This is a genomic window from Brevibacterium antiquum CNRZ 918 (assembly GCF_900169145.1).
Taxonomy (GTDB): Bacteria; Actinomycetota; Actinomycetes; order Actinomycetales; family Brevibacteriaceae; genus Brevibacterium; species Brevibacterium koreense.
The window spans coordinates 1-53,445 of sequence record NZ_FXZD01000015.1 but is presented as its reverse complement, the minus strand read 5'-3'; the positions used below and the strand labels follow the sequence as shown (position 1 = coordinate 53,445).

Genomic DNA, 53,445 nt, shown 5'->3' with positions numbered 1-53,445 from the left:
CGTGTCTCAGTCCCAGTGTGGCCGGTCGCCCTCTCAGGCCGGCTACCCGTCGTCGTCTTGGTGAGCCATTACCTCACCAACAAACTGATAGGCCGCGAGCCCATCCCCAACCGAAAAAACTTTCCACTCCAACTCATGCGAGTTGGAGTCATATTCGGTATTAGACCCAGTTTCCCGGGCTTATCCCGAAGTCGGGGGCAGGTTACTCACGTGTTACTCACCCGTTCGCCACTCATCCACCCCAGCAAGCTGGGGCTTCAGCGTTCGACTTGCATGTGTTAAGCACGCAGCCAGCGTTCGTCCTGAGCCAGGATCAAACTCTCCATAAAAAAATTATGTTGCGTTTATAACCCCGGCAAGACAGTCAATCAACGATCACGGGGTGATCGCTGTTGACCTAAAAATTTCATGCCCACACACAACAAAGTGTCCATTCCCGGCGAGGGGAGTGAACACTGGTGTCTGGACATGTGATTGTCTTACCAGAAAAAATGTTTCTGGCATCACTATCTGTTCAAACAAATACGCTATTGGATTCTCAAACCACACACACTCACCCGTCACCACACACCATCAGAAATGGGCGTGTACACCAGGGGTGTCAGTTTCAATTATGTTGTCGCTACCCGCATCCTCGTGTGAACCAAACCCAAACCCTGTTTGTGCTGGTCACACCCGGTGAAAACTGTTCGAGAAGAACTCGTTTTCGTCCGGGGCAACGAGATATAACTCTAGACCAGGCCAGGACTGCCACGCAACTCGAAATCGGAAAACCGGACGTGACGCCCGTCACCAGGGGCTATATGGCCGCATCGTTCCCCGGATTGGCGGGGTTCGTCGACTGTACGAGCCCCGCCGGATGGTCCACAGACGATCAGGCTCCGCGATATCCCGGCATCAGGGAGTCGCTGTCGACGATCTCCTTGCCCAGTGGCATGAGGGAGACGGGGATGAGCTTGATGTTGGCCCATCCCAGGGGGATTCCAATGATCGAGGCGAACAACGGAATCGATGTCACCACGTGCCCGATAGCCAGCCAGACTCCTGCGACGACGAGCCAGATGATGTTGCCCAGAGTCGCTGCGACACCGGCTGGTTTCGTTTCGATGACCTCGCGGCCGAAGGGCCAGAGGGCGTAGTTGCCGATCCGAAAGGCTGCGATCCCCCACGGGATGGTGACGATGAGGAGGCAGCAGATGATGCCGGCGAGATAGTAGCCAAGTGCCAGCCACAGCCCGCTGAAGATGAACCAGATGATGTTGAGCAGTGTTCTCATTGCGATGGCCTCGTTTCGACGTGGTGACTTGCGTGGATACGACAACACCGTGCCCTCGAACTGCTCAAGGACACGGTGTCGGTGGAATGCATGATGCTCAGCTGACGATGTCAACGGCTCCCAGGGTCTTCTTACCCCGACGCAGAAGGATGACTCCGCCACCTTCGGTGGTAAGCACCTCGGCGGGGGTCAGGGTCTGGTCCTGCTCGGTGACCTTGACATTGTTGACGTAGGCACCGCCGTCCTTGATGGCACGACGAGCCTCACCCTTGGATTTCACGATGCCCGCTGCCACGAAGGCATCGGCGACCGGCAGCCCCTCTGCCAGTTCGGTGGTGCTGACGTCGCCGCGTGGCAGTTCGGCCGTCGCCGCTTTCAGTGTGCCGGCGTCGAGGCTGGCCAGCTCTCCCCCACCGAAGAGCGCTGCGGCTGCTGCGATCGCCTGCTCGTAGTGCTCCTTGCCGTGAACCAGCGTCGTCACATCCTCGGCCAGCACCTTCTGCGCCAGGCGGGTATGTGGTGCCGCGGTGAACTCGGCCTCGATCGCTTCGATCTCCTCCAGTGGCCTGAATGAGAACACCTTGAGGTACTTCACGACGTCGCGATCATCGGCGTTGAGCCAGAACTGGCTGAACGCGTACGGGCTGGTCAGGCTCGGGTCCAACCACACGGTGCCCGATTCGGTCTTGCCGAATTTGGTTCCGTCTGCCTTGGTGATCAGCGGTGTCGCCAAGGCGTGGACACTGTGCGACTCCACGCGACGGATGAGATCGACGCCGGAGGTCAGGTTGCCCCACTGATCGGATCCACCGGTCTGCAGGGAGCAGCCGTACCGGCGGTGGAGCTCGAGGTAGTCGTTGCCCTGCAGCACCTGGTAGGAGAATTCCGTGAACGAGATCCCGGCCTCGCTGTTGAGCCTGGCAGACACAGATTCCTTGGCCAGCATCCGGTTGATCGGGAAGTGCTTGCCGACGTCGCGAAGGAAGTCGATCGCCGACATCTCGGATGTCCACTCATAGTTGTTGACGATCTGCGCGGCATGCCGGCCGGAGAAGTCGAGGAACTTCTCGACCTGTGCCCGGATCTTTTCCACCCACTCTTCGACGACTTCCTGCGGGTTGAGCGTCCGCTCCCCCGACATCCGGGGATCGCCGATGAGGCCGGTCGCGCCGCCGACCAGAGCCAGTGGATTGTGCCCGGCCTTCTGCAGTCGAGCGGCTGTGATGAGCTGGACCAGGTTGCCCATGTGCAGGCTCGGGGCGGTGGGATCGAAACCAACATAATAGGTCAGCGAATCCTCGTTCAGAGCCTTCTGCAGGGCAGCCTCGTCGGTCGAAACCGCCACGAGGCCACGGGCCTTGAGTTCACTGAAGATGTCGGTCACTTCGGTCCTTTCGAATCTGTGTGGTGCGTCGGTGCGGCACCGTCGGGGTCAATTCTACGGGGTCGCCGATCATGGTCACGGACCTGCCTGCTCAGCGGTCGGCTCAGGAGGCCGAACATGGCAGCGGCGGGGGTGACCCCGATGGCAGAGGGTCACGCTCCGCCGGTGCCTGCCACCCTCCAGCACTGGGTTGCCACGCTCAAGCACTGGGCGACGTCAGCTCTCGACTATCTGTGTCACCGGCACAGTGAGTTCGCTCTCCGATGCCTCGTGCGGCTCATCGAACTCCAGAACCAGGTCGTTGTTGTCGAACATCGGTTCCGCGGAGGTCTCATCGAAAGGGCGTCCCACGGCCACTGCCACGATTCCGCCGAGGGCCACCAGCGACCAGACTCCGCCGATGAGGTCAGAGCCGGTGCCGGGGATCATGATGAGCGCCGAGGCGATCATCGGCGAGAGTCCTGCACCGCGGGCGGCCGCGATCGGCCCGAAGCACATTCCCTGGACGATTCCGTTGCCGAGGAGGATCGCGAGTGCGTAGTGGTTGATGTCACCGCTGACGATGGGCAGCACCAATGGCAGCGCAAGAACTGCGGCGATGGAATGAGCACTGATGAGCGTGCGCTTGCGTCCGAACCTGTCACTGAGGCGGGCAACGACGAATGTGACGATCAGCGGTGTCAACGCTCCGACGGCTTTCCAACTGAGGCAATCGGATTCGTCCTCTCCGGCCGCCACTGCAACTGAACCGCCCCAAACCGTCGTCAGACCCTGGGTGCCCTGGATCGCCATCGTGGCGAAGAGTGCGCCGAAACCCTGACGCTCGTATCGCTTGAACACCGTCAGCAGCGGAACCTTCCTCTCCCCGTTCTCGTCTTCGAGGGGTTGGAACGCAGGTGTCTCGCTGACCTTGAGACGGATGACGAGGTCGACGACGATGGCGGGAGCACGACTGTCGAAGAAGCTGACGGCCGCGTTGGAGAGCCTGTGCACGACCGCCGCCACGACCGATCCTCGCCGGTGGAACAGACAAGGCGGCACAGAGCAGCCGCCGCAGAATTGCGGATTACCGCAATCCTCGTCCGGGATGACGTGCCCCGATGACTGCGAGGAATAGACTGCCGATCAAGGCACTGCAGTCCGCGCGGTGCCGCTGTTCAACGATCGTAAGATGCTCGCTGGCCTCGTTGCCCTGCCGTCACCGTGCGTCCGTCGGCACGATCACTGGGCGACACGTCGAAGCGTCGTTCACATGAGAGGCAGTGCGCATGAGCATCATCGGAGTCCGCAGGGAGGGTCTTCGGCGAACCGTGTTCGTCCTCGTGCCTCTGCGCGTCTTCGCCCTCTGCTGCCTGGCGCTGCTAGGCGCATCCGGGTATTTCGTCATATCGGCACGGTACGACTACGCGGCGCATTTCGTCGCCGGTGCCGGCGGCGGGCTGATCCTCCTTGCCGTGTTCACTTCTGCAGCTGCGGTGCTCCGCTTCCGGCGTTCCCTCGAACCGAAGACTGCCGACCTGCCTGTCGTCCTCGCCACACTCACAGCCATCGGCGCAGGCATCGGCGTCGAGTACTTCTTGTTCGGCGATCCGAGCGCGGATCTGCTCGATATCGTCCATCAGTCGCTGGGAGCGGCGTTCGTCGGACTGATCTGGACCCTCGCTCCCACTGTACCCGGCAGTGTAGGCCGAGTCCTGGCCAGGGCATCGGGTCTCGTTGTCCTGGGTCTGGTCATGATCGCGATGGGGGCGAAGTTTGTCAGCCTCTTCTGATCACACTGGGGCAGCCGGCAGACGGCCGAGCGCTGCGCTGCTCATCCACCTCCTGCTCTGTGCGCTCTTCATCGTCCTCGGCATCGTCGTGGCCTGGCAGCGCAGCCTGATCCCGTTCGAACTGCACGGCAAGATCACCCAGTTCGTGGCGGTCGAAGTCGAACAGCCTGGTGTCGACGATTTTGTCGAATTCCACATCGGCGCTGACCGGTACCCGACCATCAACTCCTCTCTGAGGTGCATCGTCGACGGCGCCGAAATGAACAAGCCAGCATGGACCCGCGATCTCATCGTCGATGGACGACCGTGCACGCTGCCCGTCCCGCGTCAAGCCCTCGCCGATACGGTCATCCCGGCCGGGCTGCTCGTGCTGACAGTTCTCATCGTCCCCGCCGTCTCCAGACGCGCACGCTCGATCGTCGACCCACCCGATCGGGATGAGACCGTGAATTTGGACAATAAGACCCAGCAGTCGTAGCTGCTGGTCTCACACGCTGCGAGCAGACCCCGCGAACTCACGCAGGCGAGCGACCTCGGCCTTCGCGTTGGCGATCTGCGCCTCGACGGCCGACCGGGCCGTCCCACCCTTGGCGTTGCGGGAATCGATCGAGCCCAGAGTCGTGAGCACCTCACGCACGGCTGGGGTGAGATGTTCCGAGATCCCCGCGAAGTCCTCATCGGAGAGGTCCCACAATTCGACGTCGCGCGATTCGGCCAGCTGCACGCATTCTCCGGAGAGTTCGTGCGCCACCCGGAATGGCACACCGTTGCGGACCAGCCATTCGGCGATGTCCGTGGCCAGGGCGAAACCGCGCGGGGCCAGGTAGGCCATACGTTCGGTGTCGAACTTCAGGGTCGCGACCATGCCGGTGAAGGCCGGGAGCAGCAGTTCGAGGGTGTCAGTGGCATCGAAGACCGGCTCCTTGTCCTCCTGCAGGTCACGGTTGTAGGCCAGTGGCAGGGCCTTGAGGGTCGAGAGCAGTCCGGTGAGGTCACCGATGAGGCGCCCGGACTTGCCGCGGGCCAGTTCGGCGACGTCGGGGTTCTTCTTCTGCGGCATGATCGAGGACCCGGTCGAGTATGCATCGTGGAGGGTAACGAAGGAGAATTCCTTGGTCGCCCAGGCGATGACCTCTTCGCTCAGACGGGAGAGGTTGATGCCGATCATCGTGGTGATGAACAGGTATTCGGCGAAGACGTCGCGACCTGCGGTGCCGTCGATCGAGTTCTCTGCGGAGTCGTTGAAGCCCAGATCTGCGGCCACGGCCTGTGGGTCGAGGCCCAGCGAGGATCCGGCCAGGGCACCGGAACCGTAGGCGGAGATGCCGGCGCGCTCATCGAAGTCGACGAACCGGGCGACATCACGCAGCAACGGCCAGGCGTGGGCCAGGAGGTGGTGGGCCAGGAGCACAGGCTGTGCGTGCTGCAGGTGGGTGCGGCCGGGCATCGGCGCTTCGGGGTGCTCTTCGGCCTGGGCGATGAGGACGTCGACGGCGTCGAGAACCAGGCTGGCCAGATCACGAGCGTGATCGCGCAGGTACATGCGTCCCAGGGTCGCGATCTGGTCGTTGCGGGACCGGCCGGCACGCAGTTTTCCGCCAAGGTCGGGTCCGGCGATCTCGATGAGTCCGCGTTCGAGTGAAGAGTGAACGTCCTCATCCGATTCAGCGGCAACGTATTCGCCGGTCTCCACGCGGCGGCCGAGTTCATCGAGTGCCTCGGTCATGCCCTGCAGCTCATCATCGTCCAGCAGACCCGAGCGGTGCAGCACCTTTGCGTGAGCCTTCGAACCGGCGATGTCGTAGTGGGCCAGGCGCCAGTCGAAGTCCGTCGACTTGCTCAGCGCGGCCAGTGCATCGGCCGGGCCGTCCGAGAATCGTCCGCCCCATAGGCTCAGTCGTTCGCTCACAAAAGGTCCTTCCCCACCGTCGGCGCTTCCACGCTGCCGGTTTGAATCCATCGGTTCGGTGTTCCAGTTCCCGGTCGGCCGGGTCTGCGTGTGTCTCAGGTCTGGCTGTGTGTTCCAGTCCTGTGTGTATCAGTCTTCCGTGTATCGGATGTATCAGCTCTCGGGGGCGTTTCCGGCCGCATATTCGAGGAATGTCTCGGCCAGTGCCGCTCCCCCGACGGAGGACATCGCGATGACGAGAACAGTATCGTCTCCTGCGATTGTGCCAAAGATCCCGGTCATCGAGGAGCGGTCGATCGCCGAAGCCAAATACTGGGCGGCTCCGGGTGGGGTGCGCAGGACCACTGTATTGTCCTGTGCCGCCGCGGAGACGAGGAGCTCTTCGAGCAGCCTCGGCAGCTTCGCATCGAGGCTGTCACCCGTGGACTGCTGCAGGCTCCGGTCCCCGCCCTCACCGGGGACGGCGTAGAGGGATCCGGCGGTGGACCGGATCTTCACGGCCCCCACCTCGGCGAGGTCGCGTGAGAGTGTCGCCTGGGTGACGGTGATGCCCATCGTTGCCAGGTTCTCGGCCAGGTCGATCTGGGAATGCACGGATTTGCGGGTGATGAGATCGATGATCTTCTGCTGCCGCGCAGTCTTGGTCAGCGGCGCCGAGTTCGCCGGTGGAGTGGCGTTCCTCGGAGGGGTGGTGTTCTCGCTCATCGCTTCTCCAGCAGGAAGGTCATGAGTGCCTTCTGCGCGTGGAGACGGTTCTCGGCCTCATCGAAGACCGCCGAGGCGGGACCGTCGATGACCTCGGCGCTGACCTCTTTGCCCCGGTAGGCCGGCAGGCAGTGGAGGAAGATCGGGTCGTTGCCCAGGTTCATCAGCTCCTGTGAGACCTGGAATTTCGCGAAGGGTGAGCCTTCGTCGTCGCGGCCGGCGGCGTCCTGTCCCATGGACACCCAGGTGTCGGTGACGAGGACATCGGCTCCCTGGGCGGCAGCCACGGGGTCGTCGTTGACCATGACGGATCCGCCGGTGGTCTGGGCAAGTTCGTTGGCCTCGGCGATGATCTCGGCAGCCGGCTGATAGTCGGCGGGGGCGGCGATGCGCACGTGCATGCCGGCGTTGACTCCGCCGAGGACGTAGGAGTTGGCCATGTTGTTGGCCCCATCGCCGTAGTAGGTCATGGTCTGACCGGCGACGTTGCCGCGGTGTTCGCGGATCGTGAGAAGGTCGGCCAGGATCTGGCAGGGATGGTAGTCATCGGACAGCGAATTGATGACCGGGACGGATGAGTTCTCGGCCATCTCTTCCAGACCTGCCTGGGCATAGGTGCGCCAGACGATGGCCGAGACCATGCGCGACATCACCTGGGCGGTGTCGGCGATGGATTCCTTGTGTCCCAGCTGCGCCTCACCGGGGTTGATGATGAGCGGCTGCCCGCCGAGCGCGGCGATGCCGGCGGCGAAGGACACGCGAGTCCTCGTCGAGGTCTTGTCGAAGATGACTGCCGCGGTCTGCGGTCCGGCCAGCGGGGTGCGCGAGTACGGTGCGGCCTTGAGCTCAACCGCGAGGTCGAGGACTTGTGCTTGTTCGGCCGGGGTGAGGTCGGTGTCCTTGAGGAAATGCCGTGTCATGGTGTGTCCTTTGTCAGTCTGTGTGGGGCAACCGGGCGGTGAGGGTCGATGGGCCGTTCGCCGAGGTGGCCGCTAGGTGGGCGGCGGACGTGTTCAGCCGTGCAGCAGTCCGGGCAGGGCGGTCAGGAACGGTGCGAGATCGTCTTTCGTGATGATCAGCGGCGGTGCCAGGCGCAGACGTCCCGGGGCCACGGGGTTGATGATGAAACCTGCCTCGAGCGCGCGGGCGACGATCGCTTTCTCGTCGAGTCCCTCGGCCAGTTCGAGGCCCAGTAGCAGTCCGGTGCCGGTGACCTTCTCGATGCCGTCGATGGTCAGTAGCTGTTCGCTCAGCCAGGCCCCGGTGTCGCGGGTGTGGGCGAGCAGGTTCTCGGTCTCGATGGTCTCGAGCACGGCCAGTCCCGCCGCGCAGGCGATGGGGTTTCCGCCGAAGGTGGTCCCGTGCTGTCCTGCTTCGAGGAGTTTGGTGTTGGCATCGCCGACGGTGATGGTGGCCCCGATCGGCATGCCACCGCCCAGGCCCTTCGCCGAGGTGATGATGTCGGGGACGACGCCTTCGCCGATGTCCGGGTTCTGGTAGGCGAACCACGATCCGGTCCTGGCCACACCGGACTGGACCTCGTCGAGGACGAGGAGGGCCCCGGCCTCGCGGGTGAGTTCGCGGACCTTGGTGAGGTAGCCGGCCGGGTGCTGCCGGACTCCGACCTCGCCCTGTATGGGTTCGATGAAGACGGCAGCAGTGGTGTCGTTGATGGCGGCGGCGAGCGCGTCGACATCCCCGTAGGGAATATGGACGACGCCGGGCACACCGGGTGCGAAGGGTTCGCGGTAGGCGGACTTGGCCGTCAGCGCGAGGGCGCCCATGGTGCGACCGTGGAAGGCGCCTTCGATGGCGATGATGATCGGGCGTGATCCACCTCCTGCACGGCGGGCCATCTTGAAGGCGGCCTCGTTGGCCTCGGTGCCGGAGTTCGAGAAGAACACGGCCGAACCGCTGGGCAGGTCCAGGACCTCGTGAAGTTTCTCAGCGAGCGCGATCTGCGGTGGTGAGGTGAAGAAGTTCGAAATGTGGCCCAGGGTCGACGCCTGCTCCGTGATGGCCTTGACCCACGCTGGGTGGCAGTGGCCGAGTGCGTTGACGGCGATGCCGGCCAGCAGGTCGAGGTATTCCTTGCCCGAGGCGTCCCACGCGTGCACGCCCGCTCCGCGGACGAGGTCGAGCTGGGGTGAGCCGAAGACCGGTGAGAGGACGCGGGAGAAGTCGTCGCGCCAGGTCTGGGCCTGGTCTGTCACAGCGTTTGTCTCATTCATCGTTCGTCTCCTCAGTGCTTGTCTCGTGTCCCTCGCCCTTGTGTCCGTCCCCCAGTGGTGCGGGTTCGACGACGGTGTCTTCGACCATGGTGCCGATGCCCTCGGAGGTGAAGACCTCGAGGAGAAGTGAGTGCGCCATGCGGCCGTCGATGATGTGGGCCTGCTGCACTCCGTGTTCGATGGCCTCGAGTGCCGCGGTCATCTTCGGGATCATTCCCGCGTCGAGGCTGGGCAGCAGTTCGCGCAGCTTCTTCGGTCCGATGCGTGAGATCAGGCTCGAGGTGTCGGGCCAGTTGGCGTAGAGGCCCGGCACATCGGTGAGCATGATCAGTTTGTCGGCACGCAAGGCTTTCGCCACGGCGGAGGCGGCGAGGTCGGCGTTGATGTTCAGGGGCTTGCCTGCTTCACCGTCGATCTCCGAGGCGATCGAGCAGATGACGGGCACCCGCCCGGCGTCGAGGAGCTCGGTGAGCACGGTGGTGTTGACTTCGGCGATCTCACCCACCCGACCGAGGTCGATGACTTCACCGTCCACCTCGGCGTGGGTCTTGTTCGCCAGGAGAAGGTCCGCGTCCTCACCGGAGAGCCCGATTGCGGCGTTGCCGTTCTGGTTGATGCGGGAGACGATGTCGCGGTTGACCTGGCCGGAGAGGACCATGCGGATGACCTCGGCGGCCTCTTCGCTGGTCACGCGCTGGCCTGCCTTGAACTCGCTTTCGATCCCCAAGCGGGAGAGCATCGAGGTGATCTGGGGTCCGCCGCCGTGGACGACGACGGGTCGGATGCCGGCGAAGCGGAGGAACGCGATGTCATCGGCGAAGGACTGCTGCAGCTCCGGGGAGATCATCGCGTTGCCGCCGTACTTGATGACGATCGTGGCGCCGGCGAAGGTCTTGATCCACGGCAGCGCCTCGGTCAGGGCCTCGGCCTTGACCTGGGCGGCGGCGAGCCGGGCTGCCGTGGACTTCGTGGACATGTCGTGTGGGTTGCTCATGTGGAGTAGGCGCTGTTCTCTTCGACGTAATCGTGGGTGAGGTCCGAGGTCCACACCGTGGCGGTGTGATCTCCTGCGTGGAGGTCGATGACGACGTCGACGTTGCGGTCGAATGTGACCTTCTCCGGGTCCTCATAGGGACCAGAGGCCCGGCACACCTCGGTGCCGTTGATGATCACGTCGATGGCCGTGGGGTCGAAGGTCGCCGAGGTGGTTCCGACCTGGGCGACGACGCGACCCCAGTTCGGGTCCTGGCCGAAGATCGCGGCCTTGAACAGGGCCGAGCGTGACACTGAGCGGGAGACCTCGACAGCCTCGGCCTCGCTGGCGGCACCCTGCGTGGTGATCGCGATGTCGTGGTGGGCACCCTCGGCGTCGACGTGGAGCTGGTGCATGAGGTCGAGGCAGAGTTCGCGCAGCAGACTCGTGAACTCGTCCGTATCGACGGCTGCTTCGTGGGCGCCGGAGGACATGAGGATGACGGTGTCGTTCGTCGACATGCACCCGTCCGTGTCGAGGCGGTCGAAGCTCTGACTGGTTGATGCCCGCAGCGCCTGATCGAGCACAGCCTGGTCGACCTTCGCGTCGGTGGTGATGACGACGAGCATGGTGGCCAAACCGGGGGCGAGCATGCCCGCACCCTTGGCCATGCCGCCGATCGCGTACCCGGAGCTGCCTTCTCGGGTGGCGGTCTTGGCCACGGTGTCAGTGGTCATGATCGCCTCGGCGGCGTGTTCGCCACCGGCCACGGTGTCCTCGGCTGCGGCCACCAATGGTGGGAGGTGGTCGATGATGGTGTCGCGAAAGTCCTGACCGCCGACGCCGATGAGTCCGGTCGAGCAGACGAGAATGTCTTCGGCCGCTGTTGCGGTGCCGGCCTCGGTGAGGAGTTCGGCAGTGGTCTGAGCCGTCAGCGTCGTCGTCTCGTAGCCGAAGTCACCGGTGTAGCAGTTGGCTCCCCCGGAGTTCAGCACCACGGCACGAGCCTGACCGTTGGCGGAGACCTTCTGGGACCACAGGACGGGGCTGGCCTTGCAGCGGTTCGAGGTGTACACGGCGGCGACGGCAGTGTCGGGGCCGGTGTTGATGACGAGCGAGAGGTCTTTGGTCCCGCTGGGTTTGAGTCCGGCGGTCAGGCCGGCGGCTGTGAAGCCGAGTGGTGCGGTCACGCTCATGGTGCGACTCCTTCAAGGGGAAGTGCGATGGTCTCGTCGAGGCCAAGGGCAAGGTGAATGGACTGCAGTGCCTGGCCGGCGGTACCACGGACCAGGTTGTCCAGGGCCACGACGACGAGGATTGTGCCGGCCCGTTCATCGACGGTGAACTGGATGTGTGCGAGGTTCGATCCGGTGGTCGAAGAAGTTCGCGGCCATTGGCCTTCGGGCAGGACGCGGACGAAGGGCTCGTCTGCGTAGGCCTGGTCGAAGGCCTGGCCCAGCTGGTCCTTGAGTGCTGCAGCGTCGAGGAGTCCCTCGGCGGTTTTCGGTGCGGACTCCCCCGGCTCGGCGGTGATGGTGGCCAGTATCCCCCGGGCCATGGGCACGAGCGTCGGGGTGAAGGAAATACGTGTCGGTCCATCTGCGGCATCGGCGCCGAGGACCCCGTTGAGGTTCTGCTCGATCTCGGGCACATGCCGGTGGATGCCGCCAGTTCCGTACGACGAGGCATCGCCGAGGACCTCGGCGGCGGTCAGATGCGGCTTGAGCGCCTTACCCGCTCCGGAGACGCCGTTGGCCAGGACCGCGTTGAGCCCGGCGGGGGCGGCAAGACCGGCCTGGACGAGCGGGGCGAGGCCGAGGGTCACGGCGGTGACATTGCAGCCGGGCACGGCGATGCGCTTCGTGGTCTTGAGTGCTTCGCGCTGCTTGGTGCCGTCGGCGGTGAGCAGTTCGGGCAGACCGTAGGTCCAGGTGCCCTGGTGAGTCGAGCCGTAGAACTTCTCCCAGGCGGTCGCGCTGATGAGGCGGTGGTCGGCGGCGAGGTCGACGATGAGCGTCTCGGGACTCGACTGCTCGAGCTCTGCGGCGATGGCTCTGGACTGACCGTGCGGGAGTGCAAGGATGACGACGTCGTGGCCGGCAAGCACCTCGGCGGTGGACTCCTTGACAACGAAGTCGGAATATCGGGCAAGATGGGGTTGATGTCGGCCGAGCGTCTCGCCCACGGAGGAATGTCCGCACACCGTGGTGACGTTGAGATGAGGGTGAGTGCTCAGCAGCCGGAGGACCTCTCCCCCGGCGTATCCGGTAGCACCGGAGACGGCAACCGTAAGATCATTCATATGTATAACTATACCAGCACATTAAATTATATGCAGGAGGCGTGATGACCCAGGCTATTCAGGCGATGCGAGCAGGTGGACCCGAGGTTCTCGAGTTCAATGAGGTCGATACCCCTCAGCCCGGTCCTGGTGAGGTCCTCGTTAACGTCGACGCCGCGGGCGTGAACTTCATCGACACATACCGTCGTTCGGGCACGTACCCGATGAGCTACCCGCACATCGTCGGCTCCGAGGGCACCGGTCACATCGCCGAAGTGGGCGAAGGTGTGGCGAGCTGGTCCGTCGGCGACCGCGTCGCCTGGCACGAAGGCCCGGGTTCGTATGCGACCCAGGTCGTCGTCAAGACCGACAACCTGCTGCGTGTACCCGAGGGCGTGAGCACCGAGGTCGCCGCCGCAATGCCGCTGCAGGGCCTGACCGCCCAGTACCTGGCCACGAGCTCGCATGAGATCAAGCCCGGCCATACCGCCTTGGTTCATGCCGGCGCCGGTGGTGTCGGACTCCTGCTCACCCAGATCATCAAGCACCTGGGCGGCAACGTCATCTCGACCGTGAGCACCGAGGAAAAGGCTGAGCTGGCGCGCAAGGCCGGCGCCGACGAGGTCTTCCTCTACGGCGAGGGCGTCGACATCACAGCGAAGGTCAAGGAGCTCACCGACGGAGAGTGCGTCGAAGTTGCCTACGACGGCGTCGGCAAGACCACCTTCGATGCGTCGCTGGCATCGCTGAAACCACTGGGTTCAATGGTGCTCTTCGGCGGAGCCTCCGGTCAGGTGCCGCCGTTTGACATACAGCGGCTAAACTCCTCGGGCGGCATCTTCCTCTCGCGGCCGTCGTTGGCGTGGTTCGTCCGGTCGTCGGAGGAACTGGCCAAGCGTTCGTCCATGCTCTTCAACGGCATCGAACACGGCTGGCTGAACTTCCGGGTTGGCGCGACATTCTCGTTGGCTGATGCTGCGGATGCTCATCGGGCGCTTGAGGGGCGGGAGACTACGGGGAAGGTTGTGCTGACGGTGTGAATAACAAACAGGACACAACAGGACCATATGCTCTCAATTTGCCACGATTCGCTCTGAAGCACTTGTAAAGTACTGTTTGCGACAAGTGAAGTATGGGAGTAGCGCTTCAGGCGCGGAGGGGTTCAGTCTGATGCACTACGAGATCACACATGGGTTTTCGGAAGAAGCCCTGCCTGACAACGATGGCCAGCACGAACTTCACGACGACGCACAGAAATACATACCACTAACCGACTATCAGTCAAAGTACTTCGCACATGAGCTGCAACGCAGCTACTCAAACGATCACGTGGGCAAATTGGCAGGACTTTTGTTCGATGCGCAAGTCGAACCAAAGCCACATCAAATTGACGCGGCGTTGTTCGCGCTCCAAACACCGTTTCTGCCGGGCGTAATCCTGGCGGACGAAGTGGGCCTCGGCAAGACGATCGAGGCAGGCATTGTCATTTCGCAGTACTGGGCTGAGCGTAAGCGCCGGGTTCTCATTGTTGCCCCTTCGAGCCTGCGGCAGCAGTGGCAGCAGGAGCTGTATGAAAAGTTCCTGATCCCATCCTTGATCCTTGACGCCAAGACAAAGAACACACTGCTCGCCGAAGCCGACACACGATCACACGAAGTACTGATCTGCTCCTACGATTTCGTCCTCCGCCACGAGACCTCACTGCTGAAGGCATGGGATCTCGTAGTGGCAGACGAAGCGCATCGGTTGCGCAGCTACTGGAATGGCAAAGCAAAAGTGGCGAAAGCCGCTTCGCACGTAGCTCGCGGCGCTCACAAGACAGTACTCCTGACAGCGACACCGCTCCAGAATAGACTCGAGGAGCTCTACGGCTTGGTCTCCGTTTTCGACCCGGACTATTTCTACTCACTCGATGCATTCCGTGAACGTTACATCAAGAACCGCGATCTGACCGGGGACGACGATCTCGCCGAGCGCGTGGCGTCTGTCTCGAAGCGCACTCTCCGAAAGAACGCGAACAAATATATCCGGTTCACACAACGGATGCCTTTGACGATGGAGTTCACTCCGTCGCCCGACGAAGTGCGTCTGTACGACCGCGTCAACGACTATCTGCAACGTGATGAACTATTCGCGTTTGCCGACTCTCAGCGTCACCTCTCTGCCCTGATCATTCGCAAGCGGCTCGGCTCGTCTACGTACGCCGTAGCCAGCACGCTCGAAAACATCGCCAATCGTCTTTCTAACGAAGTTGCTGCTGGCAAACGTCGCGACAACCGCGGCGGGCTTTTCATCGCCGACTTCGAGGTGGGAGACGAAATCGATGAAGAGATCGTCGAGGAAGCCGAAGAGACTGTTGCTCAGTCAAACTCTGCACTTGATGACGACACGCTCAAGCGCATGCGTGCCGAGGTGAACGAACTCCGCGAGTACGCTGGACTCGCACGATCGATCACGGTTAACCAGAAGGCTGTCAAACTCGGCGAAGCACTCGACATGGGCTTCGAGCGGCTCCGTGAGCTCGGCGCTGCCGAGAAAGCCATCATCTTCACCGATTCAACCAAGACGCAGGAGTACCTCGCGCGGACGCTCACAGAAGCAGGCCGCGGCGATGGGCTCGTGCTCTTCAACGGCTCAAACGACTCGACCCAACAGACTACGATTTACCAAAAGTGGCAAGAGGCGAACCAAGATAGCGATCTGATCACCGGCATCCACGCGGTCGATCGGCGTAAAGCACTCGTGGACTACTTCCGCGATCATGGCACGATCATGATTGCTACCGAGGCGGCGGCGGAGGGCATCAACCTGCAGTTCTGCTCGATGCTCGTTAACTACGACCTGCCATGGAACCCACAGCGCGTCGAGCAGCGCATCGGTCGCGTGCACCGCTTCGGCCAGAAGCACAATGTCGTCGTCGTGAACTTCAGCAACAAGGGCAACGTCGCTGAGCAACGCATCCTAGAACTACTGACCACCAAGTTCCAGCTCTTCTCCAGTGTGTTCGGCGCGAGTGACGAGGTGCTCGGTGCAGTAGAAGACGGTCTCGATTTCGAGAAGAGGATCAGCGACATCCTTACTCGTTGCAAGACGGCAGGCGAGATCGATACCGCATTCACGGAGCTGGAGAACCAGTTCGCGGGGGAAATCTCGAAAGAAATGGCCAGTGCAAAGGCGAAGGTCTTCGACTATCTCGACCCACACGTGCAAGACCGCCTCAAGGCATACGACGAGCAGGCGGGCAACGTACTCAACAAGTTCGAGCGACTCCTGCTCGCGATCACCCAGCATGAGCTTCGCAAGGTCGCGACGTTCGAAGGCGACGGCCGCACGTTCGTCCTGAACCAGGCTCCGACCAAGGACGCACCGACGGGCCGCTACTTCTTCAAGTCGAAGCCCCTCCCCAACGCGCATCAGTACCGCTATGCGAGCCCGCTCGCGCAGCACGTTGCCGATATAGCGAAGTCGCACGACACTCCGCAACGCGAGCTGACGTTCTCGCTCGGCCAGTCAAAACGTGCCACCAACGCGGTTAGGGCGCTCGAGGGCATGAGCGGCGAGCTAACGGTCAACCTGCTGACCTTCACGATGCGGGCGCGCGACGAGGACATCTCCGAGTCGTACATGCTCGCAGGTGGCATGACCGACGACAGCCGGTACCTGGACGAAGAATACGTCGCCGACATCCTCGACCTCGCCTGCCTCAACGTTGGTCAACAACCTGTCGCGGTCGACATCACGAAGGTCAAGCCGCAACTCAAAACGCGGCTCAGTGAGCTGGAGAAAGAAGTCCAGGTCCGCAACTCTCGCCACTACGACCAGCAGGAAGAACTGCTGTACCGCAACCAGCAGGATCGCAAGGCTGAGCACGAGGGCAAGATCCGCGAGTACCGCGCCAAGGAGAAAGAAGCCCGCAAGGTAGCAAAGCGGACGGACGATCCGATGGAGCAGCTCAAGCTTAAACGCGAGGCTCGTAAGTGGGAACGCCGGGCGGATGAGGCCGACGACGATTTCCGCAATGCGCGCCGGAAGTTGCAAGACGAGATCGACGAGAAACTCGATATGATCGAGCAATCCTTGAAAGGCACCCAAGACAACCAACACCTGTTCTCAATCCGTTGGCGCATCGTTGCCTAATGGCGAACAATCGCCTTCCAGTACTGACCATATTCCCCGACGCAGAAAGAATCATGATGAGCGACGATATCCACGAAACACCATCCACCACCCCGAACTTCCAGACCGAGCTGGCGACACAGCTTGCCGAGCTGATGCCCGAGGTTATTGCCGATGGCAAGGTGGATGTGGACAAGCTCAAGGAACTGCTCGACAGCGACGCGGCCGACACTGCTGAGCGGTTCGGCCTGTTCTGGCCTGGTAAGAAGCGTGCCCTGCGTGCGGCTCAGGAGCCGACGACGGCGACACTGCGACCCGATATTGAGAACTCGAAGGATTGGGACACAACGAAGAACGTGTTCATCGAGGGCGACAACCTTGAAGTGCTCAAAATCCTGCAGAAGCATTACCACGCGAAGATCAAGATGATCTACATCGATCCGCCATACAACACCGGCAAGGACTTCGTATACCCGGACAACTACGAGGAAGGCCTGGACACCTACCTCGAGTGGACGCGCCAAGTCAACGAGGAGGGCAAGAAGCTCTCGACTAACGCAGATACCGAAGGGCGCTACCATTCCAACTGGCTCAACATGATGTATCCGCGACTGAAGCTCGCGCGGAACCTGCTAACGGACGACGGCGTCATCTTCTTGTCCATAGATGAAAACGAAGTTGGCCTTCTCCGTCAGATGCTGGACCAAGTGTTCGGGGAGTCGAACTTCGTTGCTCAGCTTGCAGTTCTGAATAATCCACGCGGTCGAGCGCAAGATAAGCACTTCGCGACAAATCACGAGTATGCGCTGGTCTACTCCAAGCGGGAGCTGCCAAGCGGTGCGCTGTCGATTGCGAAGCCACGGGAGCAGTTGCAAGCTGAGTACCCATATGAAGACGAGCGCGGGATGTATCGAACGCTTGGCCTGCGTAACTCGCATCGGGAGTTTGGTCGTTTTAACCGACCGAACCTCTACTATCCGCTCTATGTCGATTCAACCGGTCAGGTGCACACGGAAAAGTCTGCTGAACGTACCGAGGTCTTCCCACTCTGGAACGATGACTTCGAGGGTTGTTGGACGTGGGGGCGACCAAAAGCAATTGCAGAGTCGGATTCACTGGTTGGGCGTGTGGCAGGCGGGCGAATGCAGATTTTTGTCAAGGAGTACGCTGAGGGGGCGCGGCGAAAGCTAAAGTCGCTGCTCTCTGAGAAGGAGCATACGACCGATTCCGGCCAGCGCGCGTTCAACGACTTGTTCGGTGGCACGGGAAAGATTTTCCAGGCGCCCAAGTCACCCTTCTTGCTTGCCGACTTTATTGAAGCGGGCAGTGGAGACGGTGATATCGTCCTCGACTTCTTCGCCGGGTCGGGAAGCACGGCTCATGCGGTATGGCTGGCGCAGCTCCGAGATGGTGCCGTCCGTAGGTGGATTGCCGTACAACTTCCGGAGCCGACGCCCACTGGCTCCGTGGCGCGCAACGCTGGGTTTGAGACGGTTGCAGATATCTCCCACGAGCGCCTACGACGCGCGGGAGAAGCAGTATCCACAGACCTGGCCCCAGGGCAATCACTCGATTCAGGATTCAGAGCGTTCGTGCTCACTAGCACGAATTTTTCAAAGTGGAATGTGTCGAGCAGGGTCGATCGCAACCAGCTCGAGCAGCACCTCTTCGACCTTCGTGAATCGAGCAGCGCGGATGGCGCATCAGCAGACGACCTCCTTTCTGAGATTCTCCTGAAGCAGGGCTACTCGCTGACCGAGCAGATCGCTCCGGTCGACGTGGCCGACCTAAACCTGCGCTCGGTGGGCGATGGCATCGTGCTCGCCTATCTGAACGAGCACGTGAAGCCGGCACTCGATCAGCTACGTGCCGTCGTGGATGAAGATCCTGCCCGTCTGATCGTCCTTGAGGATGCATTCCAGGGTGACGACCAGCTCAAGACCAATCTGGCTCAGCTCTGCAAGAGCAAGGGCATCGAGCTCTGGACGGCCTGATCATGGGAGACAATACAACGAGCAGCGGCTTCAAGTTCGACGCCAGCCAGCCCTACCAGCTGGACGCGATCAATTCGGTCATTGACCTGTTCGACGGGCAGCCGAACGACGCCGAGAAGCTGGAGACGAGGTTGCGCGGCCAGGTGGCCGCTGCCAACTCAAGCGACAACACGACGCTCGACCTCGACCTCTCGCAGGAGGTCGGCGCAGTCGGGAACCGCCTGGTGCTCGACCACGACACGGTGCTCGCAAACCTGCAGCGCGTGCAGGATAAGAATGGCCTCGAGGTTGCCTCGAAGCTGTTCGATGACTCGGCGCTCGACTTCGATATCGAGATGGAGACGGGTACGGGTAAGACGTACGTGTACCTCCGTACCGTCTTCGAGCTGGCGGAGAAGTACAACTTTACGAAATTCGTCATCCTCGTGCCAAGTGTAGCGATCCGCGAGGGCGTGAACACCAGCATCCGCCTGATGCGCTCGCATTTCGAGAACCTGTACAAGAAGCGCAACATCACCTTCGATTCGTCGGTCTATAGCGGTCAGAACGCGGAGGAGGTGCAGTCGTTCGCAACGTCGACCAACGTGCAGATCATGGTGATGACGATCGCTTCCCTTCGCGGCGATAAGAACACGCGCATCATCCATCAGACGCGCGACAAGCTGAACGGCCTGAAGCCGATCGATTACCTGAAGGCGACTCATCCGGTCGTCATCATGGATGAGCCGCAGAACATGGAGTCACTGCTCTCTCAGTCGGCCGTGGGCGAGCTCGACCCGGTGTTCACGCTGCGCTACAGCGCGACGCACAAGAAACTCCGCAACGTCGTCTACCGGCTCGACCCGGTCGACGCGCACGACCTCGGACTGGTGAAGCAGATCGTGGTGGCGGACGTGCAGCAACAGGGTGCCGACGCGACGCCGTACATCAAGCTGGTCGAGGTCAAGAACGACAAGGGCTGGGTTGCTCGGCTGGAGTTGTCCTGCCGCAAGGCCGACGGTCTGCTCGAGCGCCGGGTGGTGAACGTCAAGCAGAACCAGGAGCTATCCGATCCTCGTCTGACGAACAACGCGAGCTACGATGGTTGGCGCGTCAACGAGATGAGCATCGAACCCGCATACGTCGACCTGACGCTGCACGGCTATCTGTATCAGGGCGAGAATATCGGCGGATCGTCGGGCGCGATCTACAAGGAGATGATTCGCGAGACGATCAAGGAGCACCTGCGCAAGGAGACGCAGTTGTGCGCCAAGGGCATCAAGGTACTCAGCCTGTTCTTCATCGACAAGGTCGAGAGCTTTCTCGGTGACGGCTCGAACAACAATGATGCGAACGGTCAGTTCGTGCAGTGGTTCGACGAGCTGTTCCATGAGGAACATGCCAAGTCGCCGCAGTGGCAGGAGCTGCTCCCGCAGGATCCGGCCGAGTTGCGTCGCGGTTACTTCTCTGTCCTCAAGGGCAAGAAAGGCGCGGCGGACAAATTCCAGGACACCTCCGGCACCACCAAGGCCGACGATGACGCGTACGAGCTGATCATGCAGCAGAAGGAACGCCTGCTCGACGGGAACGAGCCAACGCGGTTCGTGTTCAGCCACTCTGCCCTGCGCGAGGGCTGGGACAACCCGAACGTCTTCCAGATCTGCACCCTGCGTGAGATGGGGGCAGAGACGGAGCGCCGCCAGACGCTCGGCCGTGGTCTGCGCCTGCCTGTCGCAAAGAGCGCGGGTGGTTACGAGCGCGTAGCCGATCGTGGCGTCGCAACGCTGACGGTGGTGGCGAACGAGTCGTACAAGCAGTTTGCCGATGCGCTCCAGAAGGAGTACAAGGACGCTGGAGTCGAGATCGGGCGAGTGCGCAAGGCGGAATTCTCGAAGATCCCGCGGCAGAACCCGGACGGTTCGCTCACCGATGAAAACCTCGGCTACGAGGGATCCGTGTCGATCTGGGAGCATCTGCTTGCGCAGAAGTTCATCGACAAGGACGGCGTTGTTCAGCCGAAGTTCCAGCCGAACACGCTCGACTTTGGCCTCAACATGCCCGTCGATTTCGTGTGGGCGGAGCCGTTCGTCATCGAATTGGTCGGCCGCGCCAACATCGGCAAGTACGTGAAGCCGAAGAGCAAGCGCCATTCCCGCAAGCTCAACAAGGAGCTGTTCGCGAACCCGGAGTTCGAGAAGTTCTGGGAGACGATCAGCCGCCGCACGACGTACCGCGTTGAGGTGAGACGCGACAAGATCATCGAGAACTCGGTCAAGGCGATCAAGGAGGCACCAGACATCGATCCGCTGCGTATCCAGGTCACCCGCGCGGGGGTGAAGGTGCTTCGCGGCGGCGCGAAAGGCCAGGAACTCGGGTCACGTCAGCAGGAACTCCGAGGCAGCTACGACCTGCCCGACATCATCGGAGAGCTGCAGGAGGCCACTTCCCTCACCCGCAAAACCATCGTCGACGTCCTCGTCGGCAGCGGCCGGCTGGGCGAGTTCATCGCGAACCCGAACGACTTCATCGCAATGGCAAAGCGCCTCATGCAGACCGAGCTCGCGAAGCTCGTCGTCGATGGCGTGCAGTACGAGAAGATCGCAGGCTCCGTCTACGAGCTGCGTGAACTGCGCAAGGACGGCGAAGAAGAGAAGGAACGCTTCCTCGACCAGATGTACAAGCTGGAGAACGCGGACAAGTCGAACTTCGACTACGTCGTCTACGACTCCGACCCTGAGCGTCAATTCGCGGAGTTACTCGACAGTCGTCAAGACGTTAAATTGTTCATGAAACTTCCGGACAAGTTCAAGATCGACACCCCTGTCGGACCGTACAACCCTGACTGGGCGATTATGAAGCATGAAGACGGCGAGGATCGTGTTTACATGGTCCGTGAAACGAAGAGCACCGACGACGAAGCGAAACGTCGTCCGACAGAGAACGCCAAGATCAAGTCCGCCATCGAGCACTTCAAGGCTATCGGCGTAGGCAACTACGCGGTGTCAGTGCCGGGGAAGTGGCGGGTGTAATGAACAGCAGGGCCCGCTTGTGAAACACCTTTTCAGTAGAATCCAACGCTGGCTAAGGCATATTGTGCTCGTCCGGATGGACGTCGTGCAAGCACGGATCGAGTCCTGGGGACGGTCCGCATCGACGGTAAGCGTGCCAGAGTTGATGCCGCTCGCCCCAGTCTACGATCCAGAGACGCACGCCTTCTACGTCGACCTTGTGGAGAACGCGCTCACGAAGAGTCACGACGGGGTGCTAAATATTGCGCTCAGTGGGGGATACGGCGTCGGCAAGAGCAGCATCTTAAGTGAGGTGGCGCGCAGACACCGCGGAGAAGTCATTTCAATCTCGCTCTCAACATTGGGTTTCCCGGAGGATGAAACCCAGCCCGGAGGCCCGACGGCACAAGTTGCGGCAGCGAAAACGAATCGGGTTCAGAAGGAAATCGTAAAACAGCTTCTCTACAGCCGGCGACCAGCGAAAACTCCTGGGTCGCGCTATCGACGTGCGACTCGGCTGCCTGTCGCACTTATGGGCTTGTACGCGGCGCTGGTGGGCGTCTTCGTGACTACAGTCTTTTTGCTCACGGGCTGGGGAGTGAAGGTAGCGGAATCGCTCGGCATCGAAGCAGCCATGTGGGTAATCAGCTTGGTGATTTCCTCCGTTACCGCGGTGACTGCATTCCCAATCCTCGCGCTTTTCCATCATCAATTACAGCTGACCGCGCTAGGTGCTGGGGGTACGACCATCGCTCTGTCCCCAAAGTCGGCGACATATTTCGATGAGTACCTTGATGAGATCATCTACTTCTTCGAAATGGTCAAATCGGACATCGTGATCTTCGAGGACATTGATCGCTTTAACGACCCTCATATCTTCGACACTTTGCGTTCGCTAAACGCGATCCTCAACGGAGCCGAGCAACTCAACGGTCGCCGTATTCGTTTCATCTACGCCGTCAAAGACAGTATCTTCGACAGTCACGGAGGGCGCGCTAAGCCAAGCGAATCATTGACGAAGGCACCCGAGCAAGAAGAAGAGAAGCAAGCTGCTGAGGAAGAGTCTGGGGCCGCTCGGGCAAACCGTACGAAGTTCTTCGAAGTCGTGATACCAGTCGTGCCTTTCGTCACCCACCGCAGTGCCCGCGATCTGCTCGACGACACGATAGGCGACGAGTTGAAGGGCGGAATCTCCAATGACTTGATCGACCTCGCGGGCAAGCATGTGGCAGATATGCGGCTCATCAAGAATATCCGAAACGAGTATGCAATATTCAAAAGACGAGTCTTGGAGGCTAGTCAGCTGGATCTCGACGAGAATCGCATGCTCGCTATGATGCTTTACAAGAGCATCCACCTCCGCGACTTTGAAAACATCAAGTTGGGCGAAAGCCAAATCGATGAGTTGTACCGTAAGAGTCGAAGGCTGATCGATGTTTCCATCGCTTCCATTGACACCCAGCTACGCGAGAAGCGGCGGCGGCGGCGCCAAGCCTCGATCCCGTCCGACCGAGCAGAAGCGTTTGGCGCAGCACTGGTCGAATACGTAGAGCGGGTTCTTCGTCACGCGCCATCGGTGCTCAAGTTGCGGGGCGTCGCCGCGTGGAAACTCGGCGAAATCACTATTGACGTGGAGAAGATTTCGGGACCTGCGTTCTGGGAAGATCTCGGGACATCAGACGAGCCACTCAAAGTGATTGTGTACCGCAACGGAACTTCCACGCTCCAGTTTGAGTTTGAAGTCGCCGATATCGAGAGGGTGTTGGGTACGCAAATCGATGCGAAGAATGTCGTGGAGGCGGAGCTTAAGCAAATCGACGCGGATATTGCGAACCTCGAAGCCGAACTTGTTTCGCTTCGTGGTGCCGACATGACCGAGCTTACGAAGCTCGAACGATTCCGATTAGCAGACGGTAGTGATGAGTCGACGTTTGACGAGCTCGTCGACAAACATCTAACATCATCGCTCGCTCGTGAGCTTCTGCGCGCTGGATACATCGACCGAAACTTCACGCTGTACACATCGCCCTTTTATGCAACCCGGCTAAGCGAGGCGGCGGCGAACTTCCTCATGAAGAACGTCGATCGAAATCAACCGGACCTGAATTTCGAGCTGAAGGAAAAAGACGTCCGACTCCTCATCGAGGAGCGTGGGTATTCGTTCCTCTCGACGCCTGCAGGACTCAACATTTACGTCCTCGATTACCTGCTTTCATCAGAGGAGGCTGGTGCAAGGGCCGTGGTTGAATATTTGCTCACAATTGGCGAGCAGGGAGAGCAGTTTGTTCTCTCCTACTTCGCATCTGGAATGGCACCAGAACATCTCGTTAAGATGCTTACCCCTCGTTGGAGTAAGATCCTTTTGTTCCTAGTGACAAAAGCTGACGTAGAAGAATCACGACGAAACACTCTCATCGATTCAGCACTGAGAGCGGTTGCACCAGACGTTGAATACGTCATCAACGACGCAGTCGCCTCCGAGCTTGCGTCGCTGTACGAGGCATTTTCTGTCTTCACTGATAAAGATGTAACGGAGGCAGAGGCCATTGCGGTTAGCTCAATCGTGAAGTCCTCTGGCACAAAGATAGATAACCTGTCAGTCCTGGGTCCGCCCATGCGCCGGGCGATCGTTCAAGACGGAGCATATAATATCGCTCGCGATAACCTGTTGTTGGCGATTGCTGGAGCCGGCTCCAACTTGAGCCTAGATGCCATTAAGGAAGCGAACATCCTCGTTTACGAACGCGTGTTCCAGGATATCGAAGCGTATCTGCGAGCGATCCCAGAGACGGAACCAACGATTGCGCACGTCGAAGCTTTTCCAAGGATCGTGAGAGATATCGCGGTAGCAGCACCATCGCGACTAGAGGCAGTCGTGAACCGCGCTGCCGATGAATGCATCGTGGAGACCCTGGAAGATGTGGAAGAGGACGTTGCTGCGCCTGTCTTGGCTCGGCTTGGTCGTTTCGCCCCCTCCTTCGACAACATCATGACGTACCTGGGTTGGAGCGAAGTCGTAGACAAAAGTTTAATCACGTTCCTCGGAGACATTGACATGATCTCCGAGACAACAGACGCCGACGAACCTGAGAAAGTTGCGCTTGCATTGCAACTCGTGCAGGCGGAGGGACTAAAGCCTTCGAAACGCGCTGCTCTGGTCGACTCGTTGGCTCTCGGAGACCGACTGGATGTAGAGCAGGTGCCGGTCGAGGAGGGGGAACTTTATGGTGAACTATTACGCTATCGGCTGATTGCAGACGGTGCAGATACTTACGCCGCGCTAGAGGGCACGAGCTGGGAAACACGCAAGGCATATATCGTGTCCTCCAGCGAATTCGAGAACTTCGCTACCCCAGAGATCGTTGGAACCGATCTCGCTAACCTTCTTGCGGATCAGGATATCGACATCAGCGTGAAGAAGGCCATCACGGCGGAGGCGGAGGCGTACGCCTCTATTGCAAATCGATCAGGGTTGAAAATGCTCGCAACCTGCGTATTGGGAGATGGCGGCGCTGTAAGTATCGACACACTTAAACGCTTCGCCGAGGCCGGTGTCGCGACGGACACTCTGCTCGCGCTGCTCGTTCCGATCCTGCCTGATATTAGTATCGCCGAGCTCACCGAACTTCTCAAGGAAATCGGCGGCGCCTTCGCGAAGCTCGCGGGGGCGACCGGCAAAAGACCTTTGATCCAAAGGACCGACAGTGCAGAGGCTCTCGTCGCACGGCTTACTGAGCTGGGCGTTGTTTCGCAGGCGACAAATGTAGGGAGTAAGATGCGAGTCAACATGAAGAGGTCATGATCTTGAACATGACCTCTACAGTGCGCCAAGTTTCGTAAATGACTTTCGAATCTTCCCATCCAAGTCACCACCGTGCGGTCTACTACGTAACCTGGCTCTTTGTAAACGAGAGTGTAGACCGATGAATTTCAAACAGAGCGAGTCGCTACCCGGATAGACGTCGAGGTCTTCCGATGATGGAAGTTCTCACACAAGCCATCCGAAAGACCTCGACGTGGACAAGCCTATATTCTCGACGCCTGACCCTGCATCAGTCCCACATAGGCTGACCTTTTGGGAGCTAGCGCATCATGTTCGCCAGACTATTCTGACTCGATTCAAATCCAAGACGACAGCCCAGTTAGCTTCACCTCCGCGATCGTTCCCAGTAGCGGTAGGTGAACGATGAGCCGAGGCGCCCGGCGGTTGGTAGCTCTTTCCAGTGAATACGAATAGGTCGCCAGCTGCCCGAGGTAGTTCTCGCGGATATGGCCGATCGGGTCGGTCCCAGGATAAGTCTTGTGATCGACGAGAACGTGCTCGCCGTTCGGCAGCTTCAGCAGAGCGTCGATCCACCCTTCCATCACTTGTTCGCCATCGTTACGCCAGGCGATCGGCTGCTCGGTGAGCACCTCGGCGCCGGGGAACGTTGCCTCGATCCACGCGGTCCAGCGTCGACCGATCTCGACTAGTACCTCTGCCGAGAGCACTGTGCCGGCATTCCACCGGTCGAGAATTCTTTCAGCGGCCTCGCTCGCTGTCGCCTCTGCCAAGGATGCCAACGGCAGGCCAAGATAGGCATGCACCGCATCGCCGATGCGATCCCAGTCTCTCCCGCCCTTGTCGACGAGCGGCTCCCCCAGATTCGCGAGGACACTCACCTCGGCGTCGATACCCTCGGAACCGACGCTGCTGGCAGTGAAGTGGGCAGGAGGACCGACAACTTCCTGTGCGAGCCGGCGCACTGGGACATCGGTATAGGCGTAGAAGGACTGCGGTGGTGGCACCGTCTCTTGTGGAGCTTCGGAAGAAACTGGATATGCACCGATTCGGATCGGCAGACTTGTATGGACCGACTCGCTTCCGATTCCTGTTGCACGACGATTCGCGATCCGCACCTCCCCTGCTTCATTGGCAGCGGGAGTTGATTCATCGCCGATTTCCGGCAGATCCCAAGTCAGCAATTCATCGTCAACTGCCACGCTGAGCACATTGTCCTGACCGGTGGGATCACCGAAGGCCATGATGCTGTGGCATTCGGCTCGGGTCAGGGCGACGTAGAGCAGGCGTGCTGTCTCGTTGCGTTCGGATTCGGTACTGCGACGTACCGTTCCGGTCTGCCCCAACTGCTCCTTCAACGGCCCGTAATTGCTGAGGATTCTCGGCAACAGCCGCAGGGATCGGTTCGCGAGCGGATGCCTGGCGTCGAAGACCGGGGCCTTCTCCACAGTGACCTCGCGGTGCCCGTAGTCCTTGGCAGCGGAGACTCCGACGATGACGACGGGCCACTGCAGGCCCTTCGACTGGTGCATCGTCGTCACGAGCACGGCATCATGAGCTGTAGTCTGTTCGTATGCTCGTGCAGACTCATCGAGGTGTTCGAGCAGTCCTGCCGGTGTCACCGGCATCCGTGTTTGGTGAGAGGCATCCTCGTATTCCGCAGCGATCTGGCTGAGCGCATCGAGGGTGGCAAGCCTCGTCTCCGGGGTCGACCACGCCTTGATCCGCTGTGGCAGATCGAGCGCATCGACGACGGCGAGCAGCAGCTCGACCGATGTGTGCTGAGAGGCATGAGTTGCCAGCTCTGCCAGTGCGGCGAGCGCAAGGTCGAACCACCAGGTTGCCGGTTGAGCCCGGCGCTGCTGCTTGTCGGTGATGTGGACTGCGTCGTCGAACCAGGTGTCGTGCTTTTCGTGATCGGCCAGGAGCGTGACGAGTTCGGCGAGCGCAACGCCGTCCTCGGGATCGACGACGGCGGCCAGGCCGGCGGCGACGAGCTGGCCTTCCCTTGTCGCGAGGAGATCGGTGGTCGATCCGACGGCGGGGATTCCTCGCGTGTGGAGCTCGTTGACGACGTTGCCGACCTGAGTGTTCGTGCGCACGAGGACAGCGATGTCACCGACGCCGACGTCACGGTCTGGCAACCGTGGTGAGCGGGAGAGGAAGTCGGCGACACCCTCGGCGATGGCCTGCACCATTCTGCTGTTTGAGCGTGTGGCCCCGCCCTTGTCCGTATTCGGCACCCAGAGCTCACGGCCACCGATCGCTCGGTGGGCCTGGCGCTGAGGCGGAATGCTGAGGACGACTTCGTCCTCGGATTGTTCAGCGAAGACTGAACTGAAGAGCGCATTCGACAGATCCAGCGGCGGATCGCTCGACCGCCATGAGGCGCCGAGGTTCTCCGTCGTTGCCGTCCCCAGTTCGGTCTCTCCGTCGATGAGGGCGGAGAAGACGTCGTTCATCAGCTCCGGGTCCGCCCCACGGAACCCATAGATCGCCTGTTTGCGATCGCCGACCCAGACGACTTCGTCGACGAGCTCGGCCAGTTCCATGAAGATCGCCAGCTGGATCGGCGAGGAATCCTGGAACTCATCGACCGCCAGCAGCCGAAACCGGGAAGCGACGGAACGCCGAACCCGGTCATTCGTCCGCAGCAGGTCGAGAGCACGGACCTCCTGGTCGACGAAGTCCATGACTCCCAGCCGGTTCTTGTGCTCCTCATAGGCGGTCAGTGAAGCGATCGCAGTGTCGATGACGAGGCGAATGAGGGCCTCGGCATCGTCCTGGAAAGCAGCGTTGGCCAACAGTTCACCGCTGACAAGAGCCGCACTCGATGACTCGAGCACCTGCTTGGGGACCTTGCCCGGCTCTTTTCCACCAGGGGCCTTCGGGTATTTCGCTTCGGCGACCTTGGCCCACGTCGACCAGGGAACCCGTGCGAAGGGATCGCCAGCCTCGGCGTGGGTGTCGAGGTCGCGGAGGAAACGGTCAAGGGTGATGATGCTGCCTTCGACGTTGCCGATGCTTCCCTTGGCCACCGTCACCCGTGGCTCCACTGTCGGGTCAGACTCTTCGCCTTGGGCGATGCGTAGTGCACCACGGAGCTCGTCGATATCGCTGGCCAAGCAGTCTCGCCAGGTTCGTCGACCATCACTCCGTCGCTCGGGCAGCGCCGAGAGGAAGAGCCCCGCCGAGGCTTCTGCGGACTCTCGCAGTTCTGCCTCGCCGAGGTGGTTTGCCCGTGCGGCTGCGGCGACGGACTTGACGAGATCGGACCACACGACGGGACCGTGTCCCCACTGGTTGGCCTCACCTGGGCTGCCATTGTGACCGGTGCGCAGAAGAAGATCCCGGTGGGTCGCCTCGGCGCCGGCAATGACGTCATCAACGGCCGCGGTGAAGACCATTGCCTGCTCGGTCTCGTCGAGCACGCGCAGCTCGGGAGAATACCCGGCATCGATCGCGTAATCGGTGACGAGCCGGCCGGAGCACGAGTTGATCGTCCCGATGAGTGCCGTGCCGATCTCCTCAGCCGCGGTAATGTTCCCGTCGTCGAGGAGCCGCTTCTGTGTCTTCTCAACCAGATCCGCTGCGGCACGAACCGTGAAGGTGGTTGCGATGACCTCGCTGGCCCGCAATGGGGTACCGCCATCGGCGGGTTTGTCCGTCAGCCGCGCAGAGAGAACCTCGGTGAGTTTGTAGGTCTTTCCCGAACCGGCCGAGGCGGTGATGACGTGAACGCTCATGAGTGGTCTCCAGCGATGCCGTAGATGAGGTTGAAGGCGCTGAACGTCTGCGGTTTGTCGATGAAGAGTCGGCCTTCTTCGTTGATCGCGTCTTTGATCGACTTGATCGCCTTGTTCAGCTCCGTGTTCTTCTCCCCCGGCTTGATGCCGAAGTCGGCGTAGACATCGGCACTCAACGATTCGAAGCGTCCGGTGGCGATCTTCGTCAGAGCGTCTTCGACGGAAGCCTCAATACTTGACCACAGGCCAGTCGGGTCCCCGCCGAGGTCGGCCCCGCTATCGTCCGTCTCGTCGGGTCCGCCGGTGTAGTCCGGATCAAGGGCGGAGTCGGTGGAGACGAAACGCCCCTGCTTGAGCAGGAAGTAGGCGGTAAGCGGGTTCCCCTCGCCGCTGCCTTCGGCTGTGTTTGAGTAGATGCTCAGCTGCACGGCTTCGCCTTCGTCGACCATGGTGCGGTATCGCTTACCCGAATTCGCCCATTTGAGATCGATGATCATGGGGCGGCCATTGTCGATTGCCCCTTCGAGGTCGCGCATGCCGCCCAACGCGACGGTCCAGGCCACGCCATCGACGGTGAGCTCCCACGCGTGAGTGAAGGCTGCCTCGGCGCCGGTAAGGGTGATGCCGCGTTCCTGCACAGTGGTGAACAGGGATGCCAGCGAGGCGAGCACGGTGGAGCGGATCGTCCCGAGCCGAGCTTTCTGCCCCGGGAGGAGCAGCTCGGAGGCGAAACGCGGAACGAACCGATCGAAGGTTTCACCAATCACCTGGGGTGACGGGACTGCTCCATCCGGCGGCGCTCCCCTGCCGACGAGTTCCTCGACGATTGCGTGGACGAACGTGCCGATCATGCGATTGCCGGTCGGAACGTCGAAAGAGAAACCGCGTTTGATACCGAGAGCACGCTCCAGCGTCCAACCCAGTGGGTCGCTCAGCAGCTGTTCGATCTGGGTGAAGGACAGCCTTTCGGGAAGGAGGTGGGTGAAGTCGCCGTCCAAGGAACGAGAAACGGTGCTCGGCGGGGTGATGGTCTGTCCAGCCACCTCGTCGAGGGGTGCAGAGACCTCACCCAGTCTCCAGATTCCGGTTTCGTGCAGTGTGGAAACCGGGCGGGTGATTGAGGCGTCGTCGAGAACTGCATCAACGCCTGTTGTGGTGAATCGCTCGGGGTGGGTGACGGCGATGTCTTCGGCCAAACGGGAGAGGGAGGGATGGAGTGACGTCTCCTGGCCGCGAATGCGATCGGGGCAGAAGCAGATCACCGTGGCGGCCGTGCGAATGCCACGCAGCGCAGCGGCTTGGTGCAGGCGCTCCCTTTCGGTCGCGGTCGAGATCTGAGCGCCGGCGCGGGATAGAGCGTGTGCCTCCTCGGGATCCCACACTTCAGTCTCATCGCCCTCGCTGCGGTGAGAGGACCACCAGAGGATCGTTTCGCTGTCGGCTGGGACTTCCGATGGGTCGTAGACCACTGTCCACTTCGCTGCGATCGCCTCTGCAGTGGTGTGTGGTGCTGTGGGGGCGCAGGCATCGGCGATGTCGAAGAGCTCACGCACACGAAGGTCGGCTGCAGGCAGGTGGGCAAGTGCCTCACGGAAAGAGTCAACGTGGCTGGCTACCTCGGCGATGAAGGCTTTGGCCCTGGTGCTGTCGGGCGTCGCGTCGTCGGGGTGGTGCGAGAGTGCGCGCAGACGATCTGCCAGCCAATTCAACGCTGGGTGGAGTGTTGTGAGAAGGACGAGGTCGTTGTCGATGACCGGTGGTGTCAGGCGGATGAGTCTGTCGATGGTGTGTGCGGTTTCTGCTGCCTTTGCTCTGGTTTCAGGTGCCGTGTCGGCGCGGTCCTGGAGGTCGCGCAGGGCTGTCATCCAGGCGGAGTCTGGGTCGCCGGAGATTCCCGGTTCTTTCGTCAGCGCGGTCAGGAGCGCGGTGGAGACCGAGCGGGGAATGAGAGCCTTCGCGGGTGATTCCGCGTCCGGGGTACCGAAGGAGAGGTCGAGGAACTCCGCGACGTGCCGGATGTCTGTTGGTGGCAGGATGGCGCTGAGGAAGACCGGCAGGACCTGGCCCGCCGGGCTCGTTGCCGAGGTGCGGGGAATGCCGAGTGTCGGGGTGCCTCGGCGGGAGAGCTCGTGGTCGAGGATGTTGGTGGAGTCTCCGGCGATGATGCAGAGCTTGTCGTGGTCAGAGGTGTTGGACAGCCAGCGCGCGGCCGCCTCGGCGGTCGACCATTCATCTGGCCCGCGGACGATGGTCAGCTCGGGCACTCCGGACTTTGGAGCTGCCTCGGTGATCGTCACGCCTGCGGCGTCCAGGACTTCGAGGATGGTCTGCCATGTGTTCGGGAGATCGGTCGCTCGGTCCTGCAACTCGATCGTGTCGATGCCCAGCGGCCAGCTCGAGCCATGCTGGCGGAGGAGAGTGAGAACTTCGCGCAGATCATCGGCCCTGCCGGGTGCGAGATTCGCGCTCGAGTCGTGGGTTGGTCCGAGGCGCACTAGTCGTTCCACCGCGGCCAGAGCGTCGAGTCGTGGGTGCTCGGTGTAGGTCTCACCGTCTGGGGTCGGCTGCCAGCCGGCTTCGACGGCATCATCACGGAGTCGTAGAAGATGGTGGGCGGTATTCCACGGATCGTCGGCGAAGGAACGTTGATACCAAGGGTGATCGGCCTCGGCCATGAGCGATCGGTACTGTGCAATGCGGATCGGACGGTTGACGCTCGGACGTGTTGTCCCCAGCCGGGTCTGCAGGATGCCGAGAAGGCCGAGCGGGCCTGTGACGACTGTCGTGCCGGTGCTGCGATCTGACGCCCATGGGGCCCTGTCGAAGTTCCAACCGAATTTGATGCGCATCCTTGCTCCTCCCCATCACACTGATCACGACAGTAGTAGGGTGGTGCGGTTTCACCAAACGCGATGGCTGTGGTTCGCCGACACACCAATGAGGCGCCGATTCGGCAATTACGCTCTCGCGTCAGAGGCCATATGTAGTGTTGCCGATAAATAGCTTCCAAGAGAATGGATTGAAACATGGTTGTCACCGATGCCGAGATCAAAACTCTGGTCGAGTACTGTGGGATCCAACTGACATGAACAATTTTGTGACGGCGGTTTTGCCAGTGCTCTCGAAGAGCTTGGCCGAGCAGTTCAACATCTTCCGGGTGATGCACCACGGTACACATGAGAAACAACTTTCGAATGTCTTTGCGTGGCTCCTAACCACCGACGAGACGCATGGTCTTGGAGACAGACTCCAAAAAGCGTTCGTTGCGAGAGTCAATGACCGAGTGCATAACGACAGTCAGTTGCCAACCACCGGATACCGCGTAGTTCAGGAAGTTGACACGCGTGTAGGTGAAGGCACCGATAATGACGAAAGCATGGACATCGCCGATATCGTCCTGTGGAGGTCTGATGCGGCCCTTGTCATTGAAAACTACGGAACGTCCGATGGACACGGGCATAGCTATCAGCGGTACCTTGCCCACGGGACAGCACATGGAAGAACAGCAGTCGTTGTCCTGCTGTGCCACCGTCACGAAGCTCATCTCCAGAAGGATGGATGGGATCTAGCCACCGTCGTGACCTATTCAGAAGTGCTGTCCGATCTGAAGGCCGACATGGAACATGACCCAGTGTGGTGCCGCGAGCACCCTGAGCAACTGTTCTTCATCAAGCAGATGTACCAGCATTTCGTGAAAGGCCCAGAAACAGTGAACGTCACCGACCAAGTGTCCTTTATCAAAGCCATGTGCGAGACCGGCGAGTCTGCACGATACGGCTACCGTCCCCGGGAACGGGCGACCCAAGAATTCGCTGACCTGGTCGCTGAGCATGCCCGAAAACAGTTCGAAGAGAGCCGCGTGACTCTGGCCAAAGTAAAGGACCGGTTGCGAAGTTTCGCACGATCGATCCTCATGGCGCAGGTGAATTCCGTCGTCGAGCGGGGCCGCATCGAGAAGGTCTTGACACGATTCGTCGGAAAATGGGAATGGTGCGTTGAGCTGCAGCGCGCTGATTCACAGCCGGCGATCTTTCTCGAATTCGGACCGACCGCAGTCGTGGAAAATGCACGAGCGGAAGAAGGCCTTGACGATCCTGACTATTCTCAGGTTTTTATAACTCTCCGAGATCTGGAAACCGACGGTATCGCAAGAATCGCTCAAACCCACGTGAGTCTTGCCGAAGTGATTGCTGGTGTTGCTCGAGACGACAATCGTCTGCGTGATGCAGTGCTATCTATCGAGGGACGTGGAATCTAGGTGAGAATAAGATTCGGAAACACCGGATCCGTTAGTCCACCGACCAGTCACTCCTAGACAAAACAGTGTTTGGGGTTTCGCTCCGGAACACCACCAGTGGTCACCACTACAGTTGAGGCATGCACACCGACATTGCTGCTTCCCGCCCCCAGCCGGACATGAACATCGCACACCAGGCCGGCGAGGTGCTTGCCCATATGCTCAGCGAAGGCCGATCAATCATCGATCCGAGCATGAAGATCTGGACAGCAGCTGCGGCTGAAGAACTTAGGGAACGGATTGAAACCGACCCTAGCTTTGCCAGCGACATGAGTCAGTGGGACAAGCTGGAAGTCCAGCTCAGTGGGGCTCCTCGCGAAGTTGTGTTGCTGGCAGCCGAATTGGTCTTCCTCCGCGAACACGCGTTACGTTGGATCCTTCCCTCGACGAGGCGAGCACACGTCGAACGTGTTCTAGCCCAGCTCGAGCCACCAATGGAAATCCCCGAGCCGATGTCCGAGTGGCTCGCGCGCGCTTCAAAGACTGCAGGATTCGAGCCCAGCACCTACTATCTCGGCGCGTTATGGATCCACCTCTCCTGGATGTCGACCTTCATCATCCACTGGAACGAGCTCTCCGGCGACGATCGTGCGGCCGCTCGATCAGATCCTTGGCAGTTGCAACAGGTGATGCTCAACTCCGGCGAGGACCGCTCCGATATGCGCAATACCCTCCAGTTCCTCGCCCACCCCGAAATTTTTGAGCCAATCCCATCGACAAATCAGAAGAAGCAGATTCGTGACTGTCTCGCCCATCGCATAGGTGGATCTACTGGCGATTCATCCGCTCAGTTGGATCGCGACCTACTTTCGATTCGGGAGTCACTTTCCAAGGAAATTGACGGGACATTCGACTTCTGGAGTGAGGGTATCGAGGAACTATGGAATCCTCCACAGTCAGCAGTCGCACAAGCAGGTGACGAATCCGCTGACTTAGCTGAGCCCCGACTGCGTCACTATTGGCTGTATGCTCCGGGGCCTCGCGCATCTGAATGGGACGAGTTCTCCTCCGCCGGAATCATGGCAATCGGCTGGGACGACCTTGGAGACCTCTCGCCGTATGCCAACCGGGATGAGATCCGACAGGCACTCGACATCGAAGGCACTGGAAGTTCGATGAAGAACGACGTGCTCGCCTTGTGGCAGTTCCAGAACGAAATGGAAATCGGCGACGTCGTGTACGTCAAAAGTGGACGGCGACAAATCCTCGGCCGTGGCGAGGTCACCTCGGCCGCTCGGTACGACCATGACCGTGCCATCTACCGACACGTGCGTTCGATGAAATGGACTCATCAAGGCGAATGGGAACTGACGCAAGATGCTCCGCTGAAGACGCTAACCGACGTCACCTCCCGACACGACTTAGTCGACCGTCTGGAGGCTCTTGTCCTCGACGAGGACGAAGAAGAACCGACGCCTCCTCCCACTACAGCGCTACCTTATGACCGCGCCGATTTCCTCAATGACGTGTTCCTACCCGAAGAGCGCTACATCAGACTGCGGTCGCTATTGATGCGGAAGAAGAACGTCATCCTGGCAGGTCCTCCTGGGGTTGGAAAGACTTACGCTGCTAAACGGCTCGCCTACTCCATCATCGGTGCGAGGGAACCCAGCCGCATCCAGACCATCCAGTTCCATCAGAGCTATTCCTACGAGGACTTCTTGATGGGCTACCGACCGACCGAATCCGGAGGGTTCACCCTCGAGGAAGGCCCCTTCTACCGGTTCTGCGAAGAAGCGCGTGCCGACGATCCCGACCGCCCATACTTCTTCATCATCGACGAGATCAACCGCGGCAACATCTCCAAAATATTCGGGGAGCTGCTCATGCTCATCGAAACCGATAAACGAGGGACTGACATTCGGCTCCTTTACAAAAACGAGAAGTTCTCCGTCCCCTCAAACGTCCACATCATCGGCATGATGAACACCGCCGATCGCAGTCTCGCAGTCCTCGACTATGCGCTGCGCCGCCGCTTCGGTTTCTTCGAAATGATGCCAGGATTCAGAACCGATGGGTTCGTTTCACGTCAGAAGAGCCTTGAGAGCGGGGCGCTCGACAACCTCGTTGACCGAATCGTCGAACTCAACTCCGCAATCGCCGAGGACCCAGCGCTCGGTCATGGGTTCGCTATCGGCCACAGTTATCTATCCATTCCCTCGGATGTCGATTCGGACGAGGACTCATCCTTCACGTGGCTGCAATCTGTAGTTGAGGACGAGCTCGTACCTTTGCTCCATGAGTACTGGTTCGACGAGCCTGCCAGGGCCGAGGAGTGGGCAGCGATCTTGAGAGCGGCGATCGCGTGACCAGTCGGTCGGGCGTCATTCGCAATGTGTACATCATGATGGCCTACGCTTTCCGAGCGATTCACAGCACCGGCAAAGACCACTTCGCGACCGAGTACTTCGATAGTCTTCACGACCTGTTGGCCGAGATCCTCCTTCGTGGTGTTGGTTCGCAGGTCAAACGCGGTCTCCACCGTGACTACCGGCGGCAGTCGGAAGAACTGGCTACAGTCCGGGGCCGAATCGATATTGCTCGTACCGCGGCGACGCGTTCCATGGTGCGTGGACGCCTGGTTTGTGAGTTCGACGAATATGAGCTCGACACCCTCCACAATCGGATCCTCAAATGCGCCATGGTTCTCCTCATTCGCAGAAGTGAGGCCTCTATGGTGCGTAAGGATGCTTTGCGCCGCTTACTCCCCTATCTCGATGCGGTTACTTTGGTTGCCCCGGTGGACATCCGGTGGGATCAGCTGAGTTTCAGTCGTTCAACTGCCTCGTATCGGATGCTGATGGGCGCGTGTGAGCTCTTGGTTCGCGGTCTTTTGCCCATAGACAAGACGGGGCAGGCCAGCCTGCTGACTTGGGTGTCCGACGAAGCAATGAACAGCTTGTATGAACGATTCCTACGGGAGTACTACCGAACTCATCATCCCGAACTCTCGCCTGCCGCCTCGTCGGTGAAGTGGGATTTCGAGGAGGAGACCGCGTTTGGGGCTGTTCAGCTCCCTGCGATGCGAACCGATGTCACTTTGCGACGCGGTCTGCGCACACTCATTATCGACGCAAAGTACTATCGCGACACCTTGCAGTCAGGGCAGTACGACAAGCAAACAGTCCATTCAGGGAACCTCTATCAAATCCTCGCCTACACAAAGAATGCCGACGTCCTCCGGGATGGATCGGCCAGCGGAATCCTGCTCTACGCCCGGACCGCCGCGCGGCAACAGCCTGACCTCGACGTCATCATCCAAGGCAATCGCATCGGGGCACAGACGTTGGATCTCAACCTTCCCTGGGAGGACTTGCGAACGCAGCTGGAGGAAGTCGTCACCTGGCTCGGGTGAGGCAATAGGTCAACCTCGGCGCCAATTCTGCCGATTCACTAGTCACCCCGTATACGCAGACACCGAATACACCTTGACCACTCCTGCCTCATTTCCTCTGAGCAGGAGATGTGCTGTGTACCAGCTGCCGTCGTCATCCGGATCAATCGTCTCGCCGGCTGATTTCAATCCGCAGATCACGTCACCGGCTTTGATGGAATCAGCTCCGTATCCGCCGATTCCTTCCATCAGAGGGACTCCATTGCTCATGGTGTAGTCCCCGTATTCCTCGGACACGACACCGATCAGCTCGCAGGTGTCGACCGTTGTCCCGTCTTGAAGGGCCAGGTTGCGATAGGTCAGCGGGTCGCTGGATGACTCGTCACCGATGACTTCATTCAGTCCTTGCATCACTTCTTCGGTGGCCATAGCACCGGCGGCATCGTCGTCACCCTTCGATGCAGCATCAACGAACTTCTGGACGTCCTCGACCTTCGGTACCCGAACAGTCTGTCCATCAGCATCAAACAGAACTTCTTGAGGCTCATACCCTCCGTTCGACCAGGCGAATTGCAGTTCCGCCGCACCTGTCCGTTCAGCGGCGTTGTAATCCTCGTCCCCGTAGACGGCAATGTTGCTCAGCGTCGCTGTCATATAAGGGCCGGTCATGTCGATTGCGGAGAAGATGCTCCGATTGAAGTCTGCCAGCTGGTGGAAGTCCGAGTCTTCGCTCCACGGTTCGATTGAGGTGACAAGGTCGAGATCCTGGCTATAGACACCGACCGAATCCGTCACCCAGTTTCCACCCGAAGAGCACACGAATTCGATGGCCACCAGCGGCTTCGTGGTAGCTGTCGATGGCGTGACGTCGTTCATCGCAATCGATTCTCTGAACTCTCCTTCCGCGGTCTTGCCATCATCGAAGGCCTGCTTCGCATCCTTGCGTAGAGCAAACTCTGCACAGGCTGAGGGAACCTCCAGGGTCGCGTTCCGGATGTCGCTCATCGATGGGAGCTTCGGGGTGGGCAACACCGGGAAGCTCTCATCGAATCCTGTGTCAGCAGACACTGAACTGTCTTTCGACGAGTCTGTGAAGTCGAAAGTGCTCACCGCCCCCTCGTGTTGGATCCGCAGCTGGCTCCCGGCGACCATGAAACCATCGGTTTGCGCAGAGACTGCCCAACGCTGGTCACCGGTGGAAAGGTCGAGACCTTTCACCCCGTCCGAACTACCGAGGATCAAAGTGCCGGCGACTACCGTCCAGGACGGGGTGACACGCTTATCGCCGAGTCCGGTCACCTCGGCGGCGGATGGATCGAGCTTCTGCGTCCAGAGAACGCTGTCGGAATCGACCGCGGCGAGGGTTTTGCCATCGGAGACCACCCACGGCCCGGCCTCCTCGGTCTGAGGATCTGCAATCTTCGAGACATGAGCCTCGGGGGCAAGTTTCAGATCGCCATAGGCCTTGCCTTCCGGCCCGTCCAGTGTTCCGTCATCCTCAACATCGACCGGAACACTCGACGATGAGGGGTCGGGATCCACATCAGCAGGTCGCTGCGTAAGAGCCATCGATCCATCGTCAAGAGAGATTGCGCGGTCCCCGCACTGCACTGCGTTGTCGGAGAGACGGCAGACGACGGGAATGCCCAACAGCTTCGTCTCATCTTCCAAGGTGTCTTCACCTTGGCCTTCGTCCGAGTACAGCGCTTCGTCCAACGGCTTATTGTCGCTGGCATCGATGTCCTGGTGTGGCACGGACACCGTCCAAGCAGACTCCCCAGTTTCGCTCACCCGCGTCAGTATCGACGTGGTGGAACCGATGAAACGCAGAATCTCAGGGGTGGCGTCAGCCGCATCGGCCGAACCAGACAGCGGGGCACCACTGAGTCTCATATCCTCACTCAATCCGCGGAAGTCCATGACATTCGACTGATTGGGTGCCTGGGCATAGTCAGGTTGTGGGTCACTGAAAGGGTTGTGCCCGGAGAAGAAGGCGAACGAGGTTCCGGCTATGAGAGCGAAGGCCACGACCGCAGCGATGCCAAGCAGAATGGGTTTGGACTTGGACTTCGTGGGCGGAGCGTGCTCCGGCGGGCGCGACTGCGGTGCAGGAGAATGTGGATTGTCACTCATACTGAGTGAATTTAGCAGGACGCCCTGACGTAGCTACACGAATTGTAGTAAATCACCGAAACGTTGTCAGATTGCAATTGTGATTGAAGAAGCCAGTTACAGGGAACTCATCCGCGCACCGGATCACACTGCTCCCGCCTCGTTCACCCCGACAAACTCGCGCATCGCCGGCAACTCACGGCGCGACTGGGACAACCCCATACGATGAGCGGCCGCGAGGCGGGAGAGGTCCCGGGTGCCGTTGTCGACCGGCATGCGCTCCGGGGCGAAGACGTGTGCCTTCCCCTCCGCTTCGAGGGCGAAGATGCGTTCGCGTGTTTCGTTGTACCTTTTCCAGCGAGTCAGCAGCGCCTCGCCCAACGCCGGGTACCGGCGGAATAGACCGCGATAGAACGCGGAGAACCGCTGCGGCGCTTTCGAGTACGAACGTTCCTGAGTGAGGACGATGACGAACTTCTCAAAACCTTCGCGCTGGGCCTGGCTCAGCGCGATTCCACCGTCCTGGCCCATCGCCCCGTCGACGTACACATGTCCATCCAAGTGAACCGGTGGCATGAGTCCAGGCATCGTCGAGGACGCACGAACACGGATCATCAGGTCTTCGATGTGTGGCGTGTCTTTTCGTGACCACACGACATCATCACCGGTGACCGCATCGAATGCAATGATCCGCATGTCACCGGTACTCGACTGGAACGACTCCCAGTCGAAGGGCAATGCCTGGTCGGGGCCACCAGCCTGCTGATAGATGTACTCCGCGTTGAACATGCCCTGCCCGCGGGCGAAGTAACGCAGACCTCCGAACTGCTCGTCCGCGGCGAAGTCGACGAACGACCGGCGGGCCCGACGTGCGTCACCGGACAGATAGTTCACCGCGTTCGACGACCCCGCGCTGATGCCGGCGACCCAATCGAAGGCCAAGCCTGCTTGAAGCAACGTGACGACCATCCCGCTCGTCAGGGACGCCCGCATGCCGCCGCCTTCGAAGATAAGGGCCGTGTCGCTGATACGCGTCGTTTCAGCCGTTCTTGTCACCTGGTCTGGGCTCGTCATGTCCGTCATCCTAACGAAGATGCCCACCGGAAACCGCAGAGGGCCTGTCTTTGTTCGCCTCCCCAGATGAGTACCGACCGCGTCGCGCAGGGTGTTGACACCGTCGATTTAGGTGCTCTGTTGACATCGGCTGATAGACCGGTAGCGAGGAATGAAATCGAACAAGGAGGACAACCATGAAACTGGAAAATGAGACTTTCATCGTCACCGGCGGCGCCTCAGGCATCGGACTGGGCATCACCCGTCGTCTGATCTCGGAGGGCGGACGAGTGGTGGCCGTGGACATCGACGCGGCGGCGGGCGAGCGCCTCACCGAAGAGCTCGGCGACAAGGCACACTTCGTCCACGGTGATGTCACCGAGGCACAGATCGCCACAACCTCAGTCGCCGAGGCACTCAACGTCTTCGGAGGCCTCAACGGTCTGGTCAACAATGCTCACGCCTCGCGGCAGAAGCCGTTCATCGAACTCGAGCAGTCGGACTGGGAACTGTCCTTTTCCACAGGCTTCCAGGCGACATTGAATTTCATGCGAGCCGCTCATGATGAACTGGCTAAGACCAAAGGGTCAGTGGTGAATTTCGGCTCCGGTGCCGCCATGAGTGGGCAGGTCGGTCAGGCTGCATATGCGGCAGCCAAGGAAGCCATCCGCGGCATCAGTCGTGTCACCGCCAACGAATGGGCCCCCGAGCGCATCCGGGTCAATGTGGTCTCCCCACTGGCACTGACTCCCGGGGTCGAGGCCTGGAGCAAGTCTCAGCCGGCCCAGTATGAGGAAACTGTCGCTAAAACTCCGCTGGGGCGCTTCGGAGACCCGGAGACCGACGTCGCTCCTGTCGTCGCCTTCCTCCTGTCCTCCGACGCGCAGTACATGACCGGGCAGACGCTCATGGCCGACGGAGGCACCCAGAAGCTCTACTGATCCAGAGGCCGAAGCGCACCAGCCGGACATGACAGCGAGAACGCACAGATAGTGGGCGTGAAGTCCTCTGATGATGTTCGGCCGGCGAGTGCTTGAGTCTCTAGCCCAACCCTTCCCACATCATCCGCTGCCGCAGCGCCGGCGCCAACACCAGAGCGGCGATGACGCTGCCGACAAGCAGCACCCATGCCCCGAAATACGTGAAGAGCTTGAGTTCGGGGGCAAGCGGCGGCCCGAAATTCGCGGCCATGAGAATGACCCCGCCGAGGATGAGTGCCGTGGATACGATCACCTGGATGAACTGCTCGACCGTGGACTTGAGCAGGTTCTTGATCGTCGAAATGTTCAATCCACTCGTCCCGACATCAAGAGTGCCGTCCTGCAGATGCCCGGCAATCCGGGAGAGTTGGCCGGGCAACTCCGCGATCTGGGGAGCCACAGCGGCCGCGTAGAGAGTCGCCTCCTGCCGGTCAACACCCAGTCCCCCGACCTCGCGCAGAAGGCCGCGCCCATTCTCCGTCACCAGGGCCAGCAGATTGAGCTCGGGGTTGAGCCTCGTGATCGAGCCTTCCAGAGTGCTGATGGCGCGGAAAGCCGTCGCCACCGACACCGGCATCGGGAACCCGAAATCTACGACGAAGTCGATGAGCTCACCGAACAGCGCCGCCGAGGTCGACCCGGGCATCCCATCCCCGTACTTGAGCAGGATCTGCCCGATCTCGCGCTGCAGCTCCCGCAGATTGACGTCGCTGGGAGTGCCGAGGAGATCGAGGATCGCGGCCGTCGCCGCCTGGGAGTTCTGCGAATCGAAGGCCATGAGCAGCAGCGCGATGGCCCGTCGGTCACGTTTGTCGATCCGGCCCACGGCGCCGAAGTCGACGAGACCAGCTCTGCCAGCGGGTGAGATGACAATGTTGCCCGGGTGCAGGTCGGCGTGGAAGATGCCTTTGCCCAACACTTGGCGAACGACCATGAGGAAGAGGTCCTGGGCGATCTCGTTCCTGGCCAACTCCGAAAGGCCGTCGACAACCTCGGTGGCGTGTGAGAGGGGAACGCCCTCGATGAGATCCATGACGATGACGAACTCGCCGGAATACTCCTTGTATACCCGCGGAATGGTCACCTTGGAGTCCGTCCCCGAGGTGGAACGGCCGGTCTCGTCGGCCTTGCGTAGAGCTTCGATATGGGCAAGCTCCCCGCGATAGTCGAGCTCACCTTGGAGGGAGTCGACGAAGCTGTGGGCCAATTTCCCAATGCCGACCTTGCTTGCCCAGTCAGTGGAGCGTTCGAGTCGTTCGGCCAAGGTCAGGACGATGTCGCAGTCGGCCCGCACCTGTTTGCGGATCTTCGGTCGTTGCACCTTCACGGCGACGACCCGACCGTCCCAGGTCACGGCGCGGTGGACCTGCGCAACCGAAGCGGCGGCGAAGGGAACTTCGTCGAATTCTGCAAACACCTCGGCGACGGGCCTGCCCCACTGGGTCTCGAGCTGCTCCTTCACCTCGGCGAACGGCACGGGTGGAACACCGGCCTGCAGGGTGGAGAACTCTTCGACGAATTCGTGGGGAATCATGTCACCGCGGGTGGCGATGAACTGTCCGAGCTTGATGAAGGTGACACCGGCCGCCGCGAGCGCATCTCGGGTCGTCGATGCGATCTCTCGCAGGGAGACCCGCAGGGTGGGGATCCGCGGTTTGAGGTAGCGGGAGAGACCGAACTGGATGAGGATCTTCTGGATCTGTGCCAGGCGGCTGAACCGGCGGTACCAGGTGGGAATCTTCGGCGCTGAGCGCAGCAACGACGTTAGAGACCCTGTCGGCATGACGAGTTCGATGGCGAGCAGGACGAACATCTGGATGACGATGAACCAGGCGAAGAGGAGGAGGAAGATCATGATCGCCGGGAAGCTCATGTCCAGCGTCGGATAGCTGCCTCCTTCAGCGACACCCAGCAGTCGGTAGGCCTGCAGGGTGATCGGCCAGATGGAGAGACCAATGGCCAGGGAGACGATGATGTTGCGGGCGGCCCCCGTGCCGGTGAACATCATGCGCCGCACGAGGAACCCGACGATGAGCGCGTTGATGAGGCCCAAACCGATGGAATAGAGGATCGTCACCCGTCAAGCCCTTCTGTCGTTCGATCAGATGTGCGCTCTGACTGTGGCCGGCGGGCCGACTCAGTTGTGCACCGCCACCAGCCTAATTGATTGGGCGGTTGTGTGATTGAGAGTTTGCAGTGCATCGGGGAGCCAAGGAACTGGCCCCGAGTCCTATTTCAAAGCCGGTCAGTCGGCGCTCCAACGCTGCGACAGCTCGACTCTAGATGTACTGGCTGGGGAGGTTAGCTAATCGTCGAATCCGGCGCATGCCATGCCACTGGCGCCTTCGCAGGAATCACGGACACAATGTCATGAGCAGCAACAAGGGCACGCAGGTCCCAATCCACCCCCTTTATATCTCTAAGGACAGCACAGCATCCCGCAGTCGACCATCCTCTCGCGAAAGGCCACCAATGACCTCGGCAAGTCTCACCTCGGTCTGCACCATTCGACTAGTGCCGCCCCGCTCTTCGTCTCGAAGCGAGACGAACACCCGAGAATAGTCAGGGTCGTGAATTGGGTCTGCCACTCGCTCGTTCTTTACGGCGGCGGTGGGTCCGAACTCAAGATAGATCACTGGCTGTGCATCAGCACGTTGCAGTTCAACGCACCATTCCCACTGTCCGACGAGCTTGGTCACGACCTTCTCAATTCGCCCTTTATCGACCGCCCCATTCACTTGCTCCACGAGGACGGACCGTGCGAAGCGCCGCAACCCATCTTTCACTGTGGCCAGCGTGGTGCGGCTGTCTTCGAATTGTCGCCGGGCATGCTCGGCCACTAGCTCTGCAAACTCTTGCGTTACCCGGTCCCGCGGCCGATACCCATACCGTGCAGACTCGCCGGTCTCGCACATGGCTTTGATGAAGGAAACTTGATCGTCGACGTCCACTGCTGCTGGGCCTTTCACGAAGTATTGAATCATCTGTCGGATGAAGAAGAGCTGGTCTGGATGTTGCCGGCACCACGACCCATCGCGTTCAACGTGGGCTTGCAGGTCGGAAAGAACGTCGGCATAGGTCACGACGCTGGCTTGTTCCCAGCCGTCTCGTTGCAGGTGGGCTTCGTGGCGATGGCAGAGCAGAACAACGGCTGTTGCCCTGCCGTCGGTGGCCCCGTGGGCGAGGTACCGCTGGTAGTCATGGCCGTGTCCATCCGAGGTACCGTAATTCTCAATGACGACCGCCGCGTCAGACCTCGAGAGAACGATGTCGGCGATATCCATGCCAGCTTCGCCAGCGATGTCCTCACCCCCTAGGGTGTTGACTTCCTGGATTACGCGGTAGCCACTGGGCGGCAACTGCGCGTCGTCCCGTAACTGGCCATTGACCCTCGCGAGGAAAGCGCGCTGGAATACATCTCCGAGCTTATGAGTGGAATCGGTGGCCAACAGCCAGGCGAAAATATTCGAAAGCTGCTTTTCGTGGGTGCCATGGTGCATCACTCGAAAGATATTGAACTGCTCACCTAAGCTCCGAAAGAGTCCAGGCAGGAGCATCGTGACAAGGTTGTTCATGTCCGTTGGGAGTCGGGCCATAGCCCAATGCTAAGCCACAGGTGATGCCTGTGTGGGCCGTTGACATCAGGACATTATCGACAAAGTCGCTAGGCAAGAGATTTCACTGTCAAGGTAACCCGCCTGTATAGAAGTCCAAAGATAAACAGCGGCGCTCGTAGGAATGGAGGTTGCCAACCTCTGCATCAGTCCCGGTCGGTGGCCCAACGGCTCATGTGCCAGACCACGCAGAACAGAGTACCGAACCTCACGATAGCCACCACACTGCCGGCACCAGTCATCAGGAGAGTTTGGTCGGCGCTCCAGGACTGCGTTGGTCGCGGTTATGTGTTGACCGATACAGAACAGATCGAGGGAGTCGAGTCGGCAGAATATCGTGAGGTCAGGGGTCGAGAATATAGGACTAGCTACATCGAGGTATTTCGTGAGGATTGGGTGAGAACCTCTCTCATCGGAAGGCCTCGACGTCTGTCTGTGTAGCGGCACGCCCTATTTCAGTCTCACCCACTTACACCCTCGTTGACGAAGAGCCGGATGAGACCATCACCGCACTGCAACCGCTACGCGAGTTCGCAGACGAAGTTGAAGGACACGACCTCGTGTCCCTGCCAGCTATTCCGCCGCAAACCGCCGAGCTCGTTCGCAACGTCGAAAATTTTGATCCTGCGGTGAGACACCCAACTTGTTGCAGTCAGGAAATCGATGATGTGGCTGGGACAGCCGGTCACCTCGGCGTCGGTGATGAGCACAGGGGGAAAGGCATTGACCATAAGAGCGATGCCAAGGACAAACATCGTCCTTGATACTCGCGGGATCGGCCACCCTCAGAGGCGCCTGTGTGGACACAATGCCATCAAGCACCGCATCAATCCCCCACTCACTCCGGACGGTGCTTTGCCATGGCCGTGTCGAAGAGCTCATCGCCGAGCTTGTCGTAGGAGACGTCCTTCGGGTACCACTGATCGAGGTCGGCGAAGTCGCCCTTGTCGTCAAGGCCGAGTTCGGACACGCTCTTCTGCCAATCGCTCGCCGCAGTATTCAGCGTCGATGGGGCATCTGGAACTCCAGCCGTCTTCGCAGTCTTCTCCGACAGGGTCTTGGCATACTTCGCCATCTGCTTCTGAACGTCATCGTCAAAGGGTTCGACCGATCCGTCGTTGTCCTTCGCCTGCTCCACAGCCATCGCCTTGGCACCGATGACGACCTCCATCATGGTGCTGAAGGTCGTGGACATCGAATCGAAGACGACCTGCTGGTAGGCAAGAGGCAGTTCCGAGTACTTCTTCCCGGCCGTGATCGCACCGGCCGAACGCGCGATTCCCGCATCGGAGGCGACTCCGATATTCGGAGCGACTTCGAACGTGCCGGCCTCGACGTTCGGGGCGAGCTGCCCGAGGTCGCAATCGACTGTGCCACGCTGGAGTGCCTCATAGGTCTCGGGGAAGGACAGCGACACCGGCGTCGCGCCGAGATCGGTGACCTGCTTGCCTGCGGCGGCCGAACCGACCCGCAGCTGCTTGCCCTTCCAGTCATCGAGCGACGTCATCGGCTTCGAGCACATTGTGGAATACCCACCGGCGGCGAGCATCGGGATGAGCGGTACGAGGTCCTTGTCCTCGAACTCGGCAAGGACTTCCGGCGTCTCCCATGCCGCTTGAACACCGGCCGCATTCGCCGCGAGGTCACTGGCCACCGGCGATGACGGCAGCGTCGACATGGCTGTTCCAAGTGCGTCGAAGGCCGGGTACTCGGCAGGAGTGTAGGACGGGAGGGTGAAGGCGAGGTCGACGCGTCCGTCGGCCAGGGCATCATCGACGTCGGCGTAGCTTGCGATCGCCTGCCCCCACACGATGTCGACGGTGATCTTCCCGCCCGAGCGTTCCTCGATCGCCTTCTTCACATCGAGCCCGTTCGGCGCGAGGATCGACTTCTCCGACATCGACGAGGGCTGGAACTTCAACGTCACCGGGTCAAGGTCGGCCAGTGCCTCATCGATCTCGCCCTGCGAAGCGTCACCAGCGAAACCCTCGCCTGCCGCGGTGTCCGAGTCCGTACCGCTGCCGCCGACGGATCCGGCACATCCGGCGAGCAACGCCAGCGACGCGAACATTGCTGCGGTCTTCGTGGGGCGGATTGCCGCCGAGAGGATGCGATTCATGGGACTCCTTTGAACGGCGGCTGTGAGTTCCCTTCGATCATAGATCCGAATGAGTCCGCCCTCACCATGACTCCCCTCACACTGTGCCGAAGCCACGCAACGGCGCGGTCGACGACACGGTGGGGCCACCTCGGCGAGGCTCAGCCCGACATTCCTCCGCTGGTGCGTTCGATGAGATCGGGCAGCCATTCGGTCATTCCGGGAACGGCGATCATGAGGACGAGGAAGATCACGGCGACGGGGAGGAACCACAGGAGTGAGACGAAGATGTCACGCAGTGTGATGGAGTGCCCAAGGTTGACGTCGGAGTCCTTGACGATGCTGTGAACGATGTAGGGGATGATGCCGACCGGTGGGGTGACCATGCCGAACTCGCCGAGCAAGACGACGAAGACCCCGAACCAGAGTGGGCTGACCCCCATGGTCTCGAGCGTCGGCAGGAGGATCGGGATGGTCAGCAGCATCATCGACATCGTGTCGAAGAACATGCCCATGATGACGTAGAGGACGATGAGCACGAGCAGGAAACCCACCGTTGACAGGCCCCGGCCGGTGATGAATCCGGTGAGGATGGGAGCGAGCCCGGTGATGGCCAGCAGGCTGGTGAGCATCGTCGCGCCGATCATGATGAAGAAGATCGCCGAGGTGGCTGACACCGTAGCCATGGCCGACTCCGCGATCTTTCGCCAGGGATGGTCACCCCGTTTCTCCCACAGGCACAGCAGAACGGAGCACAGCGCGGCTGCGGCTCCGGCCTCGGTGGGGGTGAAGATGCCGGAGAACATGCCGCCGAAGAGAACGACGAGAATGACCAGGAAGCCCCAGACTCCGCCGAGTGAGGTCAGCCGTTCGCGCCAGGTGGGTGTCGTGCGGTCTGCGGAATCGACGCCGCGGCCGACGAGTTTCGGAGCGATGACACCGATGGAGAAGATGAAGACGGCGAAGCACAGCGCCAGCAGAATCCCGGGCAGGGCGCCGGCCATGAGTGCCGGGCCCACGGGCACCGAGGCGATGCCGGCGTAGATGACCATGAGGATCGACGGTGGGATGAGGTTGCCAGTCATGCCCGAGACCATGATCGTCCCGACGGCCATGCGTTTGTCGTAGCCGGCCTTGAGCATCTCGGGAATGCCGGCGCGGCCGAGCGCGTAGGTCATGCCGATGGTTGATCCAGTCACTGCTGACAGACCCGCCCCTGCGAAGTTCGTGCCGATGCCGATGCCACCGGGCAGCCAGCTGAACCAGTCATCGGCGACGCGGTAGATTTTGCCGGAGAGGCCGGACTGGGTAAGCAGCATGCCCATGAAGATGAACATCGGCAGCACGCTCAGCGTCCAGTCCGAGACCGCGCTGAAGGGAGCCGTCGAGAGGATGTTCATGGTCGCAGGGATGCCGCTGACCGCGTAGACGCCGATAATGGAGGGCACGGACAAGGCGATGGCGACGGGGACGGAGTGGAACAGCAAGACAAGCATCATGGCGATGCACCAGGCGCCGCCGATGGCTGCCGTTGGGCTGGTGAAGAGGCCGATCAGGCAGATGGCGACCAGGCCGAAGCCGATGATCAGAGCGAGGGCGCCGGGCGGTTTCCGACGTGAACCCGAGGGCAGCAGCTGGGGGCTGTTCTGCGGGCTGCCGTCCGGCGTCGGGCCGGTTGCGGAGGTATCAGTATTTGTGTTCACAGGTCGTTTCCGTCGGCGGCTCGTCAGTAGGTTCTGGTGTCAGCATCGTGCTCTGCCAGTTGGCCTGTGGCACGGTCGAGCTCGGGTTTGCCGGTGCGGGCGATGAGTACGGCGTCGAGGATATAGAGCGTGGCCAGGAGGACGAAAACGATCGGGACGAGGAAGTAGACCGGCCAGGTGATGATGTCGGAGACATCAGCAGTCGAGCCGATGACCATATTCTCCAGTGCCTTTATGAGACCGAACCAGGCGAAGGCGAGGGAGACGAGGGTGCCGAGTATGCAGGCGAAGACTGTGAACACCGAGGCGGTGGCTGGCCGTGCACGCTCGGTGAGCATTGTGACGGTGATGTGTTCCTTCTGCAGTTGGGCGGCCGGGATGCCCAGCAGAGCCACGATCGGCAGGTACCAGTACTCGACGATCTCGTTGGTGCCGTAGATCGGGGCGTCGAAGAGGGAACGCGTGAGCGCGTGGATGACGATGTGGAGCATCATGATGATGATCGCCGCTGCCGTGGTGATCGTCAGGCACTTGTTGAGGACTTTCGTGAACGTCAGCATCACACTGCGACTTCCACCGCACGAAGCGCATTCAACAGATCCTCGACCTCCGATGTCGATCGCAGCCCATCGGGGATCATCGCGGTGACCCTACGTGCCCCTGCTTCGTCGAGGACGATCGGGTCGATGCCGGCCACTTGGGAGTAGCGACGGGCACTGCGCGGCAGAAGGGCGACGCCCAGCCCGTTGGAGACGAGCGACTGGATCGCACCCGGGTTGTCCGTGATGTGTCGTGTGCGTGGTTCGAAGCCCGCACGTCGGCAGAGACGCTCGGCGGTGGAGCGGCAGCGCACACAGCCCATGATCCACGGCAGGTCGGCGACATCGCTGAGGTGAGTGATCTGTCCAGCACGGTTCCATCGTTCGGGGACCAGCAGGTCAAGATGATCGACCCCGAGGTCGACCGTGTCGTGAGCGGGTAGCCGCGGTGCCTCCTCGTCCTCGTGACGGAACAGGAAGGCCACGTCGATCTCGCCTGCCTCCAGCAGCGTCATGGCTTCGGGCGGTTCTGTTTCGGCCACCTCGTAGGAGTGGTGCTGGACGGAATCGGCGCCCGTCCCGGAGGATGATGCGAGACTTCCTAAGGCTGCCGCCAAGGGGCCGACGACGAAGCTGGGGAATCCAGCCAGTCGAACATTGCGTCCGCCGAGGCCGAATGCTCTGGCTAAGTCGCCTCGCAGCCCCGTCACCGAGGTGGCTATTTCGTTCGCGCGGATGTGTGTCAGTTGGCCAGCGGTGGTCAGGACGATGCCGCGAGACGTGCGTTCGAAGAGTTTGACGCCGAGGTCTTTCTCGAGCGCGTTCATGTGTTGGGACAGTGCCGGTTGTGACCAGCCGAGTTCGCGTGCGGCTGCTCCGATGCTGCCTGCCTCGGCGATTGCGCCGAAGATCAGCAGGCGTTTCGGTTCGCCGACGTCGAGCGCCTGCTCAAACACATTTGCCATAAGTCCAGCTTATGTCATGGCAGTGGCAACTGGGCCTACCGGGAGTCCTTGGTTCGGACGAGACTGGAGGGAAGACACTGATACACGAGGACGAGGAGATGGACTATGCGCAGGATCGGTCTGTTGGGTGGAATGAGCTGGCACTCGAGCATCGAGTACTACACGAAGATCAACTCGGCTGTGGCTGAGCGACTCGGCGGGCATCACTCGGCGCAGATCCTCCTCGATTCCACGGACTTCGCCGATATCCGCGACATGCAGATCGCCGAAGACTGGGCGGGTATGGATGCCTCTCTGACCGCAACGGCGCAGCGACTCGTCGATGGCGGCGCCGAGGCGGTGGCGATCGCGACGAACCTCATGCACAAGTGCGCACCTGCCGTTGAGACCTCGGTCGATGCACCCCTGATTCACATCGTCGATGCGATCGCGACGGTGGCCAAGCGTCAGGGCCATTCGACTCTGGCGGTGCTCGGCACGAAGTGGACGATGCTCGACGGCTTCTACACCGAACGGCTCGAAGCACAGGGCATTGCAACACTGGTTCCTGACGAGGCCACCTGTCTCGAGGTCGACCAAATCATCTTCGACGAGCTCACCCAGGGAGTCTTTACCGATGCCTCCCGCGCCCGCTATGTCGAGATCATGAATGAGCTCAAGGCTCGCGGTGCGGACGCTGTAGCATTGTCTTGCACGGAGATCGGGTTGTTGGTACCGCCGGAGACCGCTCCCCTGCCGGCCATCGACTCGGTGGATGCGCATGTGGCTGCGATTGTCGAGTGGATGATGGCGAAGGAGCTTGTCGCTGGTTAAGGATGTCGGTACGCTATTTGCTTTTGACTACTCAGAGGACATGCGATCTCGAGTCAATTCGAAAAATTGAGAGTTCAACCTGTGCACGAGTTCTGCCGACCTCCCCAACTATCAAGCAATGAAAGGTACGCCTTGTAGCCATTAGTTCGGTCCGTTTTTAACCCAACGCGATCCTTCGGATCAGCGTTGCCCACTATCCAATCTCGAACGCGCTTATTAAAAATCGCAGCAACGCCTTCGCCGTCTGTAGACGCAGTCATCGACCTAAATGCCAGCCATTTGGTAAAAAATGCTCCTCCCAGATATTTGATATGCCCCTCGTTGTTCATGAAGTAGAAGGCATCGGCAGCACCCCTCGTGCGCACAATATTTGCACCTTGTACCAGGCAGTCACGAATCGAGTATTCGACAATCGCTTCCAAATTAGATTTTGAACGGTCGCTGTCAGTATGCTTCGCGCGCGAAACGGCCCGTAACCGCTCGGTCCACCCCGTATTAAAACCTGACTTGCACAGGTGGCTAGTGATTTCAGGGTTGGGCTGAATGTTTATGCTGGTAAGCGGTCTGCGGTTCTTGTTTTTGGGTAACTAAATTCGACACTAAAATGAGGCCATGAGCCCATTCGTGCGTAAAGTGCCCACCGCCTCGGGGGCCACTGCCGTGCAGATCGCGGACAAAACCGGTGGACGCTACCGCATCGTCGAACACCTCGGCTCAGCCCACACTCCCGAAGAACTCGCAGCACTCATGGCCATCGGCCGCGATAAGCTCCACCCCGGACAAGGTGTCCTCGACTTCGACCACACCGACAAACCCGCCACAGCACCCGCGGTCGTGAAGTCCAGTAGGTCACAAGTCATCGTCGATACGATCCGGACCGCCTACGAGCGTTTGGGCTTCGATACCGTCGATGACGAAGCATTCTTCCAACTCGTCCTCGCCCGCCTGATCGAACCGACGTCGAAGTCCGACAGTGTCCGCGTCCTGGGTGAGCTCGGTGTTGATGTCGTTCACCGCAACACGTTCCTGACCTGCCTCAAACGCGCCCGCGACAACAACTACCGCGACCAGATCGCGGCGAAGTGCTTCGACTACTCGGTGGCGACAACCGGGATCAGTCTGTTGCTCTACGACGTCACCACCCTATATTTTGAGGCTGAAAAGGAAGACAGTCTGCGAAAGGTCGGATACTCCAAAGAACGTCGAGTCGACCCGCAGATTGTTGTTGGTCTCCTCGTCGATCGGACCGGGTTCCCACTCGAGATCGGATGCTTCGAAGGTAACAAAGCAGAGACCCACACGATCATTCCCGTGATCAAACGATTCCAAGACCGGCATCAAGTCTCGGACATGGTCGTCGCTGCCGACGCTGGCATGTTGTCAGCAAAGAATCTCAAGGAACTCGATGATGCCGGCTTGCGATTCATTGTTGGTTCCAGACAGGTCAAGGCCCCGCACGATCTGGCAACGTATTTTCGGTGGAATGGCGAATGGGCCGAAGACGGAACCGTCATCGATACGATCACTCCGCGTGGCCAGAAACGACTCGACCCTACCCGGACGAAGGTGAAGGCCGAACCAGTCTGGGACGCGGAGACGTTTCCGGATGCGTGGCGGGCTGTGTGGCAGTACCGGCGCAAGCGTGCAATGCGCGACGAGCAGACTCTGAATCTGCAGCGCAACCGCGCCATTGCCATCATCGAGGGAGACTCGCAACCGAAGCCAGCACGGTTCGTGAAGACAAAAGGGGCCCAGAAGGTCTTCGACGAGAAGGCCTATGACCGAGCGATGAAGCTGTCCGGATTCAAAGGTTACGTGACCAATATTCCAGCCACCATCATGTCGGCGGGCGAGGTCATCGGTAGCTATCACGACTTGTGGCACGTCGAGCAGTCGTTTCGGATGTCGAAGACTGATCTGGATGCCAGGCCAATGTTCCACCGGACCAGGGACGCGATCGAGGCACACCTGACGGTCGTGTTCACCGCGTTGGGTGTTGCGAGGTTCATGCAAGACGCGACAGGGGCTTCGTTGAAGAAGATCATCACGACGCTACGTCCGTTGCGAGAGTTCACGGGCGTCATCGGTGATCAGGAGATCACTTTCGCCCCAGATATCCCGCCAGCAGCGCGGGAACTCCTCGATGCGCTACCCAAGAGCCGGTGACACTGATTGGCCAGGGTAACTAAACCTGTGCAACTCGGGAGGCTCGCGGTGCGGACGCTGTAGCATTGTCTTGCACGGAGATCGGGTTGTTGGTACCGCCGGAGACCGCTCCCCTGCCGGCCATCGACTCGGTGGATGCGCATGTGGCTGCGATTGTCGAGTGGATGATGGCGAAGGAGCTTGTCGCTGGTTAAGGATGTCGGTACGCTATTTGCTTTTGACTACTCAGAGGACATGCGATCTCGAGTCAATTCGAAAAATTGAGAGTTCAACCTGTGCACGAGTTCTGCCGACCTCCCCAACTATCAAGCAATGAAAGGTACGCCTTGTAGCCATTAGTTCGGTCCGTTTTTAACCCAACGCGATCCTTCGGATCAGCGTTGCCCACTATCCAATCTCGAACGCGCTTATTAAAAATCGCAGCAACGCCTTCGCCGTCTGTAGACGCAGTCATCGACCTAAATGCCAGCCATTTGGTAAAAAATGCTCCTCCCCTCTCTGTCAGGCTGGTTGTGAGTCACTCAGTCTGACACTGAGAGGAACACTAACCATGACCATCACTACTGGATACAGCGTGGCAGAGATCCGGTCTTTCCTGGTTCAGTACGACCAGATC

At 60.4% G+C, this 53,445-nt stretch carries 35 protein-coding genes, 1 rRNA gene and 1 pseudogene; 13 read left to right on the top strand and 24 right to left on the bottom strand.

Annotated elements, in window-relative coordinates; genetic code table 11:
- The 4 genes from BANT918_RS15540 to BANT918_RS15525 all read right to left on the bottom strand — a co-directional run.
- Positions 1-329 (bottom strand): 16S ribosomal RNA (locus BANT918_RS15540); the annotation flags it as partial.
- A 545-nt stretch (positions 330-874) separates the two neighbouring features.
- On the bottom strand, positions 875-1,276 hold the full coding sequence (locus BANT918_RS15535) for a YccF domain-containing protein (RefSeq protein ID WP_101621078.1): 402 nt from the start codon (positions 1,274-1,276) through the stop codon (positions 875-877).
- A 97-nt stretch (positions 1,277-1,373) separates the two neighbouring features.
- Entirely contained in the window at positions 1,374-2,660 is a 1,287-nt protein-coding gene (gene tyrS / locus BANT918_RS15530) for a tyrosine--tRNA ligase (protein WP_101621077.1), read from the bottom strand.
- A 216-nt stretch (positions 2,661-2,876) separates the two neighbouring features.
- On the bottom strand, positions 2,877-3,665 hold the full coding sequence (locus BANT918_RS15525; protein ID WP_101621076.1) for a hypothetical protein: 789 nt from the start codon (positions 3,663-3,665) through the stop codon (positions 2,877-2,879).
- Positions 3,666-3,928: 263 nt separating this feature from the next.
- Between BANT918_RS15525 and BANT918_RS15520 the strand changes: the two genes are divergently transcribed.
- Positions 3,929-4,432 carry a hypothetical protein gene (locus BANT918_RS15520; RefSeq protein ID WP_101621075.1) on the top strand — a complete coding sequence of 168 codons (504 nt, stop codon included), beginning with the start codon at positions 3,929-3,931 and terminating at the stop codon, positions 4,430-4,432.
- A complete protein-coding gene (locus BANT918_RS15515; RefSeq protein WP_101621074.1) occupies positions 4,416-4,910 on the top strand; it encodes a hypothetical protein in 495 nt (164 codons plus the stop codon). The genes BANT918_RS15520 and BANT918_RS15515 overlap by 17 nt, the downstream gene beginning before the upstream one ends.
- 9 nt (positions 4,911-4,919) lie before the next feature.
- Here the strand turns inward: BANT918_RS15515 and argH are convergent, their stop codons facing one another.
- The 7 genes from argH to argC all read right to left on the bottom strand — a co-directional run bounded on the left by argH (position 4,920) and on the right by argC (position 12,552).
- A complete protein-coding gene (gene argH, locus BANT918_RS15510) occupies positions 4,920-6,392 on the bottom strand; it encodes an argininosuccinate lyase (protein ID WP_101621073.1) in 1,473 nt (490 codons plus the stop codon).
- Positions 6,393-6,494: 102 nt separating this feature from the next.
- Positions 6,495-7,046: an arginine repressor gene (locus BANT918_RS15505; RefSeq protein ID WP_101621072.1), complete on the bottom strand. Its 552-nt coding sequence runs from the start codon at positions 7,044-7,046 to the stop codon at positions 6,495-6,497.
- A complete protein-coding gene (argF, locus tag BANT918_RS15500) occupies positions 7,043-7,966 on the bottom strand; it encodes an ornithine carbamoyltransferase (RefSeq protein ID WP_101621071.1) in 924 nt (307 codons plus the stop codon). The genes BANT918_RS15505 and argF overlap by 4 nt, the downstream gene beginning before the upstream one ends.
- Before the next feature lie 93 nt (positions 7,967-8,059).
- The gene (locus BANT918_RS15495; protein WP_101621070.1) at positions 8,060-9,277 is read right to left on the bottom strand and encodes an acetylornithine transaminase; all 1,218 of its coding nucleotides are present in this window, start codon (positions 9,275-9,277) and stop codon (positions 8,060-8,062) included.
- Positions 9,270-10,271 carry an acetylglutamate kinase gene (gene argB, locus BANT918_RS15490; RefSeq protein WP_101621069.1) on the bottom strand — a complete coding sequence of 334 codons (1,002 nt, stop codon included), beginning with the start codon at positions 10,269-10,271 and terminating at the stop codon, positions 9,270-9,272. Before argB ends, BANT918_RS15495 begins: the two co-directional genes overlap by 8 nt.
- On the bottom strand, positions 10,268-11,446 hold the full coding sequence (gene argJ / locus BANT918_RS15485; RefSeq protein ID WP_101621068.1) for a bifunctional glutamate N-acetyltransferase/amino-acid acetyltransferase ArgJ: 1,179 nt from the start codon (positions 11,444-11,446) through the stop codon (positions 10,268-10,270). Before argJ ends, argB begins: the two co-directional genes overlap by 4 nt.
- Positions 11,443-12,552, bottom strand: a complete 1,110-nt coding sequence (gene argC, locus BANT918_RS15480) for an N-acetyl-gamma-glutamyl-phosphate reductase (RefSeq protein WP_101621067.1) — start codon at positions 12,550-12,552, stop codon at positions 11,443-11,445. The genes argJ and argC overlap by 4 nt, the downstream gene beginning before the upstream one ends.
- A 44-nt stretch (positions 12,553-12,596) precedes the next feature.
- Here argC and BANT918_RS15475 point away from each other — a divergent pair, with 44 nt between their 5' ends.
- From BANT918_RS15475 to BANT918_RS15455, 5 genes are all read left to right on the top strand, one after another.
- Entirely contained in the window at positions 12,597-13,571 is a 975-nt protein-coding gene (locus BANT918_RS15475; protein WP_101621066.1) for a quinone oxidoreductase family protein, read from the top strand.
- 130 nt (positions 13,572-13,701) lie between these two features.
- Complete coding sequence (locus tag BANT918_RS15470; RefSeq protein WP_101621065.1) at positions 13,702-16,668, top strand: SNF2-related protein; 2,967 nt, start codon at positions 13,702-13,704, stop codon at positions 16,666-16,668.
- Entirely contained in the window at positions 16,668-18,641 is a 1,974-nt protein-coding gene (locus tag BANT918_RS15465) for a site-specific DNA-methyltransferase (RefSeq protein ID WP_233430542.1), read from the top strand. Before BANT918_RS15470 ends, BANT918_RS15465 begins: the two co-directional genes overlap by 1 nt.
- Before the next feature lie 224 nt (positions 18,642-18,865).
- Entirely contained in the window at positions 18,866-21,649 is a 2,784-nt protein-coding gene (locus BANT918_RS15460; protein ID WP_233430541.1) for a DEAD/DEAH box helicase family protein, read from the top strand.
- 76 nt (positions 21,650-21,725) lie between these two features.
- Complete coding sequence (locus tag BANT918_RS15455) at positions 21,726-25,430, top strand: hypothetical protein (RefSeq protein WP_145997000.1); 3,705 nt, start codon at positions 21,726-21,728, stop codon at positions 25,428-25,430.
- Positions 25,431-25,747: 317 nt separating this feature from the next.
- Here BANT918_RS15455 and BANT918_RS15450 read toward each other — a convergent pair whose 3' ends face one another.
- Entirely contained in the window at positions 25,748-29,155 is a 3,408-nt protein-coding gene (locus tag BANT918_RS15450) for a UvrD-helicase domain-containing protein (RefSeq protein WP_101621062.1), read from the bottom strand.
- The gene (locus BANT918_RS15445) at positions 29,152-32,004 is read right to left on the bottom strand and encodes a PD-(D/E)XK nuclease family protein (RefSeq protein ID WP_101621061.1); all 2,853 of its coding nucleotides are present in this window, start codon (positions 32,002-32,004) and stop codon (positions 29,152-29,154) included. The genes BANT918_RS15450 and BANT918_RS15445 overlap by 4 nt, the downstream gene beginning before the upstream one ends.
- A 236-nt stretch (positions 32,005-32,240) precedes the next feature.
- On the opposite strand from BANT918_RS15445, the gene BANT918_RS15440 reads away from it, so the two are divergent.
- From BANT918_RS15440 to mcrC, 3 genes are all read left to right on the top strand, one after another.
- On the top strand, positions 32,241-33,413 hold the full coding sequence (locus BANT918_RS15440; RefSeq protein WP_101621060.1) for a PD-(D/E)XK nuclease family protein: 1,173 nt from the start codon (positions 32,241-32,243) through the stop codon (positions 33,411-33,413).
- A 119-nt stretch (positions 33,414-33,532) separates the two neighbouring features.
- On the top strand, positions 33,533-35,761 hold the full coding sequence (locus tag BANT918_RS15435; protein ID WP_233430540.1) for an McrB family protein: 2,229 nt from the start codon (positions 33,533-33,535) through the stop codon (positions 35,759-35,761).
- Positions 35,728-36,807, top strand: coding sequence for a 5-methylcytosine-specific restriction endonuclease system specificity protein McrC (mcrC, locus tag BANT918_RS15430; RefSeq protein ID WP_233430539.1), 1,080 nt, complete (start codon positions 35,728-35,730; stop codon positions 36,805-36,807). The genes BANT918_RS15435 and mcrC overlap by 34 nt, the downstream gene beginning before the upstream one ends.
- Positions 36,808-36,849: 42 nt before the next feature.
- On the opposite strand, the gene BANT918_RS15425 is transcribed toward mcrC, so the two are convergent.
- Together BANT918_RS15425 and BANT918_RS15420 are read right to left on the bottom strand one after the other, a co-directional pair.
- Positions 36,850-38,919 carry a hypothetical protein gene (locus BANT918_RS15425; RefSeq protein ID WP_101621059.1) on the bottom strand — a complete coding sequence of 690 codons (2,070 nt, stop codon included), beginning with the start codon at positions 38,917-38,919 and terminating at the stop codon, positions 36,850-36,852.
- A gap of 123 nt (positions 38,920-39,042) precedes the next feature.
- A complete protein-coding gene (locus BANT918_RS15420) occupies positions 39,043-39,972 on the bottom strand; it encodes a patatin-like phospholipase family protein (protein WP_101621058.1) in 930 nt (309 codons plus the stop codon).
- 176 nt (positions 39,973-40,148) lie between these two features.
- Here BANT918_RS15420 and BANT918_RS15415 point away from each other — a divergent pair, with 176 nt between their 5' ends.
- Entirely contained in the window at positions 40,149-40,892 is a 744-nt protein-coding gene (locus BANT918_RS15415) for an SDR family NAD(P)-dependent oxidoreductase (protein WP_101621057.1), read from the top strand.
- A gap of 100 nt (positions 40,893-40,992) precedes the next feature.
- On the opposite strand, the gene BANT918_RS15410 is transcribed toward BANT918_RS15415, so the two are convergent.
- The 7 genes and pseudogenes from BANT918_RS15410 to BANT918_RS15375 form a co-directional block, all read right to left on the bottom strand.
- Positions 40,993-43,008, bottom strand: coding sequence for an ABC1 kinase family protein (locus tag BANT918_RS15410; protein WP_101621056.1), 2,016 nt, complete (start codon positions 43,006-43,008; stop codon positions 40,993-40,995).
- A 334-nt stretch (positions 43,009-43,342) separates the two neighbouring features.
- The gene (locus BANT918_RS15405; protein WP_233430538.1) at positions 43,343-44,506 is read right to left on the bottom strand and encodes a PD-(D/E)XK nuclease family protein; all 1,164 of its coding nucleotides are present in this window, start codon (positions 44,504-44,506) and stop codon (positions 43,343-43,345) included.
- Between the two features lie 192 nt (positions 44,507-44,698).
- Positions 44,699-44,938 (bottom strand): annotated as a pseudogene (locus BANT918_RS15400) (ISL3 family transposase); the annotation flags it as partial.
- A 445-nt stretch (positions 44,939-45,383) separates the two neighbouring features.
- Positions 45,384-46,664, bottom strand: a complete 1,281-nt coding sequence (dctP, locus tag BANT918_RS15390) for a TRAP transporter substrate-binding protein DctP (protein ID WP_096157207.1) — start codon at positions 46,662-46,664, stop codon at positions 45,384-45,386.
- A 140-nt stretch (positions 46,665-46,804) separates the two neighbouring features.
- On the bottom strand, positions 46,805-48,346 hold the full coding sequence (locus tag BANT918_RS15385; protein WP_101621055.1) for a TRAP transporter large permease: 1,542 nt from the start codon (positions 48,344-48,346) through the stop codon (positions 46,805-46,807).
- Between the two features lie 23 nt (positions 48,347-48,369).
- Positions 48,370-48,906 carry a TRAP transporter small permease gene (locus BANT918_RS15380; RefSeq protein WP_101621054.1) on the bottom strand — a complete coding sequence of 179 codons (537 nt, stop codon included), beginning with the start codon at positions 48,904-48,906 and terminating at the stop codon, positions 48,370-48,372.
- Positions 48,906-49,850, bottom strand: a complete 945-nt coding sequence (locus BANT918_RS15375; RefSeq protein WP_101621053.1) for a LysR family transcriptional regulator — start codon at positions 49,848-49,850, stop codon at positions 48,906-48,908. Before BANT918_RS15375 ends, BANT918_RS15380 begins: the two co-directional genes overlap by 1 nt.
- Before the next feature lie 105 nt (positions 49,851-49,955).
- Here BANT918_RS15375 and BANT918_RS15370 point away from each other — a divergent pair, with 105 nt between their 5' ends.
- Entirely contained in the window at positions 49,956-50,663 is a 708-nt protein-coding gene (locus BANT918_RS15370) for an aspartate/glutamate racemase family protein (RefSeq protein ID WP_101621052.1), read from the top strand.
- Positions 50,664-50,737: 74 nt separating this feature from the next.
- On the opposite strand, the gene BANT918_RS17270 is transcribed toward BANT918_RS15370, so the two are convergent.
- Positions 50,738-51,178 (bottom strand): hypothetical protein, encoded by a 441-nt coding sequence (locus BANT918_RS17270; RefSeq protein ID WP_324761577.1) that lies wholly within the window; start codon positions 51,176-51,178, stop codon positions 50,738-50,740.
- A gap of 97 nt (positions 51,179-51,275) precedes the next feature.
- Here BANT918_RS17270 and BANT918_RS15365 point away from each other — a divergent pair, with 97 nt between their 5' ends.
- On the top strand, positions 51,276-52,829 hold the full coding sequence (locus BANT918_RS15365) for an IS1634 family transposase (protein WP_101621051.1): 1,554 nt from the start codon (positions 51,276-51,278) through the stop codon (positions 52,827-52,829).
- Positions 52,830-53,097: 268 nt separating this feature from the next.
- Here BANT918_RS15365 and BANT918_RS18170 read toward each other — a convergent pair whose 3' ends face one another.
- Positions 53,098-53,334 carry a hypothetical protein gene (locus BANT918_RS18170; RefSeq protein WP_418904424.1) on the bottom strand — a complete coding sequence of 79 codons (237 nt, stop codon included), beginning with the start codon at positions 53,332-53,334 and terminating at the stop codon, positions 53,098-53,100.
- Between the last annotated feature and the right edge of the window lie 111 nt (positions 53,335-53,445).

Coding starts and splice junctions, on each gene's coding strand:
- BANT918_RS15420 (WP_101621058.1), bottom strand. CDS start 39,972: ATGACGAGCCCAGACCAGGTGACAAGAACGGCTGAAACGACGCGTATC.
- BANT918_RS15365 (WP_101621051.1), top strand. CDS start 51,276: ATGAGCCCATTCGTGCGTAAAGTGCCCACCGCCTCGGGGGCCACTGCC.
- BANT918_RS15380 (WP_101621054.1), bottom strand. CDS start 48,906: ATGCTGACGTTCACGAAAGTCCTCAACAAGTGCCTGACGATCACCACG.
- BANT918_RS15440 (WP_101621060.1), top strand. CDS start 32,241: ATGAACAATTTTGTGACGGCGGTTTTGCCAGTGCTCTCGAAGAGCTTG.
- BANT918_RS15535 (WP_101621078.1), bottom strand. CDS start 1,276: ATGAGAACACTGCTCAACATCATCTGGTTCATCTTCAGCGGGCTGTGG.
- argH (WP_101621073.1), bottom strand. CDS start 6,392: ATGGATTCAAACCGGCAGCGTGGAAGCGCCGACGGTGGGGAAGGACCT.
- BANT918_RS15455 (WP_145997000.1), top strand. CDS start 21,726: ATGGACGTCGTGCAAGCACGGATCGAGTCCTGGGGACGGTCCGCATCG.
- argB (WP_101621069.1), bottom strand. CDS start 10,271: ATGAGCAACCCACACGACATGTCCACGAAGTCCACGGCAGCCCGGCTC.
- argC (WP_101621067.1), bottom strand. CDS start 12,552: ATGAATGATCTTACGGTTGCCGTCTCCGGTGCTACCGGATACGCCGGG.
- BANT918_RS15370 (WP_101621052.1), top strand. CDS start 49,956: ATGCGCAGGATCGGTCTGTTGGGTGGAATGAGCTGGCACTCGAGCATC.
- BANT918_RS15375 (WP_101621053.1), bottom strand. CDS start 49,850: ATGGCAAATGTGTTTGAGCAGGCGCTCGACGTCGGCGAACCGAAACGC.
- BANT918_RS15475 (WP_101621066.1), top strand. CDS start 12,597: ATGACCCAGGCTATTCAGGCGATGCGAGCAGGTGGACCCGAGGTTCTC.
- argJ (WP_101621068.1), bottom strand. CDS start 11,446: ATGAGCGTGACCGCACCACTCGGCTTCACAGCCGCCGGCCTGACCGCC.
- BANT918_RS15465 (WP_233430542.1), top strand. CDS start 16,668: ATGGCGAACAATCGCCTTCCAGTACTGACCATATTCCCCGACGCAGAA.
- BANT918_RS15425 (WP_101621059.1), bottom strand. CDS start 38,919: ATGAGTGACAATCCACATTCTCCTGCACCGCAGTCGCGCCCGCCGGAG.
- BANT918_RS15495 (WP_101621070.1), bottom strand. CDS start 9,277: ATGAATGAGACAAACGCTGTGACAGACCAGGCCCAGACCTGGCGCGAC.
- BANT918_RS15445 (WP_101621061.1), bottom strand. CDS start 32,004: ATGCGCATCAAATTCGGTTGGAACTTCGACAGGGCCCCATGGGCGTCA.
- BANT918_RS15415 (WP_101621057.1), top strand. CDS start 40,149: ATGAAACTGGAAAATGAGACTTTCATCGTCACCGGCGGCGCCTCAGGC.
- BANT918_RS15505 (WP_101621072.1), bottom strand. CDS start 7,046: ATGAGCGAGAACACCACCCCTCCGAGGAACGCCACTCCACCGGCGAAC.
- dctP (WP_096157207.1), bottom strand. CDS start 46,664: ATGAATCGCATCCTCTCGGCGGCAATCCGCCCCACGAAGACCGCAGCA.
- BANT918_RS15405 (WP_233430538.1), bottom strand. CDS start 44,506: ATGAACAACCTTGTCACGATGCTCCTGCCTGGACTCTTTCGGAGCTTA.
- argF (WP_101621071.1), bottom strand. CDS start 7,966: ATGACACGGCATTTCCTCAAGGACACCGACCTCACCCCGGCCGAACAA.
- BANT918_RS15435 (WP_233430540.1), top strand. CDS start 33,533: ATGCACACCGACATTGCTGCTTCCCGCCCCCAGCCGGACATGAACATC.
- BANT918_RS15520 (WP_101621075.1), top strand. CDS start 3,929: ATGAGCATCATCGGAGTCCGCAGGGAGGGTCTTCGGCGAACCGTGTTC.
- BANT918_RS15470 (WP_101621065.1), top strand. CDS start 13,702: ATGCACTACGAGATCACACATGGGTTTTCGGAAGAAGCCCTGCCTGAC.
- BANT918_RS15450 (WP_101621062.1), bottom strand. CDS start 29,155: ATGAGCGTTCACGTCATCACCGCCTCGGCCGGTTCGGGAAAGACCTAC.